This window comes from Methylotenera sp. G11 (genome assembly GCF_000799735.1).
In the GTDB taxonomy this organism is placed as follows: domain Bacteria; phylum Pseudomonadota; class Gammaproteobacteria; order Burkholderiales; family Methylophilaceae; genus Methylotenera.
Map to the genome: position 1 here is coordinate 1,441,789 of NZ_JUHH01000001.1, position 56,389 is coordinate 1,498,177.

The window sequence follows — 56,389 nt, forward strand, 5'->3', positions numbered from 1 at the left end:
CAGCACGCACCGGAAAATTGGATGGCAGGTCATCGCGGTTTTCCTGATCGCGGATATACTGCTTCACGATACGGTCTTCAAGCGAATGAAAACTGATGACCGCCAGCCTGCCTTGCGGTTTAAGCAAGGCAAGGCACTGCGGCAAGGTTAACGATAGTTCCTCAAGCTCCTGATTGACGAAAATCCGTAAAGCCTGAAATGTGCGCGTGGCTGGGTTTTGCCCTGGCTCAAACCGCGTGACTGTGTTTGCCACGACCTGGGCAAGCTGCCCGGTAGTGGTGATGGCGCGCCCGTCATCGCGCTCCTTAACAATCGCCCTTGCAATCGACTTAGCAAACCGTTCTTCACCATAATTTTTTATAACCTCCGCTAACTGCTGCTCTGTTGTACTGCCAAGAAAATCTGCCGCTGTCTGCCCACTGCTTTGATCCATGCGCATATCCAACGGCGCATCGTACCTGAAACTGAAACCGCGCTCTGCATCGTCGATTTGCGGCGATGAAATGCCCAAGTCCAGCAAAATGCCGTCTACCGCCGTTACGCCGATATCAGCCAGCCTGGCCTGCATGGAGGCAAAGTGGCTATGCATGATGCTGAACCGGGGGTCGCTGATAGCCTTGCCGGACTCGATCGCTGCCAGGTCACGGTCAAAAGCGATCAGACGCCCGTGCGGCCCCAATTGCGACAGGATTTTTCTGGAATGGCCGCCACGGCCGAATGTACCGTCAATATAAGTACCGTTTGATTTTACTGACAAGGCGTGAACAGCCTCATCCAGCAACACTGTGATGTGCGGGCTTGCTGATTCTGAATCTAATTTTGAACTTGATGCTGACACTTCTAAGGGATACTTTTCTAATTCACTTGCGCCTTCCAAACCCGCTGTTTTGGAAGGTGCTTTTTTTGAAGACAATAATGCTTTGGTGGGCGCGCTTTTCACGCCCTTAGTCACAGCGAAAATCCCTCTAATTCCGCAGGCATGGTAAAACCATCACCCTGCATTACCTGTTCAAGCTGGCCACGCCAGGCTTCCATACTCCACAATTCAAAGTGGCTGCCCTGGCCTACCAGCATAATTTCCTTACCCAAGCCGGCAAAGTCGCGCAGCGCAGGAGAAACCAGCACGCGGCCAGCACTATCCATCGTTACGTCTTCTGCAAAACCCACCAGCAAACGCTGCAAGGCACTGGAGTTCCTGTCAAACGAAGACAGCGCCATCAGCTTAGCCTGGATCGGCTCCCACGCAGGCTGCGGATACAGCAGCAAACAGCGGTGCGGATGCGCGGTCAGCACCAAGTTTCCGGCGCACTCAAGCTGCAACGCATCCCTGTGCTTTGTAGGCACAGCGAGTCTGCTCTTAGCATCCAAACTTAATGATGTCGCCCCGCGAAACATACGTCAGTTATTTCCCTTTAAAATCCAGCCGCCAAACCCTGATTAACCGCCACCTAAAGGGAAAATACCCACAAAAACCCACTTTTCCCCACTAATATGCACTATAGATAAAAAAAAAGCGCAATGCAAGCCCTTTTTTTAGTATTTTTTCTTTATATGTCAATGACTTAGCGTACTTTTGTGCTAAATATAAAATCGTTATAAATTAATAACATAGCGAATTATGTGAATGTGGAATATTAGAATGTTTACAGAAGCATTTGAATTGCCGTTGCTACGGAAAATGGAAAGAGAAAATTAATACAATTTAACGGGCAACCCGTGATAACAGAAAGCCAGTTCATGGCTTGTCCGTGGAACACATCAACACAATAAGGAGCGTATTGATACAAAGCCCGTGAAGGGCTTCCCCTATTTACTAAGCCACTAAAGTGGCAAGTAAAGAGTGAAGCTGGCCGATAAGCCGGGTTCTGTCGTGCATTGCTGCACGTGACAGTCATTCATCTAGGCGCATGATTACTCATGCGCTCGAGCAACCTACCCGCTGGCAACGCGAGCCACGTCAATGCCAGCCTATTTGGTCTTGCTGCAGATGGAGGTTACCGCGTTTCACCGTAACTTAATACGCTCGTCTCTGTGGCCCTATTCCTCGCCTTATACCTTGCGGCTTTCAGCGGACGGCCGTTAACCGTCATCCCGCTCTATGCAGCCCGGACTTTCCTCCCTCACCTAAAGGAGACCGCAATAACCGCAAGGGTCATCACCAATCAACTAAACCAGTAAACTGGTAAGTTAATTGCGAAGGTCTTCCCCAATTTGCTACGCCAGTAAACTGGCAAGCAAAGCGTGACGGCGACTGTCTAGCCAGCTTCAAGTGTATTTTAACACGGCCAAGCAATTAGCCTAATTAAGAGTTAACCCAATTCTCCAATTGCAATGCGGGTACTTTTGCAAATTCTTTTAGATTATTAGTGACCAAAACAAGCCCTTCGCTTCTGGCATGCGCGGCAATATGTAAATCATTCACACCAATCGGCTCACCAACCTTCTCAAGGCTAGCACGTATCATGCCGTAGTGTTGAGCGGCTTTTGGCGTGTACGCCAGCACTTCCAACCGGCTACAGAAGTCTTCAACCACAGCCAGGTTTTCAGCCGGCTTAGCACTTTTTTCCGCCCCATGCAGCAACTCTGCCAAAGTAATGGTCGAAATTGCCATATGCTGTGCATGTTGATTAAATGTTTGCAGCACTTCAATCGGGCGACGCTTTAATACATAGATGACGATATTAGTATCAAGCAAGTAACGCAGCATTACAGCGCTTCCCGATCAGCCTGAGTTTGCGACGCTCGCGTTTCAAGAAAGTCGTCCGTCACTGCTGTGCCATTTAAGAAAAAGCTATCCCAAACCTGCCCCACCGGAGAAATAATCCGCTCATTGCCGCGCGCACGCACATCAACACGCTTCACATCATTTGGTAAGCGCAACTCACTGGGCAAACGCACCGCCTGTGTACGATTATTGATAAATACTGTAGTAATTGTCATGCCTCACCTCAATACAAAGTTTGTATATAGCTAAAGTATACCGCAAGGCAAAAACATCACGCAAGTCGCTGTAGAGCGACCTATTGAAAAAATTTAACCTTCAAACTTCCAATGTACCATCTGATCTGCCCGTAACGGCACCAGTACATCTCCGTCATAAGGCAAACTCGCCGGCACTTTCCAGCTCTCTTTCACCAAAGTCACCTGCTCCGTATTACGCGGCAAGCCGTAAAAATCCGCCCCATTAAAGCTGGCGAAAGCTTCGAGCTTATCCAGCGCATGCACGGAATCAAACGCCTCCGCATACAGCTCCATCGCCGTACGCGCCGTGTACATACCGGCACAGCCACAGGCCGCCTCTTTGGTATGTCTGGCATGCGGGGCGCTATCAGTGCCCAGGAAAAACTTGGCGCTGCCTGAAGTTGCCGCCTTCACCAGCGCCACACGGTGCGTTTCACGTTTCAGCACCGGCAGGCAATAATGGTGAGGCTGGATACCGCCCTTGAACATATCGTTACGGTTCATCAGCAGGTGATGCGCAGTGATCGTAGCCGCCACGCTGGCTGAAGCAAGTGCTACAAAATCCGCCGCATCCTTAGTGGTGATATGCTCGAACACGACTTTCAATGCCGGGTATCTTTTAAGTAGCGGAATCATGTGGCGTTCGATAAATACCAGTTCACGGTCAAATACATCAATATCGCTATCCGTCACCTCAGCGTGCACCAGCAAGGGCAGTCCTGCTCTTTCCATGGCTTCAAGTGCTTTTGCACATTTTTCCAGGCTGGTTACACCCGAATCCGAGTTAGTGGTCGCCCCTGCAGGATAAAGCTTGACGCCATGCACCAGGCCACTTGCCTTTGCCCTGACAATCTCATCGGCTGTGGTGTTATCTGTCAGGTATATCGTCATCAGCGGTTCAAATTGCATGCCGACGGGCAATGCCTCCAGGATGCGCTCACGGTAAGCAAGCGCTAACTCCGTAGTGGTTACAGGCGGACGCAGGTTCGGCATCACGATCGCTCGTGCAAACTGCCTTGCGGTATCCGGCAGCACGGCCTTGAGCGCTGCACCATCCCTTAAATGCAGATGCCAGTCATCGGGGCGGGTAATGGTAATTTTGTTCATGATGTTTCAACTCGTTTTTCAGTTTTCGTTTTTCAATTGCAGTGCAAATTCATATAAATCATTCTTTTTAAGCTGGGTGATTTCGGTAGCCAGTTTCACAGCCTGCTTGAGCGGCAGCTCAGCCAGCAGCAGCTTCAAGACGCGTACAGCCTCTTCCGGAATGGCTTCAGTCTCTTTCTGCACCGGCGCTTCCACCAGCAGCACGAACTCACCGCGCTGTTGATTCGTGTCGGCCTTAAGCCAGGCTTCGGCATCGCCAAGCGGACAAGTGTAGAAGGTCTCAAAAGTTTTTGTCAGCTCGCGCGCGAACGTGATGCGGCGCTCAGCGCCCAGCACCAGACTCAGGTCTGCGATACACTCCAGAATCCTGTGCGGCGCTTCATAAAACACCAGCGTGACTGCCTGTATCTTTAACGCTTCCAACTGCCTGCGCCGTGCAGCGCCGCTTGCAGGCAAAAAGCCATGAAACAAGAATCCGTTCTGCGTGATGCCGGATGCTGACAGCGCCGCAATCACCGCACTGGCACCAGGCACCGGCACCACCTTGATACCGGCTTTGCGCAGCACATCCACGACCACAGCCCCTGGGTCGCTGATACCTGGCGTGCCGGCATCCGTCACCAGGGCTATATTTTCACCCGCGTTCAATTGAACCAGCAGTTTTTCGGCAGATTGATGCTCATTATGCTCATGCACGGCAATCAGTTTCTTGCTGATGCCAAAATGATTCAGCAGGCCGGAAGTATGCCGCGTATCCTCCGCCGCAATCGCATCCGCGCTTTTTAAAACGTCCAGGGCCCGCAGGCTGATATCCTGCAGGTTTCCAATTGGTGTAGCGACAACATATAATATGCCTGAGGGATGCAAAATCAGATGACCAAAAAATTATTTAACGCTATTTTATCAACATGCCTGCTTTTTAGCAGTTTATATTTACCGGCACATGCAGCAGCTGCAAACCAGGTGCCAGGCGCAAAAGCCGGCCAGCAGGGCAAAAAAACTCCTGAAGCGATTTTTTCAGAGGGTGAATCCTGCCTCATGCAAGGCAACACTGCCTGTGCCAGGTTGGCGCTGGCCAATATCCTGAGCACTTCGCCATACGCCAAGCTGCTGCAGGGCAGCATAGCGCTGACGGAAAAACAGACCGACAAAGCCTTGCTCCTGTTACTGCCCTTGCAAGCTGAAGAAAGCCTGGTCCCGGCTGCCAAAATAACGCTGCACCAGCATCTGGCAGATGCCTTTCAGGACCTTAACGACATACAGCAGGCAATACAGCACCTGATGCAGGCGGAAGCCGCCATGGCCATGGCGGATGAAGCGCAAACCGGCATTGCAGCCATACACGAAAAGATATGGTCACTGCTAGGCGTGCCTGAGCAAAGCGAACTCGTCGAACTTCGCGGCAACAATACTGACAGCACGTTCCAGGGCTGGATAGACCTGCGCCTTGCCGCCAGCAATGCAGACCTTAACAACAGCATTGCCGCCTGGAACACACTCTATCCCGACCATCCGGCACAGGCATTTGCAAAAAGCCTGGCTGAGGCTAACAGCGCTAAGCCAGCTGCACCGGCAAACCTCTCATCCGATGGCAGCATTGCGTTAATCATGCCGCTGACCGCTGAGGCGAATGCAGCCAAAGCCGAGGCGTTCAGGCTTGGCCTGGAAACGGCCTTATCCAGGCATGGGCTGCACAACGAAATCAGGACTTATCCCAGCACGGAAAGCCAGCAGCAGATCGATGAAGCCTATGCACTGGCAAAAAGCGAAGGCAATATTTATTTCATCACTCCCGGCTTTCAGGCCAATGAAGCCGCGGGCAATAAAATCAGCCCGGCCGAAACCAATAATATCCTGCATATTTCACCGATACTGGATGACGAAGCGCTGCATATCGTGAATTTTGCACTTAGCCGGGGCATGCAGCAAATTACAATCATCACGACAGAAAATGCTGCTTCCAGGCTCATGGCAGCAAGCTTTCAGGCAGCATGGCAGAGTAAGTCGCCGCATGAACTGCGCGGCCACGCCATCACCATCATTACACTGCTTGGCAATATCGCGGCAACCGATGGCAGCCTGTTTGAGCTGAAATCGCAGCTGACTGAAAAAATGCCGGATCTGGTGCTGCTCGCGATGACTGCACCTGAAGCACGCATGGCCAGGCTGCACCTCCCGATCAGCACGCCGGTCATCACATACTCCAGCGCCAATGAAATGGTGGATGCCGCAGCAGCTTACCAGCCGCTGAATGCTGTGCGTCTATTCGAGATTCCATACCTGCTGACAGCAAACCAGGCAGCTTATCAAGATTACGCACCAGAAGATGCCAGTCTCAATTCAAATGAACTATTAAGATGGTTTGCACTCGGAGTAGATAGCCTGCAACTTTTAATAGCCAGCCAGCCGCTGCCTGAACACGAAGTAACCATCAGCGGTTTAACCGGCACACTGACGGTAGATAAATACGGCAACATTAAACGCCAGCTGCCACTTGCCAGATTCACGCACAGCGGCCTCGTTCCTGAGCAATAAACCGTATATGGATCAGAAATCACCGCCACGGCATCTAACAGAAGGTCTTGCGGCAGAAGAACTTGCCGCAGCTTTCTTACAGAGAAAAGGGTTGAAGCTGATTGAAAAAAACTTTCGCTGCGCATACGGTGAAATCGACCTGATTATGCAGGACGGCAGAACGCTGGTTTTTATTGAAGTGCGTTTGCGCAGCAATGCTGGTTTCGGCGGTGCCGCCATGAGCATCAACCAATCCAAGCAGCAAAAGCTCAAACGCACGGCTGAACGATACTTGCAGGCTCATGGAGATAGTGCCTGTCGATTTGACGCTGTTTTAATGTCAAAGTTAGATAGCAACGCCGTAGAATGGATACAGGACGCTTTTTAGTTTATTAACGGAATCACTCACAGCAAAGGACGTCAACAATGAAAGCAAGCTTAAAATTACTGGCAGCAGTATTACTGGCCTCTCAAATCACAGCCTGCGTGCCCGTCGTGGTAGGCGGCGCAGCTGCAGGCGGCGCAATGGCTGCAGATAGGCGCACTTCCGGCATTTATGTCGAAGATGAAAACATCGAACTGAAAGCGACAAAAAATATTTACGACACACTGGGCGAAGCCTCCCACGTCAATATCACCAGTTTTAAAGGCAATGTATTGATCACAGGGGAAGTGCCTGATGACAAGACCAGAACCAAGGCCGGCAACATGGTGCTGGCCATTGAGAACGTTAAAAGCATCACTAACGAACTGACGGTAGGCCCTAAAACCTCGATCAGCTCACGCACCAACGATGCCTATTTAACATCAAAAGTCAAAGCGCAATTCGTTTCAGAAAATCGTTTTCAAGCCAATTACGTAAAAGTCGTTACCGAAAACAGCGTTGTCTACCTCATGGGTTACGTGACCCATAAAGAGGCTAACGATGCAGTTGAGATCGCACGAAACACCGGTGGCGTAAGCAGGGTAGTCAAGGTATTTGAGTACATTCCATAAACTCGCACCACAGCCGCCCCGGCTCTTCAGCATTCACCTTTGAACTGGTTGATCGGCAGATCCAGGGCGGCTTGAACATATCGGCAACCAGGCCGATTAAAAATCAAGTTTCGCATTTAGCAACGATATTGCAGATGTTATAATATGCGGAATTTTTAGCCGCTGGCCGTATTCCAACATCCACAATCAAGTGAGCCTTATACAAATCATGACGCAAACAAACAACGAAATTATCATTGAGGGTAATACCCGCGCAGGCAAACCGTTCCGCCCGAGCGACTGGGTTGACCGCATGTGCAGCACTTACGCTACCTTTGGTGATGACCGCAAACTGAAATACTCGCCTTACCTCAAACCAAAAGTCATTAACGGCGTACGCTGCCTGGCTGTAGATTTGAAACTGAAGACGGTAAACCCTGAAGGTTTTGCGCAGCTGATGCACTTTGCTGAAGAAAACCAGCTGAATGTTCTGGATGGTGAAGGCAACAGTATCGCCGTACCGCAGTAAACGATAAACAACTGCCGAAGGCTAGGCCGCATCACCGGAAATAAGCTGCAACATCCATGGTTGCAGCTTATTTTTTGCCTGTGATCATATCCTCGATAAATGCCCTGGTGATAATCCCGCGCTTTATTTTCACAAGCCTACCCTGCGGGTTATAAATAAAAGTCGTAGGCAGCACACCTGCCGGCCCAATCTGGGCAGTCACGCTATCATCACCCAGCACGATAGGATAAGACATCAGCATGTCATCCACATACTCATTCACTTCTTTAACGTCTTTGTAATCAAACACCACCCCCAGAACCATCAAGTCTTTCTGCTTGCGGCGATCATAAAGGTTAACCAGGTCAGGAACCTCTTCAAGGCATGGCGGGCACCAGGTTGCCCAGTAATTAACCAGCACCCACTTACCCTTGTAAGCAGAAAGCTGGTGTTTATTGCCTGCCATATCTTTCAACACGAAATCAGCGGCGGCTCCCGCTTCGGCATAGGAAAACTGGCTTACCATCAAAGCCATCAAAAAAAACAATATTCTTTTCATTTATTCCAGCCATCCATTTATTTTCGTGAATGCGCATTATTTCTGCATTTAATCGACAATTTCTAGTTCTATTTCGAGATTAATGTGCGTATCATGCAACATTAATGATTGTAATTATAACAATCCATCCCCATAGTACTAGCATTAGAGTTGCCGATGACTTGGCAATGTAACTGAAAATTTAAATTAACGACAAACCCGGCATACTGATACAGCGTCAGGATTAGTGCGGTTTGCAGCGGTAAAGATTAAATTTCACAAGTTACAGATGCCACTTCACGAAATCATTTTTTTTAGTTACGATATACATTTATTTACTACAAAGTATTATTCAATAGAGGTTTACAATGAGCGAACACATCACACACCTGAGCGATGCAAGTTTTGAGCAAGATGTACTGCAATCGCAAATCCCTGTACTAGTTGATTACTGGGCAGAATGGTGTGGTCCATGCAAAATGATTGCACCAATCCTGGATGAAATTTCAAAAGAATATGCCGGCCGCATCAAAGTTGCCAAACTGAATATCGACGATAATCAGCAAACCCCGCCTAAATACGGAATCCGCGGCATCCCTACACTGATGCTGTTCAAGAACGGCAATGTTGAAGCAACCAAAGTTGGCGCACTGTCCAAATCGCAACTAACGGCATTTATTGACAGCAACATCTAAACGCTTTACGCTTAGCGCCATATATTCAAACGCTTGGTTTTACGTAATCACTTTCGTATCACCAAGCATAATCTTCCGCAGCCACTAAAATTTAATCCCTAGCTTTCAATCTATAAGCTTAACACTTCAAACAAAATCTTGTTCTAGCGAGACCTCATGCACTTATCAGACCTCAAGCATCTACCCGTAACCGAGTTAGTTGAAATGGCTATTGCCAATGAAATCGACAACGCCAGCCGAATGCGGAAACAGGATCTGATATTTGCCATTCTCAAGAACAAGGCAAAAAAAGGTGACAGCATCTATGGTGACGGCACGCTGGAAGTTCTGCAGGACGGCTTTGGGTTTCTGCGCTCACCGGATACATCCTACCTGGCCGGGCCTGATGATATTTACGTGTCGCCATCACAGATCAGGCGCTTCAACCTGCACACCGGCGACAGCATTCAAGGCGAAATCCGCATTCCGAAAGATGGCGAGCGCTACTTTGCATTAGTCAAGGTTGACCAGGTCAACGGCGAAGCGCCAGAAAACACCAAGCATAAGATCCTGTTTGAAAACCTCACCCCCCTGTTCCCGACCATACCGCTTAAGCTGGAACGCGATATCAAGGGCGCCGAAAACATCACCAGCCGCGTCATCGACATGATTGCACCGATTGGCCGTGGTCAGCGCGGCCTGCTGGTAGCCAGCCCGAAAAGTGGTAAGACGGTCATGATGCAGAATATTGCCCATGCCATCACCGCAAATCATCCCGATGTGGTCTTGATCGTGCTGCTGATCGACGAACGTCCCGAAGAAGTGACAGAGATGACACGCTCAGTGAGGGGCGAAGTGGTTGCCTCGACGTTTGACGAACCGGCAACCCGTCACGTACAGGTTGCTGAAATGGTACTGGAAAAAGCAAAACGCCTGGTAGAACATAAAAAAGATGTCGTGATCCTGCTTGACTCGATCACACGCCTGGCACGGGCTTACAATACCGTGATTCCTTCATCAGGCAAAGTACTGACCGGCGGCGTGGATGCCAACGCGCTGCAACGCCCGAAACGCTTCTTCGGCGCGGCACGTAATATCGAAGAAGGCGGCTCGCTCACTATCATCGCTACCGCACTGGTTGATACCGGCTCGCGTATGGATGACGTGATCTACGAAGAGTTCAAAGGCACCGGCAACATGGAAATCCATCTTGACCGCCGTATGGCCGAAAAACGCATCTACCCGGCAATCAACGTCAACAAGTCCGGCACCCGCCGCGAAGAGTTACTGATCGAAAAAGACGTACTGCAGAAAATCTGGGTACTGCGCAAACTGCTCTACCCGATGGACGATCTCGATGCGATGGAATTCCTGCTGGACAAAATCAAATCCACCAAGAACAATGCGGACTTTTTCGACAGCATGCGCAGAGGTTAACTTTCGTTATCGAAGTGCCCTTAACAATTTTACCTTGCTTAACTCAGGCAATATAAATATAATGCCGAGTTACCGCAAAAATGCGCAATATAATTTTGCCGTATCATTCGGCAATCAATACTGAGGCTATATATTATGAAAGATGGAATTCATCCAGAATACCGCGAAGTCGTGTTTCAAGACATCGGCGCGGACTTTAGTTTTTTAACTCGCTCTACTATCGCTGCTCGCGACACTATCAAGTGGACTGACGGCAAAGAGTATCCACTGGTTAAAATCGAGGTGTCATCAAAATCACACCCATTCTACACCGGTAAACAAATGATTCTTGACACTGCCGGTCGCGTTGATAAATTCCGCAAAAAATACGGTATGTAATGATGGCTTGCGAGATTTCTTGCAAATAGTCATGAAGCAAAAAGGCAGCCCGAGCTGCCTTTTTGCTTTAATGCTGCGCTTTCTTGCTGCACTTTCTTTAAGTGCATTGCCTTTAAGTGCATTGCTTTCCTTAAGCAAGGTTAGTCTGAAACAAGGCTGGCTTAGCTGACTTCAGGCGCCGTATAACATTCAAGCCGAAGTTACATTCAATTCCAAAACAAGCTAGACTGTTACCGTCGATCCACAATAACACTAATTCGCTACTACATATGCGCTTTCAACTCGATCACGACTGGCAAGGCAACATGTCCACACCGCGCGCGCGCATAGGTGAAAATGCAAAAACTCACCTGCTGCTTGTGCTGTGTGCTATCTGGATATTATTCGGCTTAACCGGCCACGCCCCATGGAAACCACTTGAAAGCACCAGCATTACGATCGTTAAAAATATTCTACAGGGCGGCAGCCTGGTAGCTCCGCTTGCGGCCGGAGAATCCTTTCTGGAATCACCGCCGCTTTATTACCTGTCGGCTGCAGCCAGCGCACAATTATTCAGCCCATTCTTAAGCATGCACGATGGTGCAAGGCTCATCAATGCCCTCTGGGTTACGATCATCCTGCTGATGGTCGGCATGACAGGACGCGAACTGTGGGCACGTGGCGTCGGTCGCCACGCCACATTCATCATGGTCGGCACCGTTGGCCTGGTCATGAACGCACATAGCCTGAATACAGAGATTGCGGGCTTGGCCAGCGCTGCTACCGGTTTTTATGCACTGGCCCTATCGAAACGCCGCCCCTGGCGCGCCAGCGGATTATTGGGACTAGCGCTTGGCGCAGGCTTGCTGACAGATGGCCTGGTCATGCCGGTGATCCTGCTGAGCACTTCATTGCTGCTGCCTTTGATGTTCAGACCCTGGCGCACGGTGAGCTTCGCCAAGGTTCTGATCACTGCAATCCTCATTGCCATGCCGATAGCCGGCAGCTGGCTGGGTTTACTCTACTTTCAGCAGCCAGCCATATTCCGGCAATGGCTGAATGCCAGCCTGAATGGATTCGGTCTGCAGAATCATTTCTACTTCCTGCGCATCCTGGGATGGTACGCATGGCCGGCACTGCCGCTTGCAATGTGGGGCTTATGGCGCAATCGCGACAAACTGCTTTCCAAACCAAAATTCCAGCTGATGATCGTCTTTTTTGCATGCAGCCTGCTTTTCCTGGGCTGCAGTGCACAATCCAAGGACATTTACGCCATGCCGCTGCTGCTGCCGCTCGTAGCGCTTGGTGCCGGCAGCGTTGAGCATTTGAAACGCGGCGCGGCTTCGGCCTTGAATTGGTTCGGCATTACGCTGTTTGGCCTGATCGGTTTCCTGATCTGGCTGGGCTGGATAGCGATGGCGACCGGGCATCCAGCCAAGATCAAAGAGCGCATGCTGTTCCTGTCCGGCGCTGCGAACGCTGATGTACAGTGGCTGATGCTGCTGCCCGCAATACTGGTGACGGTCATCTGGCTGTTTACCTGCATACGCGCAAAACAGGGCAATCGCTCTACAGTCACCAACTGGGCGGTAGGCATGACATTTGGCTGGGGGCTGCTCATGTCGCTTTGGCTGCCGTGGATCGACTCGGCCAAAAGCTATGAAACAGTCTTTACCGGTATTTATAAAGCGCTGCCGGCCAATCGCAGCTGCATCAACAGCCTGGGCGTTGGTCAATCACAACGCATGCTGTTCAATTATTACACCAACATCGACTTAAGGACTGTTGAAACGGCAGAGCGCCTGGATTGCAATCTCTACCTGATTCAGGATGACAAAAGCACGGCCAAAATGCAGCCTGGCGACGAATGGAAGCTGATCTGGCACGGGAAACGTGCAGCAGAACGCAAAGAGAGTTTCAGGTTATTTCAGCGCCGATAGCGTTATTTGAACCTGCACTCCTGAAACTCACAGGAACAAGCAACTGGCAAAACTGGTTGATCGCTGCGCTTAAGCTTGCAGGTAGGATTTAATTGCGGTTTTTACCTGCAGATGCAGACCCTGGCCGTCCTGCTCATGCACATACTGCGCTATCTGCTTGCGCATAGGCAAAGCCCAGAACTTATTGAGATGTCCGGCAATGTCCTGCTGGGCGTGGCTCTGGTCAGGATAGGATTCGTAGAAATCACCAATCTGATTAGCCATTGAAATTAAACGCTGAATATCCATTTTTCCAGTTTCCACCTAAAAAGTTTTTAATACTTGCCGATTCAAGTCATGCATCCAAGATTCTTTCATTGTGGCTATACACCACATAGCGGTTCTGCCTGGCAAAGCCAACCAAGGCCAAACCGCATTGCTCTGCCACACGTACCGCCAAGCCTGTAGGCGCGGACACGGCCACCAGCATTGCCACACCGGCTGTCGCGGTTTTCTGCACCATCTCAAAACTGGCACGACTGGTGGTAATGATAAAACCGTTAGCCCGCTGCCCCTGCTCCATGTGACTGCGATGCAATGCACCTATCAGTTTATCCAGGGCATTATGCCTGCCGACATCTTCACGCACGATGGCAACCGTGCCATCAGCCAGCACAAAAGCGCTGGCGTGTGTTGCCCCCGTTTGCTGCTGCATCGCCTGCTGCGCTTGAATTGCCTTCAAGCCAAGCTGAATGCCGGCAGCCGTAAAAGTAACCGCTGCCTTTAACGGCTCCGGATAACGCATCGCCTGCCCCAGGCTTTCTGCACCGCATAAACCGCAGCCTGTTTTTCCAGCCAGCGTGCGCCGCCGGTCTTTAAGCTGCATGAAACGCTCGCTGGCAATGTCACAATGCAGCTCTATGCCATTAGCCTGCACCTGCAACTCAACCCCGTACAGCTCACTTGCACTCTGCACGATGCCTTCCGATAAGGAAAAACCCAGTGCAAAATCTTCCAGATCCTGCGCCGTAGCCAGCATCACCGCATGTGAAACACCGTTATAAATCAAAGCTACCGGCGTTTCTTCCGCCAGGCAATCCTGCGCTTTCACTTGCCCGCCATCCTGCCATTGCGTCACTTCATGCAGGCTCAATGGCGCATCCAGAATCAGCGGGCGCTCACATTCCTTAATCAACTTGACCCTTCATCCGGCTTAAACGGCTGCTGCCTTTTTACCGGCGAACGCGATCTGCGCTTCACTGAATGTCTTGTAGTGTTTCTGCCAGTCCGACAACTGGTTCACACGTGACACCTGTACCGCAGTCACTTTGTACTCAGGGCAGTTAGTCGCCCAGTCCGAGTTGTCTGTGGTGATCACATTCGCACCGGATTCAGGATGGTGGAACGTGGTGTAGACAACACCAGCCTGTACACGCTCGGTAATCTTGGCGCGCAGCACGGTTTCGCCGGCGCGGCTCATAATGCCTACCCAATCTCCCTCTTTAATACCGCGGTCTTCGGCGTCATGCGGATGGATTTCCAGCATATCCTCAGGATGCCAGGCAGTATTCTTGGTTCGACGCGTTTGCGCGCCCACATTGTACTGCGACAGAATGCGGCCGGTGGTCAGGATCAGCGGGAACTTCGCATTCACCTTCTCGCTGGTTGGCACATACTGCGTAATAAAGAACTTACCCTTGCCGCGCACGAACTCATCAATATGCATGATTGGCGTTCCGTTCGGGAACTCGTCATTACATGGCCACTGGATACTACCCAGCTCATCCAGTTTCTTGAAGCTTACGCCCTGGAAAGTCGGCGTCAGCGCTGCGATCTCATCCATGATTTCAGATGCATGCCTGTAATGCATAGGGTAACCCAGAGCCTCTGACAGCTTGGCGGTCACTTCCCAGTCCTCATAGCCGTTTTTAGGCTTCATGACGCGACGCACCGGTGAAATGCGGCGTTCTGCATTCGTAAACGTACCGCTCTTCTCGAGGAATGACGCTCCCGGGAAGAACACATGCGCAAACATCGCTGTTTCATTCAGGAACAAATCCTGCACGATCACGCACTCCATGTTTTTCAGGGCATGGGTCACATGCTGCGTATTCGGGTCAGACTGTACGATATCCTCGCCGACGCAATACAGTCCCTTAAAGCTGCCTTCACTGGCCTGATCCAGCATGTTCGGGATACGTAGACCCGGTTCGCTGCTCAGCGGCCGGTTCCAGGCGGCTTCAAACAAAGCCCGCGTGGCATCATCAGACACATGGCGGTAACCGGGGAACTCGTGCGGCATTGAACCCATGTCGCATGAACCCTGCACGTTGTTCTGGCCGCGCAACGGGTTAACCCCTACGCCTTCACGGCCGATATTGGCAGTCGCCATTGCCAGGTTGGCAATCCCCATCACGGCAGTAGAGCCCTGGCTATGCTCGGTGACACCCAGGCCATAGTAAATCGCAGCGTTGCCGCCTGTTGCATATAGCCTTGCCGCAGCGCGGAGTTCTTCCGCATTAATGCCAAGTTCGGCGGCCAAGGCTTCCGGTGAGTTTTCCGGTTTAGCCACAAAATCCCGCCACGCGACAAAAGAATCCCACTCGCAGCGCGCTTTAACAAAATCTTCCTGCACCAGGCCTTCAGTCACAATAACGTGCGCCAATGCCGAGATCAGAGCCACGTTGGTGCCCGGACGCAGTTTCAGGTGATAATCTGCACGGACATGCGGAGAATTTGCCACCAGGTCGATCTCGCGCGGGTCGGCGATGATTAATTTAGCACCCTCACGCAGGCGGCGTTTCATCTGTGAAGCAAACACCGGGTGGCCATCCGTTGGATTGGCGCCAATGATGAAAATGACATCGGACTGCATCACTGAATCAAAAGTCTGCGTACCGGCGGATTCACCCAGCGTCTGCTTCAATCCATACCCGGTCGGGCTATGGCAGACGCGCGCGCAGGTATCCACGTTATTCACACCGAACACGGCGCGAACCAGTTTTTGTGTCACATACACTTCTTCGTTAGTGCAGCGTGATGAGGTAATGCCGCCAATGGCATCTTTACCATACTGCTTCTCGATACGCATCAGCTCACCTGCTGCATAACTGATCGCCTCATCCCAGCTGACCTGCTGCCATGGGTCGTTAATATGCTTACGTATCATCGGCGTCGTAATGCGGTCTTTATGCGTTGCATAACCCCATGCAAAACGGCCTTTCACACAAGAGTGGCCGTGGTTGGCACCACCGTGCTTGCTCGGTGTCATGCGTACGACTTCTTCGCCTTTCATTTCGGCATCGAAACTGCAGCCTACTCCGCAATAGGCACAAGTCGTGGTGACGCTATGCTCCGGCGTGCCCGCCTCGATCACGGTCTTTTCAATCAGCGTCGCGGTCGGACAAGCCTGCACGCAGGCGCCGCAGGATACACATTCGGAATCAAGGAAACTCTGGTTGCCGGCTGAAACTTTAGAATCAAAGCCGCGACCGGAAATCGTCAGCGCAAACGTACCCTGCGTTTCTTCACATGCCCGCACGCAGCGTGAGCAGACAATACATTTGCTCGGGTCAAATGTGAAATACGGGTTGCTTTCGTCTTTAGCGGATTCAAGATGGTTTTCACCATCGTAGCCATAACGCACTTCGCGCAGGCCGACCGCCCCTGCCATATCCTGCAGCTCGCAGTCACCGTTAGTGGCGCAGGTCAGGCAGTCCAGCGGATGGTCCGAGATGTAGAGTTCCATGGTGCCGCGGCGTATATCCGCGAGTTTTGGCGTTTGCGTATGCACTACCAGGCCTTCGGCTACCGGTGTCGTACATGATGCAGGGTAGCCGCGGCGACCTTCAATCTCCACCAGGCACAGGCGGCATGAACCAAAAGGCTCCAGGCTATCTGTTGCACATAGCTTAGGCACCATCACGCCGGCCAGCGCCGCCGCATGCATCACTGATACGCCGTCAGGTACTGTTATCTGTCTATCATCGACGGTCAGTGTCACTTGCTTGGTTGACTGGCTTGTCGGTGTACCGTAATCCGTATTTGGATTGTATTTGATCTCGTCCATAATTTATCCCTACCTGCAAATAGGCTACTTGGCCTCTGATGAAAGACCAAAGTCTTCTGGAAAATGATTAAGCGCACTGAGTACCGGATACGGGGTCATACCGCCGAGAGCACACAGTGAGCCATTGAGCATGGTGTCGCTTAAATCGCGCACCAGCTGGATATTCTTGGCATGGTCTTTACCCGAGGTGATTTTATCGATCACCTCCACGCCGCGCGTAGAGCCTATACGGCATGGCGTGCATTTACCACAGGATTCAACTGCACAGAATTCAAATGCGTAACGCGCCATTTTCGCCATGTCCACGCTGTCATCAAACGCAACGATACCGCCATGACCCAACACGGCCCATAACTTGGCGAATTCTTCGTAATCCAGCGGCGTATCGAACTGGCTCTCCGGCAGATAAGCACCGAGCGGCCCGCCGACCTGAACGGCACGAATCGGCTTGCCGCTTGCCGAGCCGCCGCCATAGTCATACAGCAGCTCACGCAACGTGGCTCCGAATGCCAGTTCGACCAGGCCATTATGTTTCAGATTGCCTGCAAGCTGAATCGGCAGCGTGCCGCGCGACCGGCCCATGCCATAATCCGCGTAGAACTGTGCGCCTTTATCCAGGATGATAGGCACCGTTGCCAGTGAAATGACATTATTCACAACGGTTGGCTTGCCGAACAAGCCTTCAATCGCCGGCAGCGGCGGTTTGAAACGCACCAGTCCGCGCTTGCCTTCCAGGCTTTCAAGCAGTGAGGTTTCTTCGCCGCAGACATAGGCACCCGCCGCGCGACGGGCTTCCAGCCTGAACGTCTTGCCGCTGCCAAGAATATCGTCGCCCAGGTAGCCTGCCTGGTTCGCGGCGTCAATGGCTTCATTCAGCACTGCCAGGGCATGCGGATATTCGGAACGGATATAGATGTAACCCTGCGTTGCGCCAACGGCTACGCCGGCAATCGTCATGCCCTCAATCAGCACGAAAGGGTCACCTTCCATGATCATGCGGTCAGAGTACGTGCCGGAGTCGCCCTCATCCGCATTACATACGATATATTTCTGATCAGACTCGCAGCCTAAAACCGTATTCCATTTGATTCCCGTCGGGAATGCTGCGCCGCCGCGGCCGCGCAAACCGGAATCAGTCACAGTTTTAACAATCTCTGCGCCGGATAATTTAAGCGCTTTTTTCAGCCCTTTGTAGCCGTCATGTGCAATATAGTCTGCGATAGAAACCGGGTCGGTGATGCCGACACGGGCGAAAGTCAAGCGCTGCTGTTTTTTAAGCCATTCGATTTCTTCAGTCAGCCCCAGGCTCAGGGCATGTGCTTTACCATGTATGAAATCCGCATCAAACAATGAAGCCACATCTTTTACCTTAACCGGGCCATAAGCGACACGGCCTTGTCCGGTAGCCACCTCCACCATGGTTTCCAGCCAGTACAGGCCGCGTGAACCATTACGGATGATCTCGACATCGAGTCCACGGTGTTTTGCTTCCGCTGCAATCGCCAGCGCTACTTTTTCAGCACCTACGGCGAGCGCGCTGGAATCACGGGGAATATAAATTTTAGTAACCATTATGCTTTAACCTCCGAAACCTTAGCCTCTGCAATCAGAGCGTCTAATTCCGACGGAGATACGCGCCCATAAATTTCATCATCAACCATCACGGAAGGTGACAGCGCACAGTTGCCCAGACAATAAACCGGCTCCAGCGTAATCGCGCCATCTGCCGTAGTCTGGTGGTAATCCACATTCAGGCATGCCTTGGCATGCGCCTCCAGCGCCTCGGACCCCATGGCCTGGCAGGATTCGGCACGGCATATCTGCATGACATGACGCCCCGGCTGATGTGTGCGAAAATGGTGGTAAAAAGTGACGACGCCGTGAACTTCTGCAATGGAGAGACTCAAAGCTTTAGAGATGGATGCATAGCAAGATTGCGGCACGTATCCGACAGTATCCTGAATAGCATGCAAGAGTGGCAATAAAGCACCAGGCTGCTGCTGATGCTTAACAATCAGCGCATCAATGACTGCTGCACTAACTTCCTGTGTTGTTTGTAAATCAGACAAGCTATTCTCTCCGGATTAACTAACATGAAATAAAGTTTATGTAAGTATAATACAGATATTTACTGCTAACTATACCGACCTGTAATGATTAAAAAAGTGCCCATGCCCGCACAAAAAATTCCGGGCGACCTACCCGGCGAACTCATCGACCAGTTTGGCCGTAAAGTCGATTATATCCGCCTGTCTATTACAGACCGCTGTGACTTCCGCTGCGTGTACTGCATGGCGGAAGACATGACTTTCCTGCCGCGCGATGAAGTACTGAGCCTGGAAGAATGTGCACGGCTGGTGAAAATATTTGTCAGCCTGGGCGTCACTAAAGTGCGTATCACCGGCGGCGAACCCCTGGTACGCAAAAACGCATTATGGCTATTCAATGAAATCGGGCATCTGGAAAACCTGAACGAACTGGTGCTTACCACCAATGGCAGCCAGCTCGAAAAACAGGCGCAGGACTTAAAGAATGCCGGCGTCAAACGCATCAATATCAGTGTAGACAGCCTGGATAGCCAACGCTTCAAATCCATCACCCGCACCGGCGATCTGGATAAGGTACTCAAAGGCATACAGGCAGCAAAACGGGTCGGCTTTGAAAACATCAAGCTTAACAGCGTGCTGATGCGCGGCATCAATGATGATGAAGCCCTGCCATTGCTTGAATTTGCCATCAAACACGCGATTGATATTTCCTTCATTGAGGAAATGCCGCTGGGCGAAGTCAACCACACCCGCGAATCCACTTTCGTCAGCAACGCGGACACGCTGAAATTGCTGCAAAGTAAATACACACTTACGCCCAGCACCCATAACAGCGGCGGCCCTGCCCGCTACTGGCAGGTAGCGGGTACGCAAACAAGAATCGGTTTCATTTCACCGCATAGCCACAACTTCTGCGAAAGCTGCAACCGTGTGCGCATCACCTGCAAGGGCGAACTATTTCTGTGCCTGGGCCAGGAAGATAAAGTAGACCTGATGCCGCTTCTGCGCCAGCACCCGGATGATGATATGCCCGTGATCCGGGCCATTCTGAACAGCATGTCCATCAAACCCAAAGGGCACGACTTCGACCTGCGCCGTGCAGAGCCTGCCGTGATCAGATTCATGTCGCACACGGGCGGCTAGCCGTGCCGGTTTCGGCCATCATCCTTGCCGGGGGCAAGGCTACCCGCATGGGCGGGCTGGATAAAGGCCTGGTGCTGTTCCAGAAAAAGCCGCTGATTGCGCATGTCATCAACCGTTTAATACCGCAAGTTGACGAAATCACGATCAATGCCAATCGTGAAATGGAAGCCTATCAGTCACTGGGTTACCGCGTACTGCAAGATGAGATCGCAGACTTTGCCGGCCCCCTCGCCGGCATGCAGCTTGGGCTCAAGCATGCAGGCAGCGAATACCTGCTGACAGTGCCTTGCGATTCACCCCTGCTACCCCTGGACCTGTCCGCCCGTTTGCAGGCAGCACTGATTCAGCACCATGCAGATATTGCCATCGCAAGCAGCAATGGCCACACACACCCGGTTTTCTGCCTGTGCAAAAAATCCGTGCTGCCGGCATTGAATGACTATCTTAGCCACGGCGGCAGAAAAGTGGGAGAATGGCAGCAGCGCTTGAATCATACCTATGTTGATTTCAGTGACTGCAGCGAGGCTTTTACCAACCTTAACACACAGCAAGACCTCATGGCGCTTGAAGCAACGCTTCAGAACCAGGCGGCCGGCAAACTGCATATATGAACCCAGACAGAATACTCCCGGTGATCGGCATCTGCGCAGCCGGCAGCAACACCGGCAAAACCACGCTCATCAAAAAACTGATTATCGAATTGCGTCAGCGCAATATCCGCACTTCCGTCATCAAGCATGCGCATCACCATTTTGATATTGATCACCCCGGCAAGGACAGTTACGAAATCCGCGAAGCCGGTGCGGTACAAACCCTGGTTGCCTCAAACAAGCGCTGGGCGCTGATCACCGAAATGCAGCGCACGCCGAACCCGCCGGATGAAGCAGACCTGGAATCACTGATTGCATTGATCAACCCGGAATATGCAGACATGATTCTGGTAGAAGGCTTTAAAAACGCCAGCATCCCCAAAATTGAAGTACATCGCCCGGCTTTGGGAATGCCGCTGGCATGTGAAAATGACCGTGATTTCATCGCCGTTGCCAGTGACGACCCGCTTGCAACAGAAACCCTGCTGCCGCTGCTGGACCTGAACAATGTTCAACAGATTGCGGATTTTATTCTGGAAGTAATAAAAAAATGACGACACCTGACCTATCACAACCGAGCCTCTCGCAACTGATTGCAAACCCAAGCTGCATGGATGATTACGACCCGAACTCAATGCCGGTGGAAAAAGCCCGGCAATTCATCAGGCAGCATCTTGAGCCTGTTGCCGAAACAGAAACTGTAACCTTGCATGAGAGTTTAGGACGGATTCTGGCGCAGGATATTCTATCCCCGGCAAACGTGCCCAACTACGACAACTCGGCGATGGATGGCTACGCGTTCAATGCCGCGGATTTAAATGCCGCATCGCTGAAAATCATCGGCACCGCTTTTGCAGGAAAAGCATTCAACGCTGCAATAACCCATGGCGAATGCATACGTATCATGACCGGGGCTGCCATGCCGCAAGGGGCGGATACCGTTGCGGTACAGGAAAAAGTATTGCGTGATGGCGACCGCATTCAGTTTACTGAAGCCCCCAAGCCTGGAGCAAACGTGCGTTATGCAGGCGAAGACCTGCGGCAAGGCCAGAGCGTCTTGCCGGCAGGGCACCTGATGCAGCCGGCTGACCTGGGTTTGCTTGCCTCACTTGGCATCGCCGGGGTGAAGGTATACCGTAAATTGAAAGTAGCGTTTTTCTCCACCGGTGACGAACTGGTTGCCATCGGCAAGCCCCTGGCAACCGGGCAGGTATATGACAGCAACCGCTACACCCTGTATGGCATGCTCAACAGGTTAGGCGTGGAAATCATTGACCTGGGAGCTATTGCCGATGATCCGCTGCAGCTCGAAAACACTTTGCTGCATGCCGCAGAACAGGCAGACGTAGTCATTACCAGCGGCGGCGTTTCAGTCGGGGAAGCCGATTACATGAAAGACCTGTTATCCAAACATGGACAAGTCATGTTCTGGAAGATTGCCATGAAGCCGGGCAGACCGCTGGCGTATGGCAAAATAGGCAACGCGCACTACTTCGGCCTGCCGGGCAATCCGGTAGCGGTCATGGTGACCTTTTACCAGTTTGTACGTGATGCATTGCTGTGCCTGATGGGCCAGCCTGCATCCGTTCCACTGCCTATGTTCGAGGTGGAGTGTACCGCCCCGATCAGAAAGCTGGCTGGCCGCACCGAGTTCCAGCGCGGGATACTGTATACGGATACTGCCGGCCTGTGGAAAGTCAAACCTACCGGCGCGCAGGGCTCGGCCATACTAAGCTCAATGTCACTGGCAAATTGCTTTATCGTGCTTGATGACAGCGTGGGCAATCTTGACGCCGGCGCTATGGTGCAAGTGCAGGTATTGCAAGGCATCATCTGACAAAGCGCCGGAATCTGGCGTGAAAATTTAGCGAACATAAATCCAGTGAGCATGTTGTATAATTTTGCGTTACTTTTAATTTAACGCTCTATACATATAAAAATACAGGCCCGCCGTTCTTTTGAATATCGCAGTTAACCAACCCGCTTCAGCAAACACCATCGTTTGGGCAATCATTGGCTCAATGCTGCTGCACGCCTTGCTGGTGCTGGTAATACCGGACATCAAGTTTGACGCAGTCAAGGAACCTGAAGTTTTAAATGTAGATTTCGTAAAGCCGCCGGAGCCACCGCCTGCACCCGAACCGCTTCAACCGCAGCCGGAAATTGTAAAGCCCAGAATTGAACCTAAAATCAAGCCTGAGCCTAAACCTGTCATCAAGCCACAGCCAACACCGGTAGTAGAGCAGAATGAGCCGGTGAGCGAGCCGGCGCCTTCGCAGCCGACAGAGGTCATTGCAGTCGCACCGAAACCTAGCGCAGTACCGCCGGTACAAACCGTACCGGCCCCGGTTCCAGTCAAGCAGGAACCACAACCGGTAATCAATCAGGCCGATTTTGAAGATGCACGCAACAAATACGGCAATTCATTATGGGGCGCCATCAGCAAACATAAAAAATATCCTAAAATCGCCGCTATGCGTAACTGGCAGGGCGAAGCCGTTGTAGAGCTTGAACTTGACGGCAATGGCAAACTCAAGTCCAAGAAAATCGTCCAATCCAGCGGCCATGAAGTCCTGGACAAGCAGGCCCTGGAAATGGTGGAAAAAGCGCTGCCATTCCCGGCTCCGCCAGAGGTGCTGCGCGGCAGCAGCTTTACGATTACCGTACCCGTACCATTCAAGCTCGAGTAGCTATTACAGTTAGCATTCGGCCACCAGAAACTCCGTGCTCAAGAAAAACACCTCCCTCAAGAATCTGTTGCTCATTCATGAGCTGGCATTTATTTTATTGATATTGCTGGTTGCAATTACCGGAGCAATCGGCATCCACCTTCAGGAAGAATCCAGCCAGGAATCAAACCGCATCAGCCTGATAGTGCAGGAAGTACAGCAGACTCGCGGCGACCTCTACCGCCAGATGAAAGAGCTTTTTGATGCCTATTTCCTGCAGGATATTGAAGCGCGTAATGAATATAACGCTTTCACCCTTTCGGTTGAAAAACATTTCGTACAGCTACACAGGATTGCCGAGGGGGAGGCAGAAAAAACCTCTATCAACAATCTGCATGCCGGCTACAAAGCCTTTGTCACTGAAACATCCGCCTTATTTGATTTGCAACCGGACATCACCGGTGATGAACTGAAAAAAATATTGAATACAGACCTGGAAGCCGGGCTTTTTAACCGTTACGAATCCTTACTCGCGCACACCGAGCAGCTTCTTAACGAGAAACAAGCCGAGCTTGACCTGAGGCTGAAAGAAAGCAAACGCAAATCAAATTTTCTGCTGTTCACGCCTTTGGTGCTGGCAGCGCTGCTGCTGATCTTTTCGCGCATATTCCTGAAGCGCTCCATTGTACGGCCTATCGAAGACGTGCTGAAAGCGACAGTGGAAATCAGCACGGGCAACCTGAGCCATAAAGCGCCTGAAGATAATATCCAGGAGCTTGCATCGCTATCGAAAGCCATCAACGAAATGGCAGAAAAGCTGATCACGAGCCAGGAAAACCTGGTACGCACAGAAAAACAGGCCGCCCAGGGTTTATTGGTTCCAATGCTTGCGCACAACATCCGTAACCCGCTAGCCAGCATTCGCGCTACCGCCCAGATACTGGACGAACCGGGACTGGATGCCGAGTCGCGTGAGTCACTGCAAGGCATCATCAGCACTGTAGACCGGCTGGAGCGCTGGACCGGCGCACTACTGGCATATCTGCATCCACTCAAACCCCAGCCTGGCAAAACCAGTATCAAGGAAATTATTGAAGGCGCACTCGAACCGCTGCAGCAGAAAATATCAGCCAAATCCATACAGCTAATGACGCCTGCCTGGCACACACTGAAAACCGCCAATAACAGCACGCTTTTTACCGACCAGCACTTGCTGGAACAGGTCATCTACAACCTGGTGCTGAACGCAATTGATGCTTCAGCCAAAGCGGGCCGGATTGAAATACAGCTGACGACCATGCCTGAAGAGTTCACGCTGCACATACTGGATAACGGCAGCGGCATGCCATTTACCCCGGACCCCAGCGCCATAAGCGCACCAACCACAAAACGGTTTGGAACCGGCATCGGAATCCCTTTTGCATTTAAAGTATGTGACGCCCTGGGAGGTAGCCTGCAATACAATGCCAGACCCGGTGGCGGTACTGCGGTCACGATTAAATTACCCAAAACAATCGCGCTTGATTAACTGCGTATCGCCTGATGAGATTGGCTACTGACCTATTTTATGAGGCTGATTAAAAATATTGTCACTTTCATAACTTATCCTCTTGCCTTAACTGCGCTTTTTATCAACAATGTAGGAAAGTTTTAACAAAGATGACACACCCCGATGCTTAACCAATCCCTGACAGATTTCCAACTACCGGCAACCAGCGGCAAAACCTTCCAGCTTTCAGACTATGCGGGCAAGAACCTGGTTATTTATTTTTATCCCAAAGACTCAACTCCGGGCTGCACTACCCAAGGCATTCAGTTCCGGGATGCTTATGCCCAGTTCCAGGCACTTGATACCGAGATTTTTGGCATCTCGCGTGACAACCTGAAGTCACATGAGAACTTTAAAGCCAAGTTCACATTCCCGTTTGAGTTACTGTCCGACACCGAGGAACTCGCATGCGCAGTGTTCGGGGTGATTAAAATGAAAAACATGTATGGCAAACAGGTGCGCGGCATCGAGCGTAGCACCTTTGTGATCGATAAAAACGGAAAGTTGGTGAAAGAATGGCGTGGCGTCAAAGTAGATGGCCATGTCGCAGAAGTGTTAAGCTTTGTCCAAACGCTCTAATTTATTAAGAACGCATCTGGTTTAAACTGGCTATCAGCACCATTGATGTCCGCAAAAATGTATTGTTAGAAGTACCCTGTATTCAATCACTTTCATGGAAAGTAATGTATGGCTAAAAAATCCGCCGCGGCTACCAAACTGTTCGTACTTGATACCAATGTGTTAATGCATGATCCTTCATCACTGTTCCGTTTTGAAGAGCATGATATTTACCTGCCCATGGTAACGCTGGAAGAGCTTGATAATAATAAAAAAGGGGTTACGGAAGTTGCGCGCAATGCACGCCAGGCCAGCCGCAGCCTGGAAGAAATTGTAGGTACAGACCTGACGAATCTGGAGCTGGGCTGCCCGTTAGCCCTCAACGGTAACAAACAGGCCACCGGCAGGCTATTCCTGCAAACCACACAGCTCAATATGGATTTACCTGGCCTGGCCGGCAGCAAGGCTGACAACCAGATTATCAGCGTCGTCATATGCCTGCAGAAACAATATACCAATCGTCAGGTAGTGCTGGTCAGCAAAGACATCAATGTACGCATCAAAGCACGCGCGATGGGCGTGCTGGCTGAAGACTACTTTAACGACAAGGTACTCGAAGACACCGATATACTTTACAGTGGCATGAAAGAACTGCCGGCTGATTTCTGGGAAAAACACAGCAAAGCTATGGAGTCATGGCAGGAATCCGGCCGTATGTTCTATCGGCTTAGCGGCCCGCTCTGTAAAACATTCCTGGTCAATGAATTCGTTTACTATGAATTCGAGAAACCCTTTCACGCTATTGTACGCAGCGCAGAAGGCAACACCGCAGTGCTGGAAGTGGTGAAAGACCATCTCCTGCCTAAACATAATATTTGGGGTATCAATGCCCGCAACCGCGAGCAGAACTTCGCGCTGAACCTACTGATGGATCCGGAAATTGATTTTGTAACACTGCTGGGACAGGCCGGTACAGGCAAAACGCTGCTGACCTTGGCCTCGGCGCTTACCCAGGTTCTGGATAAAAAGCTTTACTCCGAAATCATCATGACACGCGTTACCGTGCCGGTCGGCGAAGACATCGGCTTTTTGCCGGGCACGGAAGAAGAAAAAATGACGCCGTGGATGGGCGCACTGGAAGATAATCTCGATGTACTGAATAAAAGTGATGAAGAAGCCGGGGATTGGGGCCGTGCTGCAACGCAGGACTTGATCCGCACACGAATCAAGATCAAGTCGCTCAACTTCATGCGCGGCCGTACGTTCCTGAATAAATTCCTGATCATTGATGAAGCGCAGAACCTGACGCCTAAACAGATGAAAACGCTGATTACCCGCGCCGGACCCGGCACCAAGGTAGTCTGCCTGGGCAATATCGCACAGATAGATACCCCTTACCTGACTGAAGGCAGTTCCGGCCTTACTTATGTCGTTGACCGCTTCAAAGGCTGGGGTCATAACGGGCATATTACCCTGCAACGCGGTGAACGTTCACGCCTGGCAGACTTCGCTGCAGAAGTGCTATAGGGTTCGGGATGCGTAGCCATCATCATCAAAAATGCATTAATGCAGGCCAAACGTAATGAAAATGTGTAAAGGTTTTTACACGCTGCTGATCGCGCAGTTTTTATCTGCCCTGGCAGATAACGCTTTGCTATTCGCAGCGATTGCGTTACTTGCACAGATGCATGCGCCGGACTGGCACACCCCTTTGCTGCAACAGTTCTTTGTGATTTCATACATCGTACTGGCGCCTTTTGTGGGCTCGTTTGCCGATGCATTGCCCAAAGGACGCGTCATGTTCATTGCCAACGCCATCAAGTTTATCGGCAGCCTGGCCATGATTCTGGGCGTGCCGCCGCTCTACGCTTACGGCATAGTCGGCATAGGCGCTGCTGCCTACTCCCCTGCAAAATACGGCATTCTGACCGAGCTGCTGCCGCCGGAAAAACTGGTCAGCGCCAATGGCTGGATGGAAGGCTCCACAGTGATTGCCATTATCCTTGGCGCTATCCTGGGCGGCATACTGGCAAGCAATGACCCGCAACTGGCCATCATGATCATTACCGTGCTCTACCTGCTGGCATCCATTTTCAACATATACATTCCAAAACTGCCAATTGACCACAAGCTGCCTAAAAAGAATCCGGCCTTCATGCTGCTTGATTTCTGGTATTCGTTTAAAGCGCTGTGGCTCGATCCGCGCGGACAGGTCTCGCTTGCTGTCACAACGCTGTTCTGGGGTGCAGGCGCTACACTGCGCCTGGTGGTGATTGCATGGGCAGCCAGCGCACTTAATTTCGGCCTGGAACAGGCAACACAATTGATGGCGCTGCTCGCGGTCGGCATTGCAGCAGGCTCAGTGGTCGCGGCGCGTTTTATCAAACTGGAAGAATCGACCCGGGTACTGCCGGCAGGCATTATCATGGGCATGCTGGTAGTTGCCATGGCTTTTGTACAGCACTGGCAGCTAGCTACTGTCTTGCTGTTTATCATCGGCGCACTGGCCGGTTACTTTGTAGTACCGCTCAATGCATTACTGCAGCACCGCGGCCACGAGCTGATCGGTGCCGGACACTCGATTGCAGTGCAGAACTTCAATGAGCATATCGGGATCCTGCTCATGCTGGGCGCTTACCTGCTAATGGTAAAAGCCGACATGCCGATCAACCTGATAGTGATCGCGTTTGGCCTGTTTGTCAGCTTATGCATGACAGTCATCCACAGGCGCTACCGCTACATCAAACAGTAGTCGCGGCAGCCTCACCCTCAAATTACAATCCGGTTTAAATAGCTAGTGCAGCTTGACGTGTGACTCAGTCCGGCGCGTAATGATACGTGCCACAGTCTGCAGCGCAGTTGTCCAGAAGCCATGCAATGCCATCAGGTGCATCTTGTACAGTGAACGGTACATCGTGCGCGCAATCATCCCTTCAATAAATAGGCTGCCGCCGGATAATGCACCCATCAGGTTGCCTACCGTGGTATAGGCACCCAGGTTTACCAGTGAGCCATAATCCCTGTATGTGAACTCAGGCAAGTCTTTTCTACCGGCAATCCTGCACTTGACGGTTTTGAACAGCATGGATGCCTGCTGATGTGCAGCCTGAGCACGTGGCGGAACCGTTGCCCCGTCATGCCCGACCCAGGGGCAAGCTGCACAATCACCAAATGCGAAGATATTTTCATCCAATGTGGTTTGCAGATTGCGTGTTACAACCAGCTGGTTAATGCGATTTGTTTCCAGGCCGTCTATCTCATGCAGAAAATCAGGCGCCTTGATGCCGGCAGCCCACACCACCAGTTCTGACGGTATGAATCTACCGCTATGCGTCTGCACGCCCTTACTGGTAACCTCAGTGACACGCTCTCCGGTGTACAGATGAACCCGCAGCTTCCTGAGTTCCAGATCAACTGAATTCGAAAGCTTGGGTGGCAGAGCCGGCAGCACGCGGTCACTGGCTTCAATCAATGAAATTCTTACATCGCGGTCAGGATCGATTTTATCCAACCCGTATTCTGCAAGCTCGCGTGTTGTATTATGCAGCTCAGCGGATAGCTCCACGCCGGTTGCACCGGCGCCGACAATGACGACTTCCAGCTGCCCGGCCTGCACCGGCTCAGACTGTGTCTGGGCACGCAATAAGGCATTATGCAGGCGACGGTGGAATTTTTCCGCCTGGTCTTGCGTATCTAATGCTATCGAGAATTCACGCGCACCTTTGATACCAAAATCATTGGTGGTGCTGCCTACCGCCATTATTAAAGTGTCATAGTGAAAGGTGCGCCTTGGCAGCACTTCATTGCCATCCTCATCATAATGCGGCGCGATTGAAACCTCCTGCTTTGCCCGGTCCAATTTATCCATGCTGCCCAGCCGGAAATTAAAATGATGCCAGTGTGCCTGGGCAATATAGACCAGCTCATGCCGCTCAGGGTTCATGCTGCCGGCCGCAATTTCATGCAGCAAAGGCTTCCAGACGTGTGTTTTTGATTTATCAATGAGGGTAATGATTGCCTTACCGCGCCTACCCAGCGTGTCCCCAAGCTTTGTTGCAAGCTCTAGGCCACCTGCGCCGCCACCTACAATCACTACATGGTGCAAGTTTTTCTGTTGTTTACTGCTCACAGGGATCCCGATCAATCATAAATTAACATCATCATAAAACAAAAACGCGCTTACCTGGTTAAGAGTAAGCGCGTTTTCCAATCACTTGAAGATTACTCGTTGCCAGTAACGCTACCCATGCTGCGGATCCATGCGATTACTTTTAACAGCTCGTCAGGTGTAATGCCATTTTTCGGATCTGTAGGATCCATCAAACCAACACCTTTAGCACCCATGCCGCCATTAGTACCATGCCAGATAGTTTCAAACATGCCTTTGTTTGTCGCATCTTTTGGATACTTGAATGTTGGGCCGATCAAACCTGGGCCAACCTGACCTTTGGCTTCAGGACCATGACATTGTGTGCATGAATACAACTGGAATATTTTTTTACCTTTTGCAACGGCTTCAGCATCACCTACATATGGGTTTTTACCCGTGGCCAGAAACTCTTTAGCGGCAGGCGTATCAAACAGCTTTGCATCAATTGCCAATGGTTTGCTATCCTGCGTTGTTACAAACTCAATTACACTGCCACTAGCAGCCGGTGCTTCCGCGCCAGCTGTGCCTGCGTCTTTTTTACCACATGCGCTTAACACTAACAGAACCAATACTAAAGCCAAACCGAATTTAGACTTACCCATTTTCATCTCCACTGAATAAATTTGTGATGCAACATTAATTTGTGTGCAACATTAATTTTTGACATGACTTGTGCCATGCTGCGTTTAATTTGCCCACGCAAGGCTGCTGCACCACATAAAAAAGGCTACTGTGATTATACAGTAGCCTTCCAAGTTGTTACAGTATGTAACTGTATTAAAACTTCTGCTTGTGGCTTAAGTTCTGATCAACTTTATAGTTACAGTCGAATTATTTCAACCAAGGTGTGTCACCACCGCCTTTGTATTCTGAACGCAACCAGCCGATTATTTTCAAGATGTCGTCTGTGTTCAGGTTTTCTGGGTTACCTAACTGTTGGTGCCAAGCGAACATGCCGCCATTAGAACCACCAGCGATAGTTTCGAACAAACCTTTATCAGTGATGTGTTTTGCATATTGCCAGTTCTGGTCAGTGATGCTTGGGCCAACTTGGCCGCCTGCATTAGGGCCATGACATTGTGTACATGAGTAATAACCGAATTTCTTCTTACCTGCTTTTGCAGCTTCTTTATCAGCTACGAATTTTTTTGTGTATGGGTTTACACATGTTTCAAGAAACTGTTTCGCTTCTGGCGTATCAGTATCGGTGGCTTTAACGCCTAGTGGGCTGCCATCAGTTGTTTTAACTAAATTACAAGCTGCGCTAGCTTGCGTAGATAAAGTCATACCTACTAAACCAAGCATTGTAACCAGCAACGCTGCTTTGATTGATTTATTGCCTAACATGTCATCTCCTAATGTAATGAATTAGCTACGTACTTACATGCTGGCGCATTTTAGGACGTGTTTTCATTTAACGTATTTATAATAGTTCGGTTGACGCTTCAACACGAATTAAGTGCATTATTTTACTCTGTTTTTGGGATTGCGTCACCGCGGTTTTCTTTTGATGCAGTTTTACCTTTACGATACGTCTTCATCAGGCTATCACCCTCAACTACCGGTACTGTAGGAATGCCATACTCATCAAGAATCTGCTGGATTTTGTCTTTATTTCTATCTAATGCGCCCTGAATTAAAGCAATGCGCTCTTTGTCGGCCTTGCGGACACCAATAGAGATATTCCAGAACTCTTTGCCCTTAACATTCTCGTTTTCATATTCAGGAATCATGACTACTTCCAGCGGTACTTTTGACTGTTTTGCGAAGTAACCACCGATCGGCCCCCACACCACAGCCACGTCGATATCACCTTTAATTACATCATCAACCAGAAAACTTGGCGGCAGGTTCAAGTCACGCTGCATACGATAAGGCCTTGCATTACCCAAAAGGCCATGATCATTCAAAGGAATCGTAGCCGGGCTTTGACCAACGATACCGATAACAGATTTTTTCAGGTCTGGGCTATCCCAATCTGTAATTTTCAAACCGCTATCTTTTTTATAGATAAACACATGGCCTGAACGATAATATGGCTTTGAGGTTCTCAACGCATCATTATCAGGGGTTGTACCCATCACTACATCACATTTTTTCGCATTAAGTGTATTGCGAAGAAAACCCATACGGTCATACCAGAATTGATAGGTTAATTTTTTACCCAGGTCTTTCGCCAGCACTTCTGCGATTTTATTCTCGAAACCTTCCATTTTATTATTGGAGTACGGCAAGTTATCCTGATCAGCACATACCTTGAATTCCGTACCATCATCAACGCGCTGTGGCTCCCCGGCACGGCTCTGCGTGTAAATTTCTTCAGCCTGAACACTTGTGGCCGCTACCAGACAGATTGTTAATCCAATCAATTTTATATTTTTTAACATTCTTTAATTCCTTAATTGTCCATTTACGGCCGAAACGCAACCGATCAACTCATAGAGTATTCATGCAATAAAAAAGTTCTAATAATCAGCCCCTTTCTAATGCACCCAAACCCAGTAAAGCATTGTAACTAATTAATTATTAACCTTGGCATTTATCATCAGATTTCCAACGTTAATTTAACGCAATACATAACAATCTCTGCCAAAAAAAAACACCCCGACGAATCGGGGTGTTTTCTTTGAATCAACTAGGTATTAGCTAGTAATCTTTTGTTTTGCAACAAGCGATTACAGGCTGAATACTGTCAATGCACCGCCGCCAGGAGCCGCGTTGTATTTTGTCAATTCTTTGTAACCACCAGCAGCACCCAGTGCGTCTGTGTCGTTAGTCATGCCAAGGTTCATCGCTACGCCAGCCCAGCCGCCGATACCAGACAGCACGCCAACGTATTGTTTACCTTTAACACCGTAGGTGAATGCATTACCAATCACGCCTGAACCCACTTGGAATTTCCAGAGTTCTTTACCTGATTTGGCATCAACAGCTTTGAACCAGCGGTCCAGAGTGCCGTAGAATACCAAGTCAGTAGCTGTTGTCAAAGCACCGCCCCATGCAGAGAATTTCTCTTTGTTGTACCAGACTTTTTTGTTGGTCATTGGATCATAAGCAGCAAAGCCACCCATTACGCCGTCAGGACCAGCAAACATCGTCAAGGTAGCACCAACCCATGGTTGACCTGCAACGTATTTAGACTCAACTGGCTCGTATGTCATACATACGTGGTTCAGTGGAGAGTACACTAAACCAGTTTTTGGTGAGTATGCAGCTGGTTGTTGGTCTTTTGTACCCAATGCAGCTGGGCATACGCCTTTAGCATTGTAGTCTTGGTGAGTTGAAGCTGATGCCAGTTTGTTTGGTACACCAGTTTTCATGTCAACGTCAGTTGCCCAGTTTACGAATGGGTGTACTTTTTCTGCAGCTTGCAGTTTACCGTTGTGTGCGTTCCATGTGTAAGCGAAGCCGTTACGGTCATGGTGCCATGCGTAGGTTTTGCCGCCTTTGTCGAACAGGATGACTTCGTTGATGCCGTCATAGTCCCACTCGTCGTGTGGTGTCATTTGCATGCCCCATTTTGCAACGCCTGTGTCCAGGTCACGTGCAAATACAGTCATTGACCATTTGTTGTCGCCTGGACGTACGTCCGGGTTCCAAACAGATGGGTTACCTGTACCGTAGTAAACCAGGTTGGTACGTGCATCATATGGCCACCAGCCCCATGTAGAGCCGCCGCCATGTTGCCAGCCGTCTTTCACAGCTTGTGGTTTCAACCAGGTACGTGTACCCAGTTCTTTTTCGCCGATTTTCAGTTGGTCGTTAGGGATCTTTTTGAAAGAACCGCCTAATTTGTTACCGCCGTTTACGTCTTGGTAAACTGACAGTGCGCTGTATTCTGGTGTGTCTTTGTTGAAGTCTGCACCGATCAGCATTTCAGCGTCTGGACCTGTTGAGTAGGCTTTCCATGCCAGTGAGCCGTCTTTCAGGTTGTAGGCTGCCAGGAAGCAGCGTACGCCGAATTCAGCACCTGAACAACCGGTCAGTACTTTGTCTTTGATTACGTGTGGTGCGTTGGTGTTAGTTGCACCTACTTTTGGATCTGTGTTTTGTACAGACCATACTTTAGCACCGGTTTTTGCGTCTAAAGCAACCAGGTTGCCGTCGTTCTGTTGCAGGAAGATTTTACCGTCGCCGAAGCCAAGACCGCGTGATACGTTGTCACAGCACAGTACAGCTTGTACTGATGGGTCTTGTTTTGGGAAGTATGACCATACGATTTTTTGGTTGTCGTTCAGGTCAAGTGCGTATACGTTGTTTGGGAATGCAGTGTGAACGTACATTACGTTGCCAACCACAACTGGTGAACCTTCGTGACCACGGTTTACACCAGTGGCGAATGTCCAGGCTGCTTTCAGGTTTTTAACGTTGCCTTTGTTCACTTGTGACAAAGCGCTGTAGCCTTGGTTGTTGTGCTGACCGCGTGGGTGTGCCCAGTTGTTCGCGTCTTTCATCGCTGCTTCTTGATCTGCAGCTGCTGAGGCTACCAATGGCAGCGCCATTGTCATACCTGCAACTAAGCCAAGTGCTAACTTGATTTTGTTGATTTGCATATTATTCTCCAAAGTTAAACTACTAAGGTTTAATTAAAATTAATTTCACCGCAAGCCGTGGTTTTTTTCTGATGTATTCTCAAAATTTTCACAACTGGCCGAAACAATTTTTTAGCACATTAAATGTGCGTGAACGAAACTATATAACAGTAAATCACGAATTGCAATATATTGTTTACAATTTGGTTACATTTAAACCTGGTCGTGTATAAATTGAGTATTTCCGTGCGCAGGGTATAATACATGCCACATTAAAAAACCTTTTATAATCAATTAGAAAGATAATAAATTTCCCATGAATAACTGTACTTACATCTTGTATCCGGAGCTGGATATCATAGAAAAAAGCAGCATTAAAGTTGATGATTTACATGAAGTTTATTATGAAGTCTGCGGCAATCCGGAAGGCAAGCCGGTTGTATTCCTGCATGGGGGTCCCGGCAGTGGCTGTAATCCTGCACAGCGTCGTTTTTTTGACCCTGCATACTACCGAATTATACTGATCGACCAGCGAGGTTGTGGCCGCAGCCGGCCACAAGGTGAAACGAGAAATAACACGACCGATGATTTAATCAGCGACATTGATCTAATCCGCAAAGAGTTGAATATAGAAAGATGGCTGGTTTTTGGTGGCTCATGGGGCAGCACCTTAGCACTGGCTTATGCAATACGCCATACTACACATGTTACAGGCTTGATTTTACGCGGCATTTTCCTGAGCCGTCCAAAAGAGCTTAGCTGGTTTTTAGGTGAGGTGAAATCGTTTTACCCGGAACCTTGGCTTGCATTATGCGAATCAATCCCTGATAGTGCAAAACACAATCCGCTTGCCTATTACAAAGAACTCATTTTTTCCGATAATGAACAAGTGAGCATTCCTGCCGCAATCCGCTGGAACACATTTGAAGGCAGCATCATGACCCTGCTGCCCAGGCCAACCGGCAATGACAGTGAGATAGACGGAAAAGTTGAGTTGGCACGCGCCAGGATACAAATCCATTACATTGAAAATGACTGTTTTGTAGGCTCAAGGGATTTAATTGCCGAGGCCGGAAGCCAGCTGGCACAAATTCCTACAGTGATAGTACAGGGACGTTACGACATGGTTTGCCCTCCCATCACGGCATGGGAGTTGAGCCAGGCTATGCCGCATGCCGAATTCCACATGATTGCGGATGCCGGTCATTCAGCAATGGAAGCCGGCACAACTTCAGCCCTGGTGGCGGCAACTGAGAAACTCAAGCACATTGCCTGAATATAGGACATGATGGCAGGGTTTTTGCACCACAAAAGCCCCAGCGTAAATACACGTTTAAAGTAAACATGGCGATGCCTGCATGAAAAAGATCATATTCACACCAAAACCTAATGCGCAGTTAAAAGCCAACTTAAACAAGGCGATCAGCATGCCGCGCACAGCTTATGACAATCAACGCTACAACACCCCGATGTTTGTGGCATTTGAGATGTTCAAGGCCTTTCAGCGCCACAATGCATTTGGCCTGTCGGCGTCACTCTCTTTTTATGCGATGTTCGCCCTGATTCCGCTAGTACTGCTGATGTTCTTCCTGCTGAGCCAGCTGGTATTCAGTTCGGATTATGCCATTGTGAAGCTTGCCATCATCACCGGCAACCTTGTGCCACAGCTCAGTAGCGCGATCATGGTTGAAGTTTACAGCGCAGCCAAACAGAAAGCTGCCTGGGGCGCAATCGGCCTGTTTGTGCTGCTTTGGTCCGTAACGCCTTTGGCAAGCTCGATGCGATCAGCCTTCTACAATATAAGCAGCCTGGTTGAAGCGCCTTCATTTATTCAGCGCAAAATCAAAGACATTTTTGCGATTCTGGGCATGCTGCTGCTTTTCTTCCTATTTACTTTTGCAGGCCTTATGCTGGAGAAGGTCATCATCTTTTTAGGCGCAAATCACCAGCTGCTAGAACATGGCATGTTAGCAAGCCTGATCTCACTGGCACTCACCACATTATTGATTGCCGCGTTTTATTTTGCCTTTTTCCCGATACGTTTAAGCATCCGGCATATTTTCATCGGCGCACTGTTTACCGCGATCCTGTGGCTGCTGATGCGACCTGCGTTCACGCTGTTCCTGTCCGTCAACCAGTCTTACGGCTCCGTGTTCGGCGGAATGAAAAACCTGTTCATCTCCATCACCTGGCTTTATTTTAATTTCGCCGTATTTCTGCTCGGCACCGAACTGATTGCAACATTAAGAAAAAAAGACGTGCTGCTGCTGAAAGGCCTGTTTGATGACAGCGGAACTGAACTGATCACCGGTAAAGAAAACTACACCAGGCAGCTCATGCAGCACTACGGGAAAACCTACCGTCAAGGTGAATACATCTTCCATACCGGGGACACGATCAGCCAACTGTACTACCTGCTCAACGGTGAAGTAAAAATCATGCAGAATGGCATCGTGCTGCGAACGATTGAACCTGATCATTATTTTGGCGAAATGGCAATGCTTTCAAACACGCCATCGATCGCAGATGCCGTTGTCAGTGCGGAATCAGCCGATGTCATCTGCATACGCACAGATAACATCGAAACCTTGTTACTGGATGAACCCAAAGTAGCGATGCGCTTTTTGCGACAGCTTGCCAGCAGGTTGCAGCAGCAGAGTGAATAATTTTGTTTTAGAATGCGATACGGATACCCGGTAAATAACGTAGGACAAATTTTATTATGGTAAAACAAGCCCACCCTTTCAATCAGCAGCCAAGCCAGTTCGAGATGCAGCCTGTATTGCAGCTGCTTAATGCCGGAAGGCTTGCCGATGCCGAAGTGGCGGCCAACAAATTAACTGTGCGTTATCCCAATGCATTTATCCTGTTCAATATCCTGGGCATCGCCCAGGACGGTTTATCCAAATTCGGCGATGCGGTAAAGAGTTACAGCAAAGCCATCGCCTTGCAGCCAGACACGCCGGACCTACACTTCAATTTAGGCATTGCACTCGCAAACGTAGGCAGGTTCGACGATGCGGCGAACAATTATCGCAAGGCGATTGCACTCAACCCTGAGTTTTTTGAAGCCTACGGCAATTTGGGCACAGTACTGCAGAAACAGGGCTTGCTTGAGGAGGCCATTAAAAACTACCGTACCGCATTAAATATTCATGACGATGCGCGCGGCCATTTTAACCTGGGCACAGCACTGCGTGACGAAGGCAAGCTTGACGATGCGATTTCGCACTTCAGGCAAGCCATCGCCATGTTCCCCAACTATGCGGACGCCCATAATTACCTGGGCGAATGCCTGCGCGACCAGGGCAACATGGAAGACGCCATCAGGAGTTATCAGGATACGCTTGCACTCAATCCTGACCATGCAGGCGCCAATTACAATATGGGTGAATTCCTGTACCTGGCGGGCCGTTTTGACGAAGCCGCCGACTTCCTTGAACGCTCACAGCTTGATGACTGGCAGGAGCGCGCGCTGTATTGCCTGTATAAGGCCAAACGTTTCGAAGAATTCAAGACCAGGCTGGACGAAATCGTACGCAGCCACCCAAAACATGATGCGCCGTTTCTGCAGACGCTATCCACCCACTACGCAAAGAACTTCGGCACGGAAGACCACTACAACTTCTGTAAAAACGGCTTTGATTTTGTATACCAGAACAGCATCAAGGAACTGGCGCAGCCTGATAGCCAGTTCCTGAAAGACCTGCTTAACGACATCGACAACACAGCGATAGAAGTCCGCGCGCAAGGCATGATTATTAATGGCAAACAATCTGCGGGAAATCTATTTAAGCGTCCGGAAGCCTCTTTCAGAAAACTGGGAGAGCTGGTCAAACAAGAGTTTATCAACTACAGAAAACGCTTTGCCGGTGCAGACTGTGAACTGATTAAATCATTCCCTAATGAGCTGGAATTCACCAGCTCCTGGTATGTCCGGCTGCGCAGCGGCGGCTTTGTAGACCGCCATATTCATGAAGTGGGCTGGATCAGCGGCGCTGTGTACCTGGTATTACCGCAGAACAGGCAAGACCCATTGGAAGGCTGTTTTGAATACGGGCTGCATGGTGATAACTATCCGCAAAAGCACGAAAATTTTCCGGTAGGGATCGCATCGCCGAGCGTAGGAGACATCGTGCTATTTCCTTCATCACTATTTCATCGCACCATTCCATTCAACTCGAATGAAGAGCGCATCTGCATCGCCTTCGACTTAAAGCCTGAAGGCGATATTTTCAGGCGCTCCAACTATTAAGATGCGATTACGGCGCAAATCAGCGTTATCACTCTGACTTGCGCACATCCGCAATCATATATTCCAGCCTGGCCTCGGCAATATCGACCTGCGTTTCCAGAATCGGGTCGATACATTTGCTGCCGAAAATAATTTTGCCTTCCAGATTGGCAAGACTGCTGAGCCGGGTGTAATCCTCGACAATGCAGTTCTTGATCATGGCGCCACTTTCAACTACGCAATTAGCCCCGATCACGGCCGGTCCGATAATGGTGGCGCCAGCTTCAACCCTGGAGCTACCCCCGATATAAACAGGAGGGACAATATTGACATCCTCAAAATGAATGCTCGTATTGATGCCGGTATAGATACCCGGCATGACTTCTTTACCTGGCATCTTGAAGCCGGCAACTTCACCGCTGAGTACCTTGCTCGTGACTGTCCACACATCCTGTATATTGCCGATATCAAGCCACTGGAACGGCAGGTTGATCGCAAAGAAAGGGATACCCTCCTTTACCAGTTTGGGGAACAGCTCACCACCAATATCGTAAGCCACATCGGAAGGAATATAATCAAATATCTGCGGTTCAAAAATATAAATGCCTGTGTTTGCGATATTGGATACCGCATGTTCAGGAGCCGGCTTCTCCTGGAACTGCAGGATGCGACCATCTGCATCCAGTTCCACGATACCGTACTTGAATACTTCAGCCGTTGGCACTTCCCTGACGATTACACTCGCCACTGCCTGCCTCTTACGATGGATTTCCAATGCCTTGCTGATATCCAGGTCAATCCACGCATCGCCGCAGAGCACAATAAAGGTCTCATCAAAAAAACCTGAGAAATCCTGGATTTTTTTCATGCCGCCAGCAGAGCCCACAGCCGCACTCACAGCAACACCGTCTTTAATATATCCCTCATATGAATAAGCCATGCTCACACCGAACTGCTCGCCATCCCTGAAATAGTTCTCTATGATGGGCGCCAGGTGGCTGGTATTGACCATGATTTCGTCGACGCCATGTTTTTTGAGCAAATCCACGAGATAAGCCATCACCGGCTTCCGCACCAGGGGGATCATGGGTTTAGGTATTTCGTGCGTGATGGGCTGGACTCGGGTTCCCTTACCAGCACCAAGTATCATGGCTTTCATATTATTCTTGGCTTCTTAAATTCTTGGTTGATTTAATTTCTGCCGATCTGCTTGCATGACCCAGTAGACATGAGTTATAAAGATCAGAACGACACCGTATCAATTTTACACTACCCCGCACCGCAGCATTCAGTCTGTGCGCCGATAATCATTCAGGCAAGTTCGCTGCTAACGGAATCGGCAGCGGCTTGAACAGCGTGCCAGTCAGCTTATCAACGCCACACCATTATAATAATCAAAAAAAATGGCGATACCCGTTTACAGGTAAAGCCAATAATATCAATCTAAGCGCAGTGCGTGCCCTGCTGACTAATTATCCTATGGTATTTGATGAGCCGGCAGCATAACCAATGCAGCGAAATGGATAAAACACAGGGCGTACACCGTCTTTAACATCTGGAAATCAAACGCTGCTTGCCTTGCTCAGAATAGAATAAAGCTGATCTTTCAGGTGTAACTTTTCTTTCTTAAGCGTTTCAACTTCAGCATCTGTTGCATGCTCAACATTCGCTTCGATATTCTGAATCTTCTGGTCAATTTCGTTGTGACGGTCAAACAGTTTTGTAAAGTGCAAATCATTGCGCTTCAGTTGAGTGATCAGGTCACGGTATTCTGGAAACATAAAAAGTCCTTTGTGTTTGGAATAAAAAATTAACCGCTGATTTTACGCGATTGCAATTTCGGCTTCTACCCAAAACGACCAGTTGTTGATCTACATCAACTCGCCAGCCACCTCTTACTTTGCACTCTTGAATTCATCCCATGACGCCTCTGAAACCTTGTAAGTTGCCCCGGCTTCAGCGATGGCATGAATGTCGACAAAATACGTATCATCACTGACTGCTTCGTGATGTGCCTCGGCAGCCACCTCATCCCTGTGGATTTCAACCGGAAACCGCCAGTAAATCTTCTCTACGGTATTGCCTGTTTTCTGATATATATGAGAAATCAGGTTATTTTCCAGCACGTTGGAATAACGGAATCGTTTTAACGGCTGCGATTCAATCAATGTGACAAAACGCTTATAACCATCCAGTTTAAAACAGGTGACCCGCACATCCGCCCCGGTGTGAGTAAAGTATTCAGTGATAAAGTCTGTGATGTTCCTGATTGATTTTTCCAGCGCCCGGTTCCTGCGGAATAAATAAAGAACGTAGGCAAGCAGCACGATGATATCGATGGCAACGATATAAGTCGCCAAGGAATCCAAAGTAAGCGTCAATGTAATCATGATAAAACCTGAGCATCCCCAAGCAATTGTTTATTTTTAGTGTTATCTGCAACGGCCTAATACTATCACCAGTCACACTGGCTCAAACAAAAATAATGACCGCCCGTAAAAACCCTCTCAATCAAGCGAAATATCACGCTTTTATATCAAGGGTTTCAAAAGCCGGAACAAACCTAGGCGGCGGCGTCTGTCTCACATTTCTTGATGAATGAGTTCTTGGCAGCGCCAGAAAGTTTTTTCTCGGCAGCGGCAGTACCGCAGGCAGCAATTGCCGCATCCTTATTACATTTTTTGGTGAATGAGTTCTTGGCAGCACCTGCCAGTTTTTTTTCAGCGGCTTTAGCATCACAGACAGCAACAACTGAGTCGCTATTACATTTTTTCAGAAAGCTGGTTTTGGCAGCGCCTGCCAATTTTTTCTCGGCTGCTTTGGCATCACAGGCCATATCAGCGGCAAATGCCATATTAGCCGTAATAAAGCCCAAAATAGCCGCGATTACGATTTTTTTCATTTATAGTCCCTTATTAATTATTGAGTGTACGCACTTCATGCCTGAATATTACATCAAATCGCACAGACGGCTAACGGGTAAATTGACCCTCAGCGCCCTGATCAATCCACGCCGCTTTAAGTATTGCGATATGTTCAACCATCTTGAGATGTATATAGCATTACCTGATGAACACTTAGTTACGACGCGGTAGCAGGCCTCGATATAACCTTGCAGCATTAAAAGCGGTTTAATGCAGAAATAAAACTTATTTGTGTATTTGGAGTAATATTCCGTAGTAATTTACAGTTCTTAACCGTAATACCATTGAGCACTTTAACTTAGCTTGTTAATGTGATGCTGGCATCTCAAGCTTGGAAATTTTATTGATAAAGTTAGCCATTGAGCACTACATTATCCGAATATCATGCAGGAAAAGCGCTGACCCAATCCAGCATGACTGGCTGAATAAACCGGGAATCAAAGAATATGGATCAAACAAACGATCACAGCAATGAGTTGATCAAGAAAGAAATTGAATCGCGACGTGCCTTCCTGTTTGCTCTTGAATGGCTACTGGCGCTTCTGAATCGCTACGCAAGCTCCATACAGTTTGACCTGGTGCATATTGAATTAGGCAGCGAGCACGAACTCGGCGAAGCGTTTGGCGCACAGGAGGCATTTAAGCAGCTCGCCTTATTAACCACTTCACTGACGAATGACTTCCGCAAGACAGACCTGATTACACGCCATGTGACGGATTACTGGATCATCGTGCCGTATGACAGTGATAAAGAGCAAATACAGAACAAGATTGTAGATATATTCAATGCGGCAAAACATAAAGACCTGAATGTCATTAACCGCGAAATTTCGATCTTCTCATTACCGCTCGCATCAGTAGAGAGCATCACCAAGTTTGCGTCTGCCATCGAATTCCTGACTTACCTGAAAACGAACAAGAAACAGCTTGCAGACAAAACATTCAAACTATCGGCCAATTTTGAATGCATTAATGCATGAATGAACATCACTCGATCAATGCGCGCAGGTCACCTCGGTAAACCAGGTTAAAAGCTTCATCAACGCTTAATGTGTCGACCCTGCCTGGCTTTTTCATTTACTTTTGAATCAAATTTATCTTTATTAATAATGAAGCGCTCATGACGCCCCCTGGAAATCAAATCCACCCCATCATGCGCCTCAACATTAAACACCAGCTTTCTGCCATCGATGGCAACCAGCTCAACTGACACCGTCACCTCAAGGCCGGGTGGCGTTGCCGCCTGATGGCTGACATCGATATGCGTGCCGACCGTTTGTTCCTGCGGCCAATCAAGATGGGGGTTGATGGCCTTGATACACGCCCATTCAAGCAGACCCACCATGAAACCGGTTGCAAACACCTCTGGCATAGCGACAAACTCTTCGGACTCCGGATATAGCGCAGGCACTGTTTTTGACAAAGGAACCAGAAACTTATGTTCATATCTGATACCGGGCTTTAAGGTTGCTCTCATTGATACCAATCCTCAATTGACAGGCACGTAGATCATCATCAGCAAAACCATCTTCTGCAGCGCAACAATGTGCACAGTAAGCTGCTGTGCCTAAACCAAATCAGCAACAGAGTTTCCTTCCAAAGTCGTTATTTCTATTGCCTTGCAACTAGGCTAACAACTTGAACAGCATACCCAAGCCACCGCAGGTTAGTATCACCGGGATGACATTCACCTTGAAACGGAATACTGCCACTGTAGCAATGGCAGCAAGCCCGATTGAGAACCAGTCTACAGCGCCGCCCAACCCCAAAGGCCAGAACACATGATAAGCAAAGAACAGCGCCAGGTTGATAATTACACCGACAACGGCCGCGGTTATCGCACTTAATGGCGCAGTAAACTTGAGATTGCCATGGGTTGTTTCAATAAAAGGCGCGCCCATAAAGATAAACACAAAACTAGGCAGAAATGTGAAGAAAGTCACAATCGCAGCCGCTACCAAAGCGGAAGCAAATATTGCATCAGGGCCAAATATCTGGCTGACCCAACCGCCTACGAAACCGACAAACGTCACTACCATAATCAGCGGGCCAGGCGTGGTTTCACCCAAAGCCAACCCATCTATCATCTGCGTAGGGTTGAGCCACTGGTAATGCTCTACGGCTCCCTGGTAAACATAGGGAAGCACCGCATAAGCGCCGCCGAATGTAAGCAGTGCTGCCTTGGTAAAGAACCAGCCCATCTGGGTAAAGGCTGCATCCCATCCATAAAGCACCATCAATACAGACATTGCGGCCAGCCAGATCGCAAAACCAGTCACCGCAATACGCGCCATTTTTACCCAACTGAATCTGGCATGCTCAGGGGTTGGCGTTTCATCGTCGATCAATGCAGCGCCATAATCTTTCTTAGCCCCTCCATGCCCACCGCCGACCTTGAAATACTTGGGAACAAAACGGCCGCCAAAATGACCGATCAAAGCAGCAGCAACGACAATTAAAGGGAACGGCAGATTTAATACAAATATAGCGATAAAAGCCAAGGCCGCAATAGACCATAACACTTGGTTCTTAAGCGCCCTGGAACCTATGCGATAAGCCGCGAACAGGACAATGGCGACAACCGCGGGCTTAATGCCATACAGCACGCCAGCTATTGCCGGCACGGAGCCATAAGCCATATACACCCATGCAAGACCCGTTAGAATGAAAAATGAAGGGAGCACGAACAGCATCCCCGCGACGATGCCGCCCCAGGTGCGGTGCATCAGCCAGCCAATGTAGGTCGCCAGCTGCTGCGCCTCCGGTCCCGGCAATACCATGCAATAGTTCAATGCATGCAAAAAGCGCTGCTCCGAAATCCAGCGCTTTTTTTCCACCAAATCATGATGCATGATGGAAATCTGCCCGGCCGGGCCACCAAAGCTGATGAAGCCCAGTTTAAGCCAGTATATGAATGCCTGTGCAAATGAAACAGGTTCAGGTGCTAAATCAGAGGTGGGTATTGTGTTTTTATTTGTTGCGTCCATAAGCTCTTTTCTCGTTGGCATACAGCCCAAGATATTAGAGCAGACCTTGGACGCAATGCGTCTTGAAGCGGGGAGGCTGCTAAATCCCCAAGTGATGTAATGTTAGTTTTATTTTGTACCGATTGCAAGAAAATCGCCGAGCTTACCCGATAAGCGATTTAACAATAAGTTATTGGAAACGCTCACTTGAACTTTAATCATGCTTAAGTTATCTTAACGTGCATGTTCAGTGACATCTCACGATTCTTCGCGTGCTTGCTGTTGGCACTTATGCCATTGCAAGCTATCGCCGCCAGCAACATGGCTGTGTGCTACAGCATGAAGCAAATGTCTATTGCAAGCGAATCCACCTCCGCTGATATGCCTTGCCATCAACCTATGGCAAATATTACAGACCTTGTGCCAGGTGAGAATAAATCCAATGATAAGAAAATCAGTGAATCACATTGTACAAAATCACATTGTGCAGCAATGTGTACAAGCTTGGCAGTAGCAACCATACCGCATAATGGAATCAAGCCTATTGCATACCTGGTGCCTTCTTCATCAATCAGCACGCCTTATCAGGCTTACGCTTCAATCACCCAACCCAACTTACTGCGCCCCCCAATACTCCTTTCTTGAAATCAGCCTTATTGCGCCTATTTCTGGCGTAACAACTCAGATTTAAAGATAGGAACTCTATGTTTATCCAAAAATCAGGATTGCTGCTATTGAGCGCGATGCTCTGTTTCAGCAGTCAATATGCTGCCGCGGGACCGATGGGCTTTAAAGACGCATACATGGTCATGGGTGACTTCAACAGCAATTGGCGTGAAGCATTCATCAATTATGCTGTTACTCCGCGTGATGCATTTGGCGTGAGCGGGACTTACATGCGTTCAGACGATAAAACCAAAACGCGTACTTTAGAAGAAATCACTTATACGCGTTTATTGGATCGCTGGAACATGCCGTATGCGCAGGCTAATCTATGGCTGATAGCCGGGGTAGGTGCATTACAGGGTGAAAATGAACGTATCGGCAGCGATGATACTTTCAGCACAACAATGATCACTCCTGGAATCCAGTTTGATTACGAAACCACACGCGTTTATTTTCAGGCGACGCATAGGTTATATCGTGCCGCAGACATCAATCATGACTACAGCGCAGTTCGAGCGGGGTTATCGTTTTATGAAACCGGTTATGACAAGACCCAGCCTTGGCTAATCGTTGAAGCGCGCAATATGAACGGCCTGTCGGACAAAATCGAAGTAACGCCGATGCTGCGCTTGATTAACAAAAGTTTTTTTCTTGAAGCCGGTGTAAACAATTTTGCCCAACCCCGTTTTAACTTTATGTACATATTTTAAATATTAAGGAACTCATCATGCACAAAATATTATTAGCTTTCATTTTATCTATCTCATTATTCAGCAATACCGCACTTGCTGCCACGCAAACCCTCAAAGCTACCGTGAATGGCATGGTATGTGCATTCTGTGCGCAAGGCATCGAGAAAAAAATACGCGCACTGTCACAAACGCAAGATGTATACGTGAATTTAAAGCAGCGTATCGTTGCGGTTGAACTGAAAGCTGGGCAAACACTATCAGACGACACCTTAAAAGGGTTGATTAAAGATGCAGGCTATGACGTCACCTTCATTGAAATGAGCGAACATCCGGTAGCACAAATTAAAACCGAAATGGAATCAAAATGATGTCTGCAGACACACAAAATATTGCTGATCTATCCGCGGTGAATGTTGCTAAGCGTGCCAACATAGTTTCACTGTTCACCAGCGGATCAACATTGATATGCTGCGCTCTGCCAGCCACCCTGGTCGCAATTGGATCAGCAGCTACGCTGGTTAGCCTGGTATCGAACTTTCCACAATTAGTATGGATCAGTGAACACAAAGCACTGGTATTTGGCTTGGCAGGCACTATGTTAGTAGTTGCAGGTTATTTGCAATGGCAATCACGTAAAGCGCCTTGCCCCACAAATCCGCAGCTCGCATCAGCTTGCACAAAAACACGCAGAAATTCACTGATGATTTATTGTGTATCTGTTGCCATATTTGGCATAGGTGCATTTTTTGCGTTTATCGCACCCTTAATGATTTAAATATAGGACTGCAACAGCCACTTCAGATGCACGTTTTTTACCTGTGCATCTGAAGTGGCTGGCGATTAGCTTTTAGTATCTACCAGATAATGTGCCAAACGCCTGCCAAGTCGTACAAAAGCAAAAAGGACCCAGATTTCTCCAAGTCCTTTTATTTTTGGTGCTCCCCCGCGAGTCGAACACAGCACCAAAGGACATAAGTACAAGTGAGTGCACACTATCGCCACACAAAGCTAAAGAATTGTAAGTAATTTTTCGATCGCTCCTGCATCACACCTTGCAAACCGAAGCTATGCCGAACCTTTTCGTGCCAAATCGCAGTTAGTTTCAACGTAAAAATTATTAAAAACAATTAGTTATCACTTCCGATCTACGATCCGAACCCGAGCCTCAGTTGAAGTTTGAGAGCGTGTATACTAGAAACTAAATAAATCTCCATTGGAAGCGTTAATGTATGGATAAGTCAGCGGTATTAACTGAAGATGAAATTCACCTCCTGGAAATGGTCTTCAATGGAAAATTCACAAATCTTGCATCACCTTCTAATGACACAGAGGCAATGGTTTTAAAAGGCTATGTTTCCAAAAAACCTTTAGTACTTCTACCTATGATGCCAATTAGGTACGATTACGAACTCACAGTTTATGGATTGATTTTACTGCGTGAATATCGCCCACAATACAGCTAGCATTACTGAGCGTTTTATTGCTAAGTGTTGAAAATAACTGTTACAGCTTAGTGTTCTAAGGCAAAATTTACAGCGAACTTTTAAGAACATCAATACTTTGAGAAAGCAACGGCGCCCTTCTGGGTCTCAGAATGGCTTGTCAGGAGTAATGAGAACCCCAAAATGGCTACAAAGCGTCTACAAAATTAGTGGCGATTCAATGTTGATGTTTTGCACCTACTATCCATGAGCAAGAAAAACCCGGTCAATAATGGCCGGGTTTATCATTTACCAGAATGAGACACTCGTCTCACGAAGAGTTTAATTGCCTGCGTTCCAAATGTGAGTGCGAGCTACCCACTTGCCGTTGACATCCCTCTTATAGACGCTGGTCGTGATGCCACCGTAAGTTGCTGTGACACCATCCTTTTCAGCACCACTAGCGCTCCACTTCGCGACCTGATATAGAGTTTTATCGTCACCATCGACTGTAACTATCTCTAACTTGTGATTATTCAGGCCTGCCGCAAAAAAGCTTTTGAACAGGTTCTCAATCTCTGTACGTCCATTCAGTATCTTGCCGTTGCCGGGTGAAAGTACAGCATTTTCAGCATACAAACTAGCAAGTAACCCCGCATCTGAATTATTAAAGGCCTTATTCCAGCTATTGTTCAATGCTTCTACCGTTGTTTTTGCAACTGCGTCTTCAGCAAACGCACTACCAGTTGTTACTAAGCTAAAAGCTATTATGGCGAGCGTGGTTTTAATGAGTGATTTCATATGGGGTCATCCTTTATTGAAATGTTAAAAAACAAAAAACTATGAATCGAATTATATTTCATGCCACTTGAAGCTATATTGCCCAAGCATAATACCTAACAGGACTTGGCAGCCAAAATCAGAAATATCAAGCTGATCAAACTCTAATTAGGCGCATTATAGTTAGCCAGCTAATTAAATGCAAGGACTAATTTACCTGATTATGTAGAACGTAAACAAAGCTATTTTTCAACACGTGAAGATGCAAGATGAGATATATTTGATTACATCGAGATGTTTTACAACCCAAGACGCCGACATGGCTACGCCAATCGGCTATCTCCAGTAGAATTTGAAAGGCAATATTTCGCGAGGCTGGAAAGTATCTAGCTTAGGCGGATCGATCCAGATGCCCGCTACTCTATACGACTGTAAAAACGACAATAAAGCAAGCAAGCGTCATCACTACAAGCCCAAATATGAATATCCTGTCAGCCCAATCTTCATATTTATTTTCTTGGGCCTGATTGCGTATAGAAACATAAGAAAGCATCGCACTTACAATAAAAAATAAGCTATCTATTGCGAGTATCTCATCAGCCCAGCTATTCGTGCTACCAGCCGATATTTTCAGGATACTAATCACCGTCATACATACACCAACCATTGTTGCTGAGGTTGGGAGTATGTGTTTTGAAATAGTGTGTCCAGTATTAATTGTCATTTCTCAGTATATCCAAAAGGCAGTATAAATAGTGTTCCAAACAAAAAAACGACCTAGAGATCTCTCCCTAAGTCGTTCTGATTTGGTGGCCCCCCTGTGAGTCGAACACAGCACCAACGGATTATGAGTCCGCTGCTCTAACCAAGCATGAGCTAGGGGGCCAAAACTTTCAAGCTCGCTATTTTAAACTAAAACAGCTGATTTTGGCCTGTCTGCATCAACTAATCCTGGCCGGTTTCCAAGAAGCTTCTTAATCTTTCAGAGCGGGTAGGATGACGCAGCTTACGTAACGCTTTGGCTTCAATCTGACGGATACGCTCACGCGTTACATCAAACTGCTTGCCCACTTCTTCCAGCGTGTGGTCAGTATTCATTTCAATACCAAAGCGCATACGCAAGACTTTAGCCTCGCGCGGTGTCAGAGATTCCAGCACCTCACTGGTTGCATCACGCAGGCTTGCGTAAACCGCAGCATCCACAGGTGCCAGTGTTGTACTGTCTTCAATGAAATCGCCCAGATGTGAATCTTCATCGTCGCCGATCGGTGTTTCCATAGAAATCGGTTCTTTGCTGATTTTCAGGATCTTGCGGATCTTGTCTTCAGGCATTTCCATTTTCTCAGCCAGCAAAGCCGGATCTGGTTCTACACCTGTTTCCTGCAAGATCTGGCGGCTGATACGATTCATTTTATTGATCGTTTCAATCATATGCACAGGAATGCGGATGGTACGCGCCTGGTCAGCAATAGAACGTGTAATTGCCTGGCGAATCCACCATGTTGCATAGGTAGAGAATTTAAAACCACGGCGATATTCAAACTTGTCCACCGCTTTCATCAAGCCGATGTTGCCTTCCTGAATCAAGTCCAGGAATTGCAGACCGCGGTTGGTGTATTTTTTGGCAATAGAAATCACCAGGCGCAGGTTTGCCTCGATCATTTCGCGCTTGGCTCGGCGGGCACGGGCTTCGCCGGTGGTCATTTGCTTGTTGATTTCCTTAAGCTCTTTGGTCGAGATACCAACTTTGGTTTCCAGATCAATAATGCGCTGCTGCTGATCGAGAATGGAGTGATTAAAACGCGCCAGTTTTTCTACGTATGGCTTATCCGCTTTCAGTTCTTCTTGCAGCCAGTCCAGGTTACTTTCGTTACCCGGGAAAGATTTGATGAAATGCGTCCTCGGCATGCCGGATTTTTCAACACAGAAATCGAGCACTTTACGCTCATGGCCACGCACGGTCTCCACCAGGTCACGTACCTGATCACAAAGTGTTTCAACCTGCTTTGGTGAGAAACGGAATGCCGTGAGCTCTTCCAGGATTTCTGCAAGAAACACCTGGTATTCCGGGTCTTGTGAGCCCCTCAGCGGCAGGATTTCCATCATCTTGTGGTGTGCTGCACGCACCACGGTGAAACGCTTGAGCAGCTCTTCCTTGAGTTTAGCCAGCGCTTCTGCCGAGATTGCCGCTGCTTTTGCGCCATCGGCATCTTCATCTTCTTCTTCGTCGCCAACCTCTGGTTCAACGTCGTCATCAGCCTCAGCTGTCATGCCTTCATCCAGACCGATGTCCGAATCGATCAGACCATCGACAAGATCATCAACACTGAGCTCGTCTTTTTCTACTTTTTCTACCAGCTCAAGCAATGCACCCACAGTGGTCGGGCAGGCTGCGATTGCCTGCACCATGTGTTTCAAGCCATCTTCAATACGGCGCGCAATTTCGATTTCGCTTTCACGCGTGAGCAAGTCAACTGTACCCATTTCGCGCATATACATACGCACGGGATCGGTAGTACGGCCAAAGTCTGAATCCACAGTCGCCAGCGCCTGCTCAGCTTCTTCTACCGCGTCATCATCAGTCACCGCCGGCGGTGCATCAGACATGAGCAACACCTCAGCATCAGGCGCCTCTTCGTACACCTGGATACCCATGTCATTGATCATGCCAATGATACCGTCGATCTGCTCGGAACCCTGCACATCATCAGGCAAGTGGTCATTAATTTCGGCATAGGTGAGGTAACCACGCTCTTTGCCCAAAACTATTAAGCTTTTAAGACGGGTGCGACGCTCTTCTGCGCTTACCTCATGCAACTCCGCACCAATAAACTCTTCTGTTTCTTTTTCAGCTATTTGATCGCTCTTTTTTGGTCTTGCCATGACTTACCTCTAAATTTAGCTTCTGCCATGCATTAAACCAACCAGCATAGCTATAAGATTACCGAACCGCGTATTATATCAGAATTAAGCCCTATTTTGGCTGGGTTTATTGCCGACAGATTTCAACAGGGCTTTCTCTTCTTCCGTTAACGCACTCAAAGGTTTTTCACTGATTCGTGCCAGGAAACTGCTTGACTCCTTATGCGAATAAACGTCTTGCAGCTGCATACGGATGCCTGCCAATTCCTTTTCGAAGTCCAGCGTTTCATCCAGCAGCATCAACTCGCTTCCCAATTCATTCAGCACTTTGGCTTCAATTTTGGCTTCAAGTTCATGCAGCAGCACTGCTGAGTTAGAATGGGGATTCAGCAGGCAAGTTTCAATAGTTTGCTTCAGCAGCATATCCTCATCTGCGCGTCCATCGACCAAAGCCAGGTCTGCCGGCGTTGCGAATGATGGCCGCCTCAGCAATATCAGGCAAAAGCGTTTCTGCAAAGACACTGTCGTCCGCGTCAGCTTTGGCCTCCCCTGTGCCGGAGGTTTATTGACATTAGGCAGCTTGAGCAGGCTATGCATTTCATCAGCCGATAGCTGCGCAAGCTCGGCAACCTTCTTGCGCAGGTACATGGCACTGCGCGGCGCATTAATCTGTTTGAGGATAGGCTCGGCATCATTCAGGAAACGCACGCGATCTTCCTGGCTCTGCAAAGGGTTATTTTCACTCAGGTGCTGCAGTATATATTGCGACAGCGGCATTGCTGTTTTCACTTCCGCCTCAAACTGTTCTTTGCCAAATTCACGCACATAAGAATCTGGATCGTGCTCTTTCGGCAAGAACAGGAAAGTGAGCTTCAGGCCATCGGTCAGCGCAGGCAAGGCATTCATCGCGGCGCGCCATGCTGCCGTACGCCCGGCGTTATCTCCGTCGAAGCAGAATACGATTTCATCTACCTGCCGCATCAGCTTGGCTATATGGTATGGTGTGGTCGCCGTACCAAGCGCAGCCACCGCATATTCAATGCCATATTGCGCTAACGCCACTACGTCCATGTAACCTTCAACCACCAGGGCGCGGCCGGCATCACGCATTGCCCTGCGCGCGATAAATAGCCCATAAAGCTCATGGCCTTTCTGAAACAGGGGCGTCTCAGGGGAGTTGTAATATTTAGGCGTATCTTCCGGGTTGATCACACGCCCGCCAAAGCCAATCACCTGGCCTTTCTGGTCATGGATCGGGAACATGATACGGTCGCGGAAACGGTCATAGCGTCGACCCTGATCATTTTCAACCACCAGACCCGCTGTGGTTAATGCTTCACTTTCATAATGCGGGAACACCCCTTGCAGGTTCTGCCAGCCCGCCGGTGCGTAGCCGATCTGGAACTTGGCAGCCACCTGGCCACTCAGGCCGCGGCTTTTGAGGTAGTCAATCGCACGCTGGGATTTTTTAAGCTCGGCTTTATAAAAATTTGCGGCTTGCTGCAAAGTTTCCTGCAAGCCCACCACCACTTTCTGTGCGGGGCGGTCGGCGTCCCGCGTTTCCTGAGGCACGACCAAACCGACATTCTTGGCCAGATCCTGCACCGCCTCAACAAAGCTGACCCCTTGATACTCCATCAGGAAACCAATGGCCGTGCCATGTGCGCCGCAGCCAAAGCAATGATAAAACTGCTTGGCAGGACTTACCGTAAAACTGGGGGATTTTTCATTATGGAACGGGCAGCAGGCAGAATAATTGGCACCGGCTTTCTTGAGCGGCACGCTTCTATCGACCACATCAACAATATCAACGCGGTTCAGGAGTTCTTGAATAAAGCTTTCCGGGATCAAATTTATCTGCTTTTACCAAAAATAACAATGTTGATCTAATTACCGAACGGTAATTCTAGCCCAAGATTACAACCCAAGTAAGCGTAAATCAAAAAAGTAAACGCAAACAAAAAAGGAGCTTGCGCTCCTTATGATGTTTGCTTGATTTACAGCTTTACTGCTTAACCTAAACGGGTTTTGATCAACCCGGATATTTTACCCATATCGGCACGGCCAGCTACCAGCGGTTTAATCGCCGCCATGACCTTACTCATATCTTTAATACCAGCAGCACCTGTTTCCACCACAACTTTTTCCAGGATGTCTTTAATTTCATCTTCTGTCAGCTGTTGCGGCAGGTAGGTTTGCAGTACGCTGACTTCAAACTTTTCCACATCAGCCAGGTCATTGCGATTTGCCGATTCATACGCCGCAATAGAATCACGGCGCTGCTTAAGCATTTTCTCGATCACGGCAATCACATTACCGTCATCAAGCTCAACCCGCTCATCCACTTCACGCTGCTTGATGGCAGCCTGCAGCAGGCGAATCGTGCCCAAACGCGCGCTGTCTTTTGCGCGCATCGCAGCCTTCATATCCTCAGATATCTGAGCTTTCAATGACATACTGACGATTTTACCAAGTATTTCTTAGTAAAGTTTTGCTGGCAACGTTTGCTTCATCAAGCGGCGATATTGACGCTTAACAGCAGCAGCAGCTTTACGTTTACGTTCCCAGGTTGGCTTCTCGTAGAACTCGCGTGCGCGAAGGTCATTCAACAAACCAGTTTTTTCAATCAAACGTTTAAAACGGCGTAAAGCAACGTCAAACGGCTCATTTTCTTTTACACGTACACTAGACATTCGGTCTCTCTTATCTGCAACAATTCAATTATAAGGTCATGCTCAAGTTCGCCTTTCAGGCATAAACATGAGAAAAGTCCGCCATTTTAATCGTATAATTGGTTTTGTTCAATTACTTTCTATGTAATTGTGTTGCAAATGTTATTTTTAGGTAAAGTTGGATACAAAAAATGTTAGTGCTTGGCGTTGAATCTTCGTGTGATGAAACAGGTATTGCCTTATATGATACGGATAAAGGCCTGCTGGCACACGCCCTGCACTCCCAGGTCGAGATGCATGCCGAATATGGCGGCGTAGTGCCTGAACTCGCTTCCCGCGACCATATCCGCCGCGTATTACCACTCACGGAAGCCACCTTGAAAGAGGCCGGGAAAACACTGCAGGATATTGATGCCATCGCCTACACACAAGGTCCGGGTTTGTCCGGCGCCCTGCTGGTTGGCACCAGCTTTGCCGAGGCGCTGGCTTACAGCTTGCAGATCCCGACGATTAACGTGCACCACCTTGAAGGCCATTTACTGGCGCCATTACTTGAAGACAATCCGCCGCAGTTCCCCTTCGTTGCGCTGCTGGTATCCGGTGGGCACAGCCAACTCATGCGCGTGGATGGCATCGGCGAATACGAACTGCTCGGGGACACTTTGGATGACGCCGCAGGCGAAGCATTCGACAAGACCGCGAAATTGCTAGGCTTGGGTTATCCGGGCGGCCCGGCTTTATCCAAGCTGGCGCAAAACGGTAAACCGAATTTCAAGCTGCCAAGGCCACTGCTCAATAGCGGCGACCTGAATTTCAGCTTCAGCGGATTAAAAACTTCCGTGCTCACCATGGTTAACCAGCACCAGCCTTTGGATGAAACCACCAGGGCCGACATTGCCTATGAATTTCAGGAGGCCGTCACTGAAGTGCTGACCACAAAATGCATGCATGCATTACGTGATACCGGGCTGGATAATTTAATCGTTTCAGGCGGCGTGGGCGCCAATGCCAAACTGCGCGAGAAACTGAATGCAGCAACCAAACGCAGGGGCTGCAAAGTAAGCTACCCGCGCCTGGAATTCTGCACCGACAACGGCGCCATGATTGCCTTTGCCGGTGCCATGCGCCTGATCGCAATGCAGGTCGCCAGCCCTAAAAGTTATAGCTTTAGCGTGAAACCTCGCTGGAATCTGAACGAACTGCAAGCACCATAAGCTACAGCGCCTGTTTTCCGGCTATTTCTTTTTGCCGAAGCCAGACTCAGTGCCGGCCAGTAATTTCCGGATATTGCTTCTGTGACGCCATATCAGCCACACAGACATCACCAGTACCGTCAGCACATAATCCTGATAAGGCAGCAGATACCAGGCAAATACTGGCGCCAGCGCCGCTGCCACAATCGCCCCCAACGAGGAATAACGTGTCGCCGCAAAGACTACGATCCAGGTTGCCAGTGCCGCCAGGCCCAACCATGGCGATATAGCCAGCATCACGCCCAGTGCGGTCGCCACGCCTTTGCCGCCTTTAAAGCCATGGTAAACCGGGTACAAGTGCCCGAAAAACACCGCCAGCGCTACCGCGCTCACCACCCACATCAGCATGCCGGACTGCAATGCCAACCAGACCGGAAACCAGCCTTTGAATGCATCGCCGAGCAACGTAAGTACAGCCGCAGATTTCTTGCCGCTACGGGCAACATTGGTTGCACCGATATTGCCACTGCCAACCGAGCGCGGATCCGGCAAACCATAAAGTTTGCTGATCAAGATACCAAACGCGATGGAACCTAGCAGGTAAGCTGCTACTATCCACACCACAGGAACCAGGGTTACAGGAATAAAACCTAACTCATTCATAATAAGATGCTCTAAAATCTGACTAATCACATTCTAAACCATACAAAAACACTGGGCATCATATTTTATGGACACAATCTTTCTAAGCGAAGTCAAAGTACAAACCAAGCTCGGCGTACCAGAGTGGGAACGCATGGTTGAACAAACCATCATCCTGGACATAGAGATTGGCTACGACTTGAGCCTGGCCTGCAAAAGCGATGATGTTGCCGATACTATAGACTATGGCTTGGTAGTAAACCGCGTGCGCGAGACCCTGAAAGAGCACAGCTTTAAATTAGTTGAAGCCTTAGCCGAGCATGTCTGCCAGCTGATTCTCAAAGAGTTTTCCGCACTGAACGTAAAAGTCAAAGTTGCGAAACCTGCAATACTGCCGGGGCTGAAAGCGTTAGGCGTGATTGTGGAAAGAACCGCATCCTAACCTCGCGGATGATGCTGCGCATGCAGCCTCTTCAGCCGCTCCCGCGCCACATGGGTATAAATCTGCGTCGTTGAAATATCCGAATGCCCCAGCAGCATCTGCACCACGCGCAAATCCGCCCCATGATTCAGCAAATGTGTTGCAAAAGCATGGCGCAGCACATGCGGCGACATATGCTTGGTAATGCCGGCCAGAACAGCATAGCGTTTGATCAGGTACCAGAAAGCCTGCCGCGTCATTTCATCGCCGCGATTCGTCACGAATAATGCATCACTTAGCCGCTTTTGCAGGATTTCAGGGCGCGCTTCTTTCAAATAGCGCCCCACCCAGTCTGCGGCTTCCTCCCCCATCGGCACCAGCCTCGTCTTGCTGCCCTTGCCCGTGACGCGGACTACGCTGTCACTTACGCTGATTTCTGTTGTTTTAATCGTGACCAGTTCCGACACGCGCAAGCCGCAGGCATACAGCAGCTCCAGCATCGCCCTGTCACGCAGGCCGGCCGGCTCATTTAAATTCGGGGCATTGAGCAAAGCAAGCACCTCTTCTTCACTGAGGCTTTTAGGCAGGCTGCGGGGCAGCTTGGGGGATTCTATCTGC

At 49.3% G+C, this 56,389-nt stretch carries 59 protein-coding genes, 1 tRNA gene, 1 other RNA gene and 1 pseudogene (2 of these 62 running past the window's edge); 29 read left to right on the top strand and 33 right to left on the bottom strand.

All coding sequences use genetic code 11. The features are described 5' to 3' along the window. The 7 genes from rsmH to rsmI form a co-directional block, all read right to left on the bottom strand. Nucleotides 1-838 carry the 5' portion of a 16S rRNA (cytosine(1402)-N(4))-methyltransferase RsmH gene (gene rsmH / locus GQ51_RS06560; protein WP_047553995.1) on the bottom strand. It extends 128 nt beyond the left edge of the window, so 838 of the gene's 966 nt are visible here — the first part of the coding sequence; the start codon lies at nucleotides 836-838; its stop codon lies beyond the left edge, outside the window. Nucleotides 839-948: 110 nt separating this feature from the next. Further along, on the bottom strand, nucleotides 949-1,395 hold the full coding sequence (gene mraZ, locus GQ51_RS06565) for a division/cell wall cluster transcriptional repressor MraZ (protein WP_047551322.1): 447 nt from the start codon (nucleotides 1,393-1,395) through the stop codon (nucleotides 949-951). A 443-nt stretch (nucleotides 1,396-1,838) separates the two neighbouring features. Next, nucleotides 1,839-2,160: RNase P RNA component class A (rnpB, locus tag GQ51_RS12085), an RNA gene on the bottom strand. A 142-nt stretch (nucleotides 2,161-2,302) separates the two neighbouring features. Then, entirely contained in the window at nucleotides 2,303-2,707 is a 405-nt protein-coding gene (vapC, locus tag GQ51_RS06570) for a type II toxin-antitoxin system tRNA(fMet)-specific endonuclease VapC (RefSeq protein WP_047551326.1), read from the bottom strand. Further along, entirely contained in the window at nucleotides 2,707-2,940 is a 234-nt protein-coding gene (gene vapB / locus GQ51_RS06575; RefSeq protein ID WP_047551329.1) for a type II toxin-antitoxin system VapB family antitoxin, read from the bottom strand. Before vapB ends, vapC begins: the two co-directional genes overlap by 1 nt. A gap of 93 nt (nucleotides 2,941-3,033) precedes the next feature. Next, on the bottom strand, nucleotides 3,034-4,068 hold the full coding sequence (gene pyrC / locus GQ51_RS06580) for a dihydroorotase (RefSeq protein WP_047551332.1): 1,035 nt from the start codon (nucleotides 4,066-4,068) through the stop codon (nucleotides 3,034-3,036). An 18-nt stretch (nucleotides 4,069-4,086) separates the two neighbouring features. Continuing rightward, nucleotides 4,087-4,935 carry a 16S rRNA (cytidine(1402)-2'-O)-methyltransferase gene (gene rsmI, locus GQ51_RS06585; RefSeq protein WP_047551334.1) on the bottom strand — a complete coding sequence of 283 codons (849 nt, stop codon included), beginning with the start codon at nucleotides 4,933-4,935 and terminating at the stop codon, nucleotides 4,087-4,089. 6 nt (nucleotides 4,936-4,941) lie between these two features. Between rsmI and GQ51_RS06590 the strand changes: the two genes are divergently transcribed. The 4 genes from GQ51_RS06590 (at nucleotide 4,942) to GQ51_RS06605 (ending at nucleotide 8,086) form a co-directional block, all read left to right on the top strand. Then, complete coding sequence (locus GQ51_RS06590; RefSeq protein ID WP_047553996.1) at nucleotides 4,942-6,603, top strand: penicillin-binding protein activator; 1,662 nt, start codon at nucleotides 4,942-4,944, stop codon at nucleotides 6,601-6,603. Nucleotides 6,604-6,610: 7 nt separating this feature from the next. Further along, nucleotides 6,611-6,970, top strand: coding sequence for a YraN family protein (locus tag GQ51_RS12285; RefSeq protein ID WP_081987112.1), 360 nt, complete (start codon nucleotides 6,611-6,613; stop codon nucleotides 6,968-6,970). A gap of 38 nt (nucleotides 6,971-7,008) precedes the next feature. Next, nucleotides 7,009-7,578, top strand: coding sequence for a BON domain-containing protein (locus GQ51_RS06600; protein ID WP_047551339.1), 570 nt, complete (start codon nucleotides 7,009-7,011; stop codon nucleotides 7,576-7,578). 208 nt (nucleotides 7,579-7,786) lie between these two features. After that, entirely contained in the window at nucleotides 7,787-8,086 is a 300-nt protein-coding gene (locus tag GQ51_RS06605) for a DUF3579 domain-containing protein (protein ID WP_047551340.1), read from the top strand. 67 nt (nucleotides 8,087-8,153) lie between these two features. Here GQ51_RS06605 and GQ51_RS06610 read toward each other — a convergent pair whose 3' ends face one another. Further along, nucleotides 8,154-8,624: a TlpA disulfide reductase family protein gene (locus tag GQ51_RS06610; RefSeq protein WP_047551343.1), complete on the bottom strand. Its 471-nt coding sequence runs from the start codon at nucleotides 8,622-8,624 to the stop codon at nucleotides 8,154-8,156. A gap of 347 nt (nucleotides 8,625-8,971) precedes the next feature. On the opposite strand from GQ51_RS06610, the gene trxA reads away from it, so the two are divergent. The 4 genes from trxA (at nucleotide 8,972) to GQ51_RS06630 (ending at nucleotide 13,011) form a co-directional block, all read left to right on the top strand. After that, nucleotides 8,972-9,298: a thioredoxin TrxA gene (gene trxA, locus GQ51_RS06615; protein WP_015832964.1), complete on the top strand. Its 327-nt coding sequence runs from the start codon at nucleotides 8,972-8,974 to the stop codon at nucleotides 9,296-9,298. Between the two features lie 156 nt (nucleotides 9,299-9,454). Continuing rightward, a complete protein-coding gene (gene rho / locus GQ51_RS06620; RefSeq protein ID WP_047551347.1) occupies nucleotides 9,455-10,714 on the top strand; it encodes a transcription termination factor Rho in 1,260 nt (419 codons plus the stop codon). A 135-nt stretch (nucleotides 10,715-10,849) separates the two neighbouring features. Next, nucleotides 10,850-11,092, top strand: coding sequence for a type B 50S ribosomal protein L31 (locus GQ51_RS12290; protein ID WP_081987113.1), 243 nt, complete (start codon nucleotides 10,850-10,852; stop codon nucleotides 11,090-11,092). Between the two features lie 269 nt (nucleotides 11,093-11,361). After that, complete coding sequence (locus GQ51_RS06630) at nucleotides 11,362-13,011, top strand: ArnT family glycosyltransferase (protein ID WP_047551353.1); 1,650 nt, start codon at nucleotides 11,362-11,364, stop codon at nucleotides 13,009-13,011. Between the two features lie 69 nt (nucleotides 13,012-13,080). Here GQ51_RS06630 and GQ51_RS06635 read toward each other — a convergent pair whose 3' ends face one another. Genes GQ51_RS06635 through GQ51_RS06655 form a run of 5 tightly spaced genes read right to left on the bottom strand, consistent with a single transcriptional unit; the run spans nucleotide 13,081 to nucleotide 19,128 of the window. Beyond that, a complete protein-coding gene (locus tag GQ51_RS06635) occupies nucleotides 13,081-13,299 on the bottom strand; it encodes a formate dehydrogenase subunit delta (protein WP_047551356.1) in 219 nt (72 codons plus the stop codon). A 46-nt stretch (nucleotides 13,300-13,345) separates the two neighbouring features. Continuing rightward, entirely contained in the window at nucleotides 13,346-14,182 is an 837-nt protein-coding gene (gene fdhD, locus GQ51_RS06640) for a formate dehydrogenase accessory sulfurtransferase FdhD (protein WP_081987169.1), read from the bottom strand. A gap of 21 nt (nucleotides 14,183-14,203) precedes the next feature. Further along, the gene (gene fdhF / locus GQ51_RS06645; protein ID WP_047551358.1) at nucleotides 14,204-17,059 is read right to left on the bottom strand and encodes a formate dehydrogenase subunit alpha; all 2,856 of its coding nucleotides are present in this window, start codon (nucleotides 17,057-17,059) and stop codon (nucleotides 14,204-14,206) included. A 24-nt stretch (nucleotides 17,060-17,083) separates the two neighbouring features. Next, entirely contained in the window at nucleotides 17,084-18,631 is a 1,548-nt protein-coding gene (locus tag GQ51_RS06650; protein WP_047551360.1) for a formate dehydrogenase beta subunit, read from the bottom strand. Then, on the bottom strand, nucleotides 18,631-19,128 hold the full coding sequence (locus tag GQ51_RS06655; protein ID WP_047551365.1) for a formate dehydrogenase subunit gamma: 498 nt from the start codon (nucleotides 19,126-19,128) through the stop codon (nucleotides 18,631-18,633). Before GQ51_RS06655 ends, GQ51_RS06650 begins: the two co-directional genes overlap by 1 nt. An 84-nt stretch (nucleotides 19,129-19,212) precedes the next feature. Between GQ51_RS06655 and moaA the strand changes: the two genes are divergently transcribed. The 9 genes from moaA (at nucleotide 19,213) to lplT (ending at nucleotide 28,368) form a co-directional block, all read left to right on the top strand. Then, complete coding sequence (gene moaA, locus GQ51_RS06660; protein ID WP_442922096.1) at nucleotides 19,213-20,250, top strand: GTP 3',8-cyclase MoaA; 1,038 nt, start codon at nucleotides 19,213-19,215, stop codon at nucleotides 20,248-20,250. Nucleotides 20,251-20,252: 2 nt separating this feature from the next. Further along, nucleotides 20,253-20,861 carry a molybdenum cofactor guanylyltransferase MobA gene (gene mobA, locus GQ51_RS06665; RefSeq protein WP_047551368.1) on the top strand — a complete coding sequence of 203 codons (609 nt, stop codon included), beginning with the start codon at nucleotides 20,253-20,255 and terminating at the stop codon, nucleotides 20,859-20,861. Continuing rightward, complete coding sequence (gene mobB, locus GQ51_RS06670) at nucleotides 20,858-21,394, top strand: molybdopterin-guanine dinucleotide biosynthesis protein B (protein ID WP_047551375.1); 537 nt, start codon at nucleotides 20,858-20,860, stop codon at nucleotides 21,392-21,394. The genes mobA and mobB overlap by 4 nt, the downstream gene beginning before the upstream one ends. Then, complete coding sequence (gene moeA / locus GQ51_RS06675; protein WP_047551378.1) at nucleotides 21,391-22,677, top strand: molybdopterin molybdotransferase MoeA; 1,287 nt, start codon at nucleotides 21,391-21,393, stop codon at nucleotides 22,675-22,677. Before mobB ends, moeA begins: the two co-directional genes overlap by 4 nt. A 121-nt stretch (nucleotides 22,678-22,798) precedes the next feature. After that, complete coding sequence (locus GQ51_RS06680) at nucleotides 22,799-23,530, top strand: energy transducer TonB (RefSeq protein WP_047551380.1); 732 nt, start codon at nucleotides 22,799-22,801, stop codon at nucleotides 23,528-23,530. Nucleotides 23,531-23,564: 34 nt separating this feature from the next. Next, the gene (locus tag GQ51_RS06685) at nucleotides 23,565-25,037 is read left to right on the top strand and encodes a sensor histidine kinase (RefSeq protein ID WP_047551382.1); all 1,473 of its coding nucleotides are present in this window, start codon (nucleotides 23,565-23,567) and stop codon (nucleotides 25,035-25,037) included. Nucleotides 25,038-25,181: 144 nt separating this feature from the next. Beyond that, nucleotides 25,182-25,637, top strand: a complete 456-nt coding sequence (locus GQ51_RS06690) for a peroxiredoxin (RefSeq protein WP_047551384.1) — start codon at nucleotides 25,182-25,184, stop codon at nucleotides 25,635-25,637. 108 nt (nucleotides 25,638-25,745) lie between these two features. Continuing rightward, nucleotides 25,746-27,143 carry a PhoH family protein gene (locus GQ51_RS06695; RefSeq protein WP_047551387.1) on the top strand — a complete coding sequence of 466 codons (1,398 nt, stop codon included), beginning with the start codon at nucleotides 25,746-25,748 and terminating at the stop codon, nucleotides 27,141-27,143. Nucleotides 27,144-27,204: 61 nt separating this feature from the next. Next, on the top strand, nucleotides 27,205-28,368 hold the full coding sequence (lplT, locus tag GQ51_RS06700) for a lysophospholipid transporter LplT (RefSeq protein WP_047553999.1): 1,164 nt from the start codon (nucleotides 27,205-27,207) through the stop codon (nucleotides 28,366-28,368). 42 nt (nucleotides 28,369-28,410) lie between these two features. Here the strand turns inward: lplT and GQ51_RS06705 are convergent, their stop codons facing one another. The 5 genes from GQ51_RS06705 to GQ51_RS06725 all read right to left on the bottom strand — a co-directional run bounded on the left by GQ51_RS06705 (nucleotide 28,411) and on the right by GQ51_RS06725 (nucleotide 34,319). Then, nucleotides 28,411-29,745 (bottom strand): NAD(P)/FAD-dependent oxidoreductase, encoded by a 1,335-nt coding sequence (locus GQ51_RS06705; RefSeq protein ID WP_047554000.1) that lies wholly within the window; start codon nucleotides 29,743-29,745, stop codon nucleotides 28,411-28,413. A 92-nt stretch (nucleotides 29,746-29,837) separates the two neighbouring features. After that, nucleotides 29,838-30,368 carry a c-type cytochrome gene (locus GQ51_RS06710; RefSeq protein WP_047554001.1) on the bottom strand — a complete coding sequence of 177 codons (531 nt, stop codon included), beginning with the start codon at nucleotides 30,366-30,368 and terminating at the stop codon, nucleotides 29,838-29,840. Nucleotides 30,369-30,597: 229 nt separating this feature from the next. Next, on the bottom strand, nucleotides 30,598-31,113 hold the full coding sequence (locus tag GQ51_RS06715; RefSeq protein ID WP_047551390.1) for a c-type cytochrome: 516 nt from the start codon (nucleotides 31,111-31,113) through the stop codon (nucleotides 30,598-30,600). Between the two features lie 122 nt (nucleotides 31,114-31,235). Then, nucleotides 31,236-32,153 (bottom strand): substrate-binding domain-containing protein, encoded by a 918-nt coding sequence (locus GQ51_RS06720; protein ID WP_047551392.1) that lies wholly within the window; start codon nucleotides 32,151-32,153, stop codon nucleotides 31,236-31,238. 288 nt (nucleotides 32,154-32,441) lie between these two features. Beyond that, a complete protein-coding gene (locus GQ51_RS06725; protein WP_047551393.1) occupies nucleotides 32,442-34,319 on the bottom strand; it encodes a PQQ-dependent dehydrogenase, methanol/ethanol family in 1,878 nt (625 codons plus the stop codon). Nucleotides 34,320-34,614: 295 nt separating this feature from the next. Here GQ51_RS06725 and pip point away from each other — a divergent pair, with 295 nt between their 5' ends. The 3 genes from pip to GQ51_RS06740 all read left to right on the top strand — a co-directional run bounded on the left by pip (nucleotide 34,615) and on the right by GQ51_RS06740 (nucleotide 38,553). Next, nucleotides 34,615-35,574: a prolyl aminopeptidase gene (gene pip, locus GQ51_RS06730; protein WP_047551398.1), complete on the top strand. Its 960-nt coding sequence runs from the start codon at nucleotides 34,615-34,617 to the stop codon at nucleotides 35,572-35,574. A gap of 82 nt (nucleotides 35,575-35,656) precedes the next feature. Next, a complete protein-coding gene (locus GQ51_RS06735; RefSeq protein WP_047551400.1) occupies nucleotides 35,657-36,964 on the top strand; it encodes a YhjD/YihY/BrkB family envelope integrity protein in 1,308 nt (435 codons plus the stop codon). A gap of 56 nt (nucleotides 36,965-37,020) precedes the next feature. Then, nucleotides 37,021-38,553 carry a tetratricopeptide repeat protein gene (locus tag GQ51_RS06740; RefSeq protein ID WP_047551403.1) on the top strand — a complete coding sequence of 511 codons (1,533 nt, stop codon included), beginning with the start codon at nucleotides 37,021-37,023 and terminating at the stop codon, nucleotides 38,551-38,553. A gap of 28 nt (nucleotides 38,554-38,581) precedes the next feature. On the opposite strand, the gene GQ51_RS06745 is transcribed toward GQ51_RS06740, so the two are convergent. The 4 genes from GQ51_RS06745 to GQ51_RS06760 form a co-directional block, all read right to left on the bottom strand. Then, the gene (locus GQ51_RS06745) at nucleotides 38,582-39,691 is read right to left on the bottom strand and encodes a sugar phosphate nucleotidyltransferase (protein ID WP_047551406.1); all 1,110 of its coding nucleotides are present in this window, start codon (nucleotides 39,689-39,691) and stop codon (nucleotides 38,582-38,584) included. A 403-nt stretch (nucleotides 39,692-40,094) separates the two neighbouring features. Next, complete coding sequence (locus GQ51_RS06750) at nucleotides 40,095-40,313, bottom strand: YdcH family protein (RefSeq protein WP_047551410.1); 219 nt, start codon at nucleotides 40,311-40,313, stop codon at nucleotides 40,095-40,097. A 114-nt stretch (nucleotides 40,314-40,427) separates the two neighbouring features. Next, nucleotides 40,428-40,922, bottom strand: a complete 495-nt coding sequence (locus tag GQ51_RS06755; protein WP_047551413.1) for a hypothetical protein — start codon at nucleotides 40,920-40,922, stop codon at nucleotides 40,428-40,430. A gap of 173 nt (nucleotides 40,923-41,095) precedes the next feature. Continuing rightward, entirely contained in the window at nucleotides 41,096-41,434 is a 339-nt protein-coding gene (locus tag GQ51_RS06760; protein WP_047551415.1) for a hypothetical protein, read from the bottom strand. Between the two features lie 468 nt (nucleotides 41,435-41,902). Between GQ51_RS06760 and GQ51_RS06765 the strand changes: the two genes are divergently transcribed. Further along, nucleotides 41,903-42,436 carry a hypothetical protein gene (locus tag GQ51_RS06765; protein WP_052177742.1) on the top strand — a complete coding sequence of 178 codons (534 nt, stop codon included), beginning with the start codon at nucleotides 41,903-41,905 and terminating at the stop codon, nucleotides 42,434-42,436. A 59-nt stretch (nucleotides 42,437-42,495) separates the two neighbouring features. Here the strand turns inward: GQ51_RS06765 and GQ51_RS06770 are convergent, their stop codons facing one another. Together GQ51_RS06770 and chrA are read right to left on the bottom strand one after the other, a co-directional pair. Next, on the bottom strand, nucleotides 42,496-42,933 hold the full coding sequence (locus GQ51_RS06770) for a thioesterase family protein (protein WP_047551418.1): 438 nt from the start codon (nucleotides 42,931-42,933) through the stop codon (nucleotides 42,496-42,498). 148 nt (nucleotides 42,934-43,081) lie between these two features. After that, nucleotides 43,082-44,443 carry a chromate efflux transporter gene (gene chrA, locus GQ51_RS06775; protein ID WP_047551421.1) on the bottom strand — a complete coding sequence of 454 codons (1,362 nt, stop codon included), beginning with the start codon at nucleotides 44,441-44,443 and terminating at the stop codon, nucleotides 43,082-43,084. Between the two features lie 222 nt (nucleotides 44,444-44,665). Between chrA and GQ51_RS06780 the strand changes: the two genes are divergently transcribed. The 5 genes from GQ51_RS06780 to GQ51_RS06800 all read left to right on the top strand — a co-directional run bounded on the left by GQ51_RS06780 (nucleotide 44,666) and on the right by GQ51_RS06800 (nucleotide 47,243). Then, entirely contained in the window at nucleotides 44,666-45,067 is a 402-nt protein-coding gene (locus GQ51_RS06780) for a CopL family metal-binding regulatory protein (RefSeq protein ID WP_047551424.1), read from the top strand. A 59-nt stretch (nucleotides 45,068-45,126) separates the two neighbouring features. After that, nucleotides 45,127-45,798, top strand: coding sequence for a hypothetical protein (locus GQ51_RS06785; RefSeq protein ID WP_047551427.1), 672 nt, complete (start codon nucleotides 45,127-45,129; stop codon nucleotides 45,796-45,798). 17 nt (nucleotides 45,799-45,815) lie between these two features. After that, entirely contained in the window at nucleotides 45,816-46,148 is a 333-nt protein-coding gene (locus GQ51_RS06790; protein WP_047551430.1) for a heavy-metal-associated domain-containing protein, read from the top strand. After that, the gene (locus GQ51_RS06795) at nucleotides 46,148-46,555 is read left to right on the top strand and encodes a hypothetical protein (protein WP_088178149.1); all 408 of its coding nucleotides are present in this window, start codon (nucleotides 46,148-46,150) and stop codon (nucleotides 46,553-46,555) included. The genes GQ51_RS06790 and GQ51_RS06795 overlap by 1 nt, the downstream gene beginning before the upstream one ends. Before the next feature lie 454 nt (nucleotides 46,556-47,009). Further along, a complete protein-coding gene (locus tag GQ51_RS06800) occupies nucleotides 47,010-47,243 on the top strand; it encodes a hypothetical protein (RefSeq protein ID WP_047551433.1) in 234 nt (77 codons plus the stop codon). A 300-nt stretch (nucleotides 47,244-47,543) separates the two neighbouring features. Here the strand turns inward: GQ51_RS06800 and GQ51_RS06805 are convergent, their stop codons facing one another. Beyond that, nucleotides 47,544-48,002, bottom strand: a complete 459-nt coding sequence (locus tag GQ51_RS06805) for a YybH family protein (RefSeq protein ID WP_047551436.1) — start codon at nucleotides 48,000-48,002, stop codon at nucleotides 47,544-47,546. A gap of 231 nt (nucleotides 48,003-48,233) precedes the next feature. On the opposite strand from GQ51_RS06805, the pseudogene GQ51_RS12560 reads away from it, so the two are divergent. Next, nucleotides 48,234-48,371, top strand: a pseudogene (locus tag GQ51_RS12560) (IS3 family transposase); the annotation flags it as partial. 31 nt (nucleotides 48,372-48,402) lie between these two features. Here the strand turns inward: GQ51_RS12560 and GQ51_RS06810 are convergent. The 6 genes from GQ51_RS06810 to rpsU form a co-directional block, all read right to left on the bottom strand. Then, nucleotides 48,403-48,705: a hypothetical protein gene (locus tag GQ51_RS06810; RefSeq protein ID WP_047551439.1), complete on the bottom strand. Its 303-nt coding sequence runs from the start codon at nucleotides 48,703-48,705 to the stop codon at nucleotides 48,403-48,405. A gap of 83 nt (nucleotides 48,706-48,788) precedes the next feature. Then, nucleotides 48,789-48,867: transfer RNA gene (locus GQ51_RS06815), tRNA-Ile, on the bottom strand. A gap of 59 nt (nucleotides 48,868-48,926) precedes the next feature. Continuing rightward, nucleotides 48,927-50,864 carry an RNA polymerase sigma factor RpoD gene (gene rpoD, locus GQ51_RS06820; protein ID WP_047551442.1) on the bottom strand — a complete coding sequence of 646 codons (1,938 nt, stop codon included), beginning with the start codon at nucleotides 50,862-50,864 and terminating at the stop codon, nucleotides 48,927-48,929. Between the two features lie 84 nt (nucleotides 50,865-50,948). After that, complete coding sequence (gene dnaG, locus GQ51_RS06825) at nucleotides 50,949-52,694, bottom strand: DNA primase (protein WP_047551445.1); 1,746 nt, start codon at nucleotides 52,692-52,694, stop codon at nucleotides 50,949-50,951. Nucleotides 52,695-52,855: 161 nt separating this feature from the next. Continuing rightward, nucleotides 52,856-53,299 carry a GatB/YqeY domain-containing protein gene (locus tag GQ51_RS06830; protein ID WP_047551448.1) on the bottom strand — a complete coding sequence of 148 codons (444 nt, stop codon included), beginning with the start codon at nucleotides 53,297-53,299 and terminating at the stop codon, nucleotides 52,856-52,858. A 24-nt stretch (nucleotides 53,300-53,323) separates the two neighbouring features. Then, the gene (gene rpsU, locus GQ51_RS06835; protein WP_015833002.1) at nucleotides 53,324-53,536 is read right to left on the bottom strand and encodes a 30S ribosomal protein S21; all 213 of its coding nucleotides are present in this window, start codon (nucleotides 53,534-53,536) and stop codon (nucleotides 53,324-53,326) included. 170 nt (nucleotides 53,537-53,706) lie between these two features. On the opposite strand from rpsU, the gene tsaD reads away from it, so the two are divergent. Further along, on the top strand, nucleotides 53,707-54,729 hold the full coding sequence (tsaD, locus tag GQ51_RS06840; RefSeq protein ID WP_047551450.1) for a tRNA (adenosine(37)-N6)-threonylcarbamoyltransferase complex transferase subunit TsaD: 1,023 nt from the start codon (nucleotides 53,707-53,709) through the stop codon (nucleotides 54,727-54,729). A 21-nt stretch (nucleotides 54,730-54,750) separates the two neighbouring features. Here tsaD and plsY read toward each other — a convergent pair whose 3' ends face one another. After that, nucleotides 54,751-55,371 (bottom strand): glycerol-3-phosphate 1-O-acyltransferase PlsY, encoded by a 621-nt coding sequence (gene plsY / locus GQ51_RS06845; RefSeq protein WP_047551452.1) that lies wholly within the window; start codon nucleotides 55,369-55,371, stop codon nucleotides 54,751-54,753. A gap of 67 nt (nucleotides 55,372-55,438) precedes the next feature. On the opposite strand from plsY, the gene folB reads away from it, so the two are divergent. Then, on the top strand, nucleotides 55,439-55,792 hold the full coding sequence (gene folB / locus GQ51_RS06850; protein ID WP_047551453.1) for a dihydroneopterin aldolase: 354 nt from the start codon (nucleotides 55,439-55,441) through the stop codon (nucleotides 55,790-55,792). On the opposite strand, the gene xerD is transcribed toward folB, so the two are convergent. Further along, nucleotides 55,789-56,389: the 3' portion of a site-specific tyrosine recombinase XerD gene (gene xerD / locus GQ51_RS06855; protein ID WP_047551456.1), read on the bottom strand. It continues 308 nt past the right edge of the window; the window shows 601 of its 909 coding nt (coding positions 309-909); the start codon falls outside the window, past its right edge; the stop codon is at nucleotides 55,789-55,791. The two genes, folB and xerD, sit on opposite strands and share 4 nt — an antisense overlap.

What these genes read in the sequence shown, in the direction of transcription:
- mraZ (WP_047551322.1), bottom strand. Translation starts at nt 1,395, where the DNA reads ATGTTTCGCGGGGCGACATCATTAAGTTTGGATGCTAAGAGCAGACTC.
- vapC (WP_047551326.1), bottom strand. Translation starts at nt 2,707, where the DNA reads ATGCTGCGTTACTTGCTTGATACTAATATCGTCATCTATGTATTAAAG.
- vapB (WP_047551329.1), bottom strand. Translation starts at nt 2,940, where the DNA reads ATGACAATTACTACAGTATTTATCAATAATCGTACACAGGCGGTGCGT.
- pyrC (WP_047551332.1), bottom strand. Translation starts at nt 4,068, where the DNA reads ATGAACAAAATTACCATTACCCGCCCCGATGACTGGCATCTGCATTTA.
- GQ51_RS06590 (WP_047553996.1), top strand. Translation starts at nt 4,942, where the DNA reads ATGACCAAAAAATTATTTAACGCTATTTTATCAACATGCCTGCTTTTT.
- GQ51_RS12285 (WP_081987112.1), top strand. Translation starts at nt 6,611, where the DNA reads ATGGATCAGAAATCACCGCCACGGCATCTAACAGAAGGTCTTGCGGCA.
- GQ51_RS06600 (WP_047551339.1), top strand. Translation starts at nt 7,009, where the DNA reads ATGAAAGCAAGCTTAAAATTACTGGCAGCAGTATTACTGGCCTCTCAA.
- GQ51_RS06605 (WP_047551340.1), top strand. Translation starts at nt 7,787, where the DNA reads ATGACGCAAACAAACAACGAAATTATCATTGAGGGTAATACCCGCGCA.
- GQ51_RS06610 (WP_047551343.1), bottom strand. Translation starts at nt 8,624, where the DNA reads ATGAAAAGAATATTGTTTTTTTTGATGGCTTTGATGGTAAGCCAGTTT.
- trxA (WP_015832964.1), top strand. Translation starts at nt 8,972, where the DNA reads ATGAGCGAACACATCACACACCTGAGCGATGCAAGTTTTGAGCAAGAT.
- rho (WP_047551347.1), top strand. Translation starts at nt 9,455, where the DNA reads ATGCACTTATCAGACCTCAAGCATCTACCCGTAACCGAGTTAGTTGAA.
- GQ51_RS12290 (WP_081987113.1), top strand. Translation starts at nt 10,850, where the DNA reads ATGAAAGATGGAATTCATCCAGAATACCGCGAAGTCGTGTTTCAAGAC.
- GQ51_RS06630 (WP_047551353.1), top strand. Translation starts at nt 11,362, where the DNA reads ATGCGCTTTCAACTCGATCACGACTGGCAAGGCAACATGTCCACACCG.
- GQ51_RS06635 (WP_047551356.1), bottom strand. Translation starts at nt 13,299, where the DNA reads ATGGATATTCAGCGTTTAATTTCAATGGCTAATCAGATTGGTGATTTC.
- fdhF (WP_047551358.1), bottom strand. Translation starts at nt 17,059, where the DNA reads ATGGACGAGATCAAATACAATCCAAATACGGATTACGGTACACCGACA.
- GQ51_RS06650 (WP_047551360.1), bottom strand. Translation starts at nt 18,631, where the DNA reads ATGGTTACTAAAATTTATATTCCCCGTGATTCCAGCGCGCTCGCCGTA.
- moaA (WP_442922096.1), top strand. Translation starts at nt 19,213, where the DNA reads ATGATTAAAAAAGTGCCCATGCCCGCACAAAAAATTCCGGGCGACCTA.
- mobB (WP_047551375.1), top strand. Translation starts at nt 20,858, where the DNA reads ATGAACCCAGACAGAATACTCCCGGTGATCGGCATCTGCGCAGCCGGC.
- moeA (WP_047551378.1), top strand. Translation starts at nt 21,391, where the DNA reads ATGACGACACCTGACCTATCACAACCGAGCCTCTCGCAACTGATTGCA.
- GQ51_RS06690 (WP_047551384.1), top strand. Translation starts at nt 25,182, where the DNA reads ATGCTTAACCAATCCCTGACAGATTTCCAACTACCGGCAACCAGCGGC.
- GQ51_RS06695 (WP_047551387.1), top strand. Translation starts at nt 25,746, where the DNA reads ATGGCTAAAAAATCCGCCGCGGCTACCAAACTGTTCGTACTTGATACC.
- lplT (WP_047553999.1), top strand. Translation starts at nt 27,205, where the DNA reads ATGTGTAAAGGTTTTTACACGCTGCTGATCGCGCAGTTTTTATCTGCC.
- GQ51_RS06710 (WP_047554001.1), bottom strand. Translation starts at nt 30,368, where the DNA reads ATGGGTAAGTCTAAATTCGGTTTGGCTTTAGTATTGGTTCTGTTAGTG.
- GQ51_RS06715 (WP_047551390.1), bottom strand. Translation starts at nt 31,113, where the DNA reads ATGTTAGGCAATAAATCAATCAAAGCAGCGTTGCTGGTTACAATGCTT.
- GQ51_RS06720 (WP_047551392.1), bottom strand. Translation starts at nt 32,153, where the DNA reads ATGTTAAAAAATATAAAATTGATTGGATTAACAATCTGTCTGGTAGCG.
- GQ51_RS06725 (WP_047551393.1), bottom strand. Translation starts at nt 34,319, where the DNA reads ATGCAAATCAACAAAATCAAGTTAGCACTTGGCTTAGTTGCAGGTATG.
- pip (WP_047551398.1), top strand. Translation starts at nt 34,615, where the DNA reads ATGAATAACTGTACTTACATCTTGTATCCGGAGCTGGATATCATAGAA.
- GQ51_RS06735 (WP_047551400.1), top strand. Translation starts at nt 35,657, where the DNA reads ATGAAAAAGATCATATTCACACCAAAACCTAATGCGCAGTTAAAAGCC.
- GQ51_RS06740 (WP_047551403.1), top strand. Translation starts at nt 37,021, where the DNA reads ATGGTAAAACAAGCCCACCCTTTCAATCAGCAGCCAAGCCAGTTCGAG.
- GQ51_RS06745 (WP_047551406.1), bottom strand. Translation starts at nt 39,691, where the DNA reads ATGAAAGCCATGATACTTGGTGCTGGTAAGGGAACCCGAGTCCAGCCC.
- GQ51_RS06750 (WP_047551410.1), bottom strand. Translation starts at nt 40,313, where the DNA reads ATGTTTCCAGAATACCGTGACCTGATCACTCAACTGAAGCGCAATGAT.
- GQ51_RS06755 (WP_047551413.1), bottom strand. Translation starts at nt 40,922, where the DNA reads ATGATTACATTGACGCTTACTTTGGATTCCTTGGCGACTTATATCGTT.
- GQ51_RS06760 (WP_047551415.1), bottom strand. Translation starts at nt 41,434, where the DNA reads ATGAAAAAAATCGTAATCGCGGCTATTTTGGGCTTTATTACGGCTAAT.
- GQ51_RS06765 (WP_052177742.1), top strand. Translation starts at nt 41,903, where the DNA reads ATGGATCAAACAAACGATCACAGCAATGAGTTGATCAAGAAAGAAATT.
- GQ51_RS06770 (WP_047551418.1), bottom strand. Translation starts at nt 42,933, where the DNA reads ATGAGAGCAACCTTAAAGCCCGGTATCAGATATGAACATAAGTTTCTG.
- chrA (WP_047551421.1), bottom strand. Translation starts at nt 44,443, where the DNA reads ATGGACGCAACAAATAAAAACACAATACCCACCTCTGATTTAGCACCT.
- GQ51_RS06780 (WP_047551424.1), top strand. Translation starts at nt 44,666, where the DNA reads ATGTTCAGTGACATCTCACGATTCTTCGCGTGCTTGCTGTTGGCACTT.
- GQ51_RS06785 (WP_047551427.1), top strand. Translation starts at nt 45,127, where the DNA reads ATGTTTATCCAAAAATCAGGATTGCTGCTATTGAGCGCGATGCTCTGT.
- GQ51_RS06790 (WP_047551430.1), top strand. Translation starts at nt 45,816, where the DNA reads ATGCACAAAATATTATTAGCTTTCATTTTATCTATCTCATTATTCAGC.
- GQ51_RS06795 (WP_088178149.1), top strand. Translation starts at nt 46,148, where the DNA reads ATGTCTGCAGACACACAAAATATTGCTGATCTATCCGCGGTGAATGTT.
- GQ51_RS06800 (WP_047551433.1), top strand. Translation starts at nt 47,010, where the DNA reads ATGGATAAGTCAGCGGTATTAACTGAAGATGAAATTCACCTCCTGGAA.
- GQ51_RS06805 (WP_047551436.1), bottom strand. Translation starts at nt 48,002, where the DNA reads ATGAAATCACTCATTAAAACCACGCTCGCCATAATAGCTTTTAGCTTA.
- GQ51_RS06810 (WP_047551439.1), bottom strand. Translation starts at nt 48,705, where the DNA reads ATGACAATTAATACTGGACACACTATTTCAAAACACATACTCCCAACC.
- rpoD (WP_047551442.1), bottom strand. Translation starts at nt 50,864, where the DNA reads ATGGCAAGACCAAAAAAGAGCGATCAAATAGCTGAAAAAGAAACAGAA.
- GQ51_RS06830 (WP_047551448.1), bottom strand. Translation starts at nt 53,299, where the DNA reads ATGTCATTGAAAGCTCAGATATCTGAGGATATGAAGGCTGCGATGCGC.
- rpsU (WP_015833002.1), bottom strand. Translation starts at nt 53,536, where the DNA reads ATGTCTAGTGTACGTGTAAAAGAAAATGAGCCGTTTGACGTTGCTTTA.
- tsaD (WP_047551450.1), top strand. Translation starts at nt 53,707, where the DNA reads ATGTTAGTGCTTGGCGTTGAATCTTCGTGTGATGAAACAGGTATTGCC.
- plsY (WP_047551452.1), bottom strand. Translation starts at nt 55,371, where the DNA reads ATGAATGAGTTAGGTTTTATTCCTGTAACCCTGGTTCCTGTGGTGTGG.
- folB (WP_047551453.1), top strand. Translation starts at nt 55,439, where the DNA reads ATGGACACAATCTTTCTAAGCGAAGTCAAAGTACAAACCAAGCTCGGC.